At 67.5% G+C, this 57,671-nt stretch carries 48 protein-coding genes and 1 pseudogene (1 of these 49 running past the window's edge); 23 read left to right on the top strand and 26 right to left on the bottom strand.

All coding sequences use genetic code 11. The annotated features are described in order from the left end of the window. On the bottom strand, window positions 1–67 hold the start of the coding sequence (locus AU198_RS07165; RefSeq protein WP_064347034.1) for a DUF3558 domain-containing protein. The gene continues 497 nt to the left of window position 1, outside the view; 67 of the gene's 564 nt are visible here — the first part of the coding sequence; the start codon lies at window positions 65–67; its stop codon lies off the left edge, out of view. A 77-nt stretch (window positions 68–144) separates the two neighbouring features. Here AU198_RS07165 and AU198_RS07160 point away from each other — a divergent pair, with 77 nt between their 5' ends. Genes AU198_RS07160 through AU198_RS07150 form a run of 3 tightly spaced genes read left to right on the top strand, consistent with a single transcriptional unit; the run spans window position 145 to window position 6,018 of the window. Then, a complete protein-coding gene (locus AU198_RS07160; RefSeq protein WP_064347159.1) occupies window positions 145–1,884 on the top strand; it encodes an ABC transporter ATP-binding protein in 1,740 nt (579 codons plus the stop codon). Between the two features lie 8 nt (window positions 1,885–1,892). Beyond that, on the top strand, window positions 1,893–3,797 hold the full coding sequence (locus AU198_RS07155) for an ABC transporter ATP-binding protein (protein ID WP_064347158.1): 1,905 nt from the start codon (window positions 1,893–1,895) through the stop codon (window positions 3,795–3,797). Window positions 3,798–3,816: 19 nt separating this feature from the next. After that, window positions 3,817–6,018 carry a molybdopterin-containing oxidoreductase family protein gene (locus AU198_RS07150; RefSeq protein WP_082690908.1) on the top strand — a complete coding sequence of 734 codons (2,202 nt, stop codon included), beginning with the start codon at window positions 3,817–3,819 and terminating at the stop codon, window positions 6,016–6,018. 79 nt (window positions 6,019–6,097) lie between these two features. Here the strand turns inward: AU198_RS07150 and abmR are convergent, their stop codons facing one another. Together abmR and AU198_RS07140 are read right to left on the bottom strand one after the other, a co-directional pair. Continuing rightward, entirely contained in the window at window positions 6,098–6,664 is a 567-nt protein-coding gene (gene abmR / locus AU198_RS07145) for an ATP-binding transcription factor AbmR (protein ID WP_064347030.1), read from the bottom strand. Between the two features lie 93 nt (window positions 6,665–6,757). Then, window positions 6,758–6,961, bottom strand: a complete 204-nt coding sequence (locus tag AU198_RS07140) for a hypothetical protein (protein WP_064347029.1) — start codon at window positions 6,959–6,961, stop codon at window positions 6,758–6,760. 95 nt (window positions 6,962–7,056) lie between these two features. On the opposite strand from AU198_RS07140, the gene AU198_RS07135 reads away from it, so the two are divergent. Then, entirely contained in the window at window positions 7,057–7,941 is an 885-nt protein-coding gene (locus tag AU198_RS07135) for an AIM24 family protein (protein ID WP_064347026.1), read from the top strand. Here AU198_RS07135 and dtd read toward each other — a convergent pair whose 3' ends face one another. Beyond that, window positions 7,942–8,373: a D-aminoacyl-tRNA deacylase gene (gene dtd, locus AU198_RS07130; RefSeq protein ID WP_064347024.1), complete on the bottom strand. Its 432-nt coding sequence runs from the start codon at window positions 8,371–8,373 to the stop codon at window positions 7,942–7,944. Window positions 8,374–8,460: 87 nt separating this feature from the next. Here dtd and AU198_RS07125 point away from each other — a divergent pair, with 87 nt between their 5' ends. The 3 genes from AU198_RS07125 to AU198_RS07115 are packed head-to-tail and all read left to right on the top strand — an operon-like array spanning window position 8,461 to window position 11,784. Then, window positions 8,461–8,667, top strand: coding sequence for a heavy-metal-associated domain-containing protein (locus AU198_RS07125; RefSeq protein WP_064347023.1), 207 nt, complete (start codon window positions 8,461–8,463; stop codon window positions 8,665–8,667). Continuing rightward, the gene (locus AU198_RS07120; protein WP_064347022.1) at window positions 8,667–9,587 is read left to right on the top strand and encodes a DUF8832 domain-containing protein; all 921 of its coding nucleotides are present in this window, start codon (window positions 8,667–8,669) and stop codon (window positions 9,585–9,587) included. The genes AU198_RS07125 and AU198_RS07120 overlap by 1 nt, the downstream gene beginning before the upstream one ends. Continuing rightward, entirely contained in the window at window positions 9,577–11,784 is a 2,208-nt protein-coding gene (locus tag AU198_RS07115) for a heavy metal translocating P-type ATPase (protein ID WP_064347020.1), read from the top strand. The genes AU198_RS07120 and AU198_RS07115 overlap by 11 nt, the downstream gene beginning before the upstream one ends. Here AU198_RS07115 and AU198_RS07110 read toward each other — a convergent pair. Both AU198_RS07110 and AU198_RS07105 read right to left on the bottom strand, forming a co-directional pair. Further along, a complete protein-coding gene (locus tag AU198_RS07110) occupies window positions 11,774–12,184 on the bottom strand; it encodes a hypothetical protein (protein WP_064347156.1) in 411 nt (136 codons plus the stop codon). The two genes, AU198_RS07115 and AU198_RS07110, sit on opposite strands and share 11 nt — an antisense overlap. A gap of 133 nt (window positions 12,185–12,317) precedes the next feature. Next, window positions 12,318–13,433, bottom strand: a complete 1,116-nt coding sequence (locus tag AU198_RS07105) for an adenylate/guanylate cyclase domain-containing protein (RefSeq protein WP_064347019.1) — start codon at window positions 13,431–13,433, stop codon at window positions 12,318–12,320. A gap of 34 nt (window positions 13,434–13,467) precedes the next feature. Here AU198_RS07105 and AU198_RS07100 point away from each other — a divergent pair, with 34 nt between their 5' ends. From AU198_RS07100 to AU198_RS07090, 3 genes are all read left to right on the top strand, one after another. After that, window positions 13,468–13,971, top strand: coding sequence for a DNA-deoxyinosine glycosylase (locus tag AU198_RS07100; protein WP_064347018.1), 504 nt, complete (start codon window positions 13,468–13,470; stop codon window positions 13,969–13,971). A gap of 62 nt (window positions 13,972–14,033) precedes the next feature. Next, a complete protein-coding gene (locus AU198_RS07095) occupies window positions 14,034–14,471 on the top strand; it encodes an HIT family protein (protein ID WP_064347016.1) in 438 nt (145 codons plus the stop codon). Window positions 14,472–14,482: 11 nt separating this feature from the next. Beyond that, complete coding sequence (locus AU198_RS07090) at window positions 14,483–14,929, top strand: nitroreductase family deazaflavin-dependent oxidoreductase (RefSeq protein ID WP_082690907.1); 447 nt, start codon at window positions 14,483–14,485, stop codon at window positions 14,927–14,929. Here the strand turns inward: AU198_RS07090 and AU198_RS07085 are convergent. Beyond that, a complete protein-coding gene (locus AU198_RS07085; protein WP_064347012.1) occupies window positions 14,926–15,963 on the bottom strand; it encodes an LLM class flavin-dependent oxidoreductase in 1,038 nt (345 codons plus the stop codon). The two genes, AU198_RS07090 and AU198_RS07085, sit on opposite strands and share 4 nt — an antisense overlap. Before the next feature lie 5 nt (window positions 15,964–15,968). Then, a complete protein-coding gene (locus AU198_RS07080; RefSeq protein ID WP_064347155.1) occupies window positions 15,969–17,219 on the bottom strand; it encodes an FAD-dependent oxidoreductase in 1,251 nt (416 codons plus the stop codon). Window positions 17,220–17,298: 79 nt separating this feature from the next. Here AU198_RS07080 and AU198_RS07075 point away from each other — a divergent pair, with 79 nt between their 5' ends. Then, entirely contained in the window at window positions 17,299–17,892 is a 594-nt protein-coding gene (locus AU198_RS07075) for a TetR/AcrR family transcriptional regulator (RefSeq protein ID WP_082690903.1), read from the top strand. Here the strand turns inward: AU198_RS07075 and AU198_RS07070 are convergent. After that, window positions 17,867–18,685, bottom strand: a complete 819-nt coding sequence (locus tag AU198_RS07070; RefSeq protein WP_064347152.1) for a uracil-DNA glycosylase — start codon at window positions 18,683–18,685, stop codon at window positions 17,867–17,869. The two genes, AU198_RS07075 and AU198_RS07070, sit on opposite strands and share 26 nt — an antisense overlap. Before the next feature lie 83 nt (window positions 18,686–18,768). On the opposite strand from AU198_RS07070, the gene tap reads away from it, so the two are divergent. After that, window positions 18,769–19,998 (top strand): multidrug efflux MFS transporter Tap, encoded by a 1,230-nt coding sequence (gene tap, locus AU198_RS07065; protein WP_064347009.1) that lies wholly within the window; start codon window positions 18,769–18,771, stop codon window positions 19,996–19,998. Here tap and AU198_RS07060 read toward each other — a convergent pair. Further along, the gene (locus tag AU198_RS07060) at window positions 19,995–21,545 is read right to left on the bottom strand and encodes an acyl-CoA synthetase (protein ID WP_064347007.1); all 1,551 of its coding nucleotides are present in this window, start codon (window positions 21,543–21,545) and stop codon (window positions 19,995–19,997) included. The two genes, tap and AU198_RS07060, sit on opposite strands and share 4 nt — an antisense overlap. Before the next feature lie 49 nt (window positions 21,546–21,594). Further along, entirely contained in the window at window positions 21,595–24,213 is a 2,619-nt protein-coding gene (locus tag AU198_RS07055; protein ID WP_064347005.1) for a helix-turn-helix transcriptional regulator, read from the bottom strand. Window positions 24,214–24,319: 106 nt separating this feature from the next. Here AU198_RS07055 and AU198_RS07050 point away from each other — a divergent pair, with 106 nt between their 5' ends. The 3 genes from AU198_RS07050 (at window position 24,320) to AU198_RS07040 (ending at window position 27,612) form a co-directional block, all read left to right on the top strand. Next, on the top strand, window positions 24,320–25,684 hold the full coding sequence (locus tag AU198_RS07050; protein ID WP_064347004.1) for an FAD-binding oxidoreductase: 1,365 nt from the start codon (window positions 24,320–24,322) through the stop codon (window positions 25,682–25,684). Between the two features lie 186 nt (window positions 25,685–25,870). Next, window positions 25,871–27,031: a cytochrome P450 gene (locus tag AU198_RS07045; RefSeq protein ID WP_502689272.1), complete on the top strand. Its 1,161-nt coding sequence runs from the start codon at window positions 25,871–25,873 to the stop codon at window positions 27,029–27,031. Beyond that, complete coding sequence (locus AU198_RS07040) at window positions 27,031–27,612, top strand: TetR/AcrR family transcriptional regulator (protein WP_064347000.1); 582 nt, start codon at window positions 27,031–27,033, stop codon at window positions 27,610–27,612. Before AU198_RS07045 ends, AU198_RS07040 begins: the two co-directional genes overlap by 1 nt. Window positions 27,613–27,624: 12 nt before the next feature. Here the strand turns inward: AU198_RS07040 and AU198_RS07035 are convergent, their stop codons facing one another. From AU198_RS07035 to AU198_RS07025, 3 genes are all read right to left on the bottom strand, one after another. Continuing rightward, window positions 27,625–28,341 (bottom strand): siderophore-interacting protein, encoded by a 717-nt coding sequence (locus AU198_RS07035; protein ID WP_064346998.1) that lies wholly within the window; start codon window positions 28,339–28,341, stop codon window positions 27,625–27,627. 120 nt (window positions 28,342–28,461) lie between these two features. Further along, window positions 28,462–29,601: an acyltransferase family protein gene (locus tag AU198_RS07030; protein ID WP_064346995.1), complete on the bottom strand. Its 1,140-nt coding sequence runs from the start codon at window positions 29,599–29,601 to the stop codon at window positions 28,462–28,464. Beyond that, window positions 29,598–31,283: a DEAD/DEAH box helicase gene (locus AU198_RS07025; protein WP_064346993.1), complete on the bottom strand. Its 1,686-nt coding sequence runs from the start codon at window positions 31,281–31,283 to the stop codon at window positions 29,598–29,600. The genes AU198_RS07030 and AU198_RS07025 overlap by 4 nt, the downstream gene beginning before the upstream one ends. Before the next feature lie 93 nt (window positions 31,284–31,376). On the opposite strand from AU198_RS07025, the gene AU198_RS07020 reads away from it, so the two are divergent. Continuing rightward, entirely contained in the window at window positions 31,377–31,949 is a 573-nt protein-coding gene (locus tag AU198_RS07020; RefSeq protein ID WP_064347150.1) for an LppP/LprE family lipoprotein, read from the top strand. Between the two features lie 101 nt (window positions 31,950–32,050). Here the strand turns inward: AU198_RS07020 and AU198_RS07015 are convergent, their stop codons facing one another. Further along, on the bottom strand, window positions 32,051–32,956 hold the full coding sequence (locus AU198_RS07015; RefSeq protein ID WP_064346991.1) for a type IV toxin-antitoxin system AbiEi family antitoxin: 906 nt from the start codon (window positions 32,954–32,956) through the stop codon (window positions 32,051–32,053). A gap of 202 nt (window positions 32,957–33,158) precedes the next feature. On the opposite strand from AU198_RS07015, the gene AU198_RS07010 reads away from it, so the two are divergent. Next, window positions 33,159–36,581: a TM0106 family RecB-like putative nuclease gene (locus AU198_RS07010; protein WP_064346990.1), complete on the top strand. Its 3,423-nt coding sequence runs from the start codon at window positions 33,159–33,161 to the stop codon at window positions 36,579–36,581. 5 nt (window positions 36,582–36,586) lie between these two features. Next, entirely contained in the window at window positions 36,587–37,933 is a 1,347-nt protein-coding gene (locus AU198_RS07005; protein WP_197416046.1) for an FAD-binding oxidoreductase, read from the top strand. Window positions 37,934–37,949: 16 nt separating this feature from the next. Here AU198_RS07005 and AU198_RS07000 read toward each other — a convergent pair whose 3' ends face one another. Beyond that, complete coding sequence (locus AU198_RS07000) at window positions 37,950–39,854, bottom strand: MFS transporter (protein ID WP_064346987.1); 1,905 nt, start codon at window positions 39,852–39,854, stop codon at window positions 37,950–37,952. Between the two features lie 86 nt (window positions 39,855–39,940). Further along, window positions 39,941–41,233 (bottom strand): multidrug effflux MFS transporter, encoded by a 1,293-nt coding sequence (locus AU198_RS06995; protein ID WP_502689271.1) that lies wholly within the window; start codon window positions 41,231–41,233, stop codon window positions 39,941–39,943. Window positions 41,234–41,374: 141 nt separating this feature from the next. Between AU198_RS06995 and AU198_RS06990 the strand changes: the two genes are divergently transcribed. The 3 genes from AU198_RS06990 to AU198_RS06980 all read left to right on the top strand — a co-directional run bounded on the left by AU198_RS06990 (window position 41,375) and on the right by AU198_RS06980 (window position 47,085). Then, window positions 41,375–42,127, top strand: coding sequence for a hypothetical protein (locus AU198_RS06990; RefSeq protein ID WP_064346986.1), 753 nt, complete (start codon window positions 41,375–41,377; stop codon window positions 42,125–42,127). A gap of 195 nt (window positions 42,128–42,322) precedes the next feature. Then, the gene (locus tag AU198_RS06985; RefSeq protein ID WP_231744599.1) at window positions 42,323–46,105 is read left to right on the top strand and encodes a multifunctional oxoglutarate decarboxylase/oxoglutarate dehydrogenase thiamine pyrophosphate-binding subunit/dihydrolipoyllysine-residue succinyltransferase subunit; all 3,783 of its coding nucleotides are present in this window, start codon (window positions 42,323–42,325) and stop codon (window positions 46,103–46,105) included. A 149-nt stretch (window positions 46,106–46,254) separates the two neighbouring features. Then, complete coding sequence (locus AU198_RS06980) at window positions 46,255–47,085, top strand: SDR family NAD(P)-dependent oxidoreductase (protein WP_064346983.1); 831 nt, start codon at window positions 46,255–46,257, stop codon at window positions 47,083–47,085. Between the two features lie 117 nt (window positions 47,086–47,202). On the opposite strand, the gene AU198_RS06975 is transcribed toward AU198_RS06980, so the two are convergent. The 3 genes from AU198_RS06975 to AU198_RS06965 are packed head-to-tail and all read right to left on the bottom strand — an operon-like array spanning window position 47,203 to window position 50,287. Further along, on the bottom strand, window positions 47,203–48,045 hold the full coding sequence (locus tag AU198_RS06975; RefSeq protein ID WP_064346981.1) for a glycine betaine ABC transporter substrate-binding protein: 843 nt from the start codon (window positions 48,043–48,045) through the stop codon (window positions 47,203–47,205). A gap of 6 nt (window positions 48,046–48,051) precedes the next feature. Beyond that, a complete protein-coding gene (locus AU198_RS06970; RefSeq protein ID WP_082690900.1) occupies window positions 48,052–49,248 on the bottom strand; it encodes an NAD(P)-dependent malic enzyme in 1,197 nt (398 codons plus the stop codon). A 49-nt stretch (window positions 49,249–49,297) separates the two neighbouring features. Beyond that, the gene (locus AU198_RS06965; RefSeq protein WP_064346975.1) at window positions 49,298–50,287 is read right to left on the bottom strand and encodes a malate dehydrogenase; all 990 of its coding nucleotides are present in this window, start codon (window positions 50,285–50,287) and stop codon (window positions 49,298–49,300) included. A gap of 188 nt (window positions 50,288–50,475) precedes the next feature. Between AU198_RS06965 and corA the strand changes: the two genes are divergently transcribed. Beyond that, window positions 50,476–51,537, top strand: a complete 1,062-nt coding sequence (gene corA, locus AU198_RS06960; RefSeq protein ID WP_064346973.1) for a magnesium/cobalt transporter CorA — start codon at window positions 50,476–50,478, stop codon at window positions 51,535–51,537. Window positions 51,538–51,607: 70 nt separating this feature from the next. Here the strand turns inward: corA and AU198_RS06955 are convergent, their stop codons facing one another. The 6 genes from AU198_RS06955 to AU198_RS06930 form a co-directional block, all read right to left on the bottom strand. Further along, the gene (locus AU198_RS06955; protein ID WP_064346971.1) at window positions 51,608–52,201 is read right to left on the bottom strand and encodes a suppressor of fused domain protein; all 594 of its coding nucleotides are present in this window, start codon (window positions 52,199–52,201) and stop codon (window positions 51,608–51,610) included. Continuing rightward, window positions 52,198–53,391, bottom strand: a complete 1,194-nt coding sequence (locus tag AU198_RS06950) for an ABC transporter ATP-binding protein (RefSeq protein ID WP_064346969.1) — start codon at window positions 53,389–53,391, stop codon at window positions 52,198–52,200. The genes AU198_RS06955 and AU198_RS06950 overlap by 4 nt, the downstream gene beginning before the upstream one ends. 4 nt (window positions 53,392–53,395) lie before the next feature. Further along, window positions 53,396–54,232 (bottom strand): carbohydrate ABC transporter permease, encoded by an 837-nt coding sequence (locus AU198_RS06945; RefSeq protein WP_064346967.1) that lies wholly within the window; start codon window positions 54,230–54,232, stop codon window positions 53,396–53,398. Further along, a complete protein-coding gene (locus AU198_RS06940; RefSeq protein WP_064346965.1) occupies window positions 54,232–55,155 on the bottom strand; it encodes a carbohydrate ABC transporter permease in 924 nt (307 codons plus the stop codon). Before AU198_RS06940 ends, AU198_RS06945 begins: the two co-directional genes overlap by 1 nt. Continuing rightward, window positions 55,152–56,552 carry an ABC transporter substrate-binding protein gene (locus AU198_RS06935; protein ID WP_064347147.1) on the bottom strand — a complete coding sequence of 467 codons (1,401 nt, stop codon included), beginning with the start codon at window positions 56,550–56,552 and terminating at the stop codon, window positions 55,152–55,154. Before AU198_RS06935 ends, AU198_RS06940 begins: the two co-directional genes overlap by 4 nt. Window positions 56,553–56,757: 205 nt before the next feature. Further along, window positions 56,758–57,282 (bottom strand): general stress protein, encoded by a 525-nt coding sequence (locus AU198_RS06930; RefSeq protein WP_064346963.1) that lies wholly within the window; start codon window positions 57,280–57,282, stop codon window positions 56,758–56,760. Between the two features lie 106 nt (window positions 57,283–57,388). Here AU198_RS06930 and AU198_RS06925 point away from each other — a divergent pair. Continuing rightward, a pseudogene (locus tag AU198_RS06925) lies at window positions 57,389–57,671 on the top strand (DUF4190 domain-containing protein); the annotation flags it as partial.

Raw genomic sequence — 57,671 nt, 5'->3', positions numbered from 1 at the left:
GAATGACCACGGCGGCCGCGAGGGCCAGGCAGCGGGTCACGCGCGTGCTGTGAGTCACGCCATGCACTGTAGCGGCAGCTCGAGAGGTCAACCACCGACATGCCGGTTGACCTGCCCATATATCGGATGTGCGACAGTATCGGGATGTTATGGGCGCTGCTGCGACAGTACGCGCGGCCATATCGGGTGCTGCTCGTCACCGTCGCCACGCTGCAGTTGGTCAGCACGCTCGCCTCGCTGTACCTGCCGACCGTCAACGCGGCGATCATCGACGACGGCGTCGCGGTCGGGAATCTGCGCCGGATCGTCGAACTGGGTGGTGTGATGCTGGCGGTCACCGCGCTGCAGGTGGTGTGCGCGGTGGGGGCGGTGTACTTCGGGTCGCGGGCGGGCATGGGCGTCGGTCGCGATCTGCGCGCGGCGATGTTCGACCACGTGACCGGATTCTCCGCCGAGGACGCCGCACGGTTCGGTGCGCCGTCACTGCTCACCCGCACCACCAACGACGTGCAGCAGATCCAACTGCTGGTCCAACTGAGCTGCACCATGCTGGTCACCGCGCCGATCATGTCGATCGGCGGAATCTTCATGGCGCTGCATCAGGACGCCGGGCTGTCCTGGCTGCTGCTGGTTAGCGTGCCGATCCTGGCCCTGACCAACTACTGGATCGTTCGTCACCTGCTTCCGATCTTCCGCCGCATGCAGCGACTGGTCGACGGCATCAACCGGGTGATGCGCGACCAACTCGCCGGCCTGCGCGTGATCCGCGCCTTTGCACGGGAACCGTTCGAACGCAACCGGTTCGCCGAAGCCAACCACGCCCTGGCCGACACCGCGCTCGAAGCCGGACGCTGGCAGGCGCTGATGCTGCCCACCACGACGCTGGTGATCAACGTCTCGAGCGTCGCACTGATCTGGTTCGGTGGGCTGCGGATCGACGCCGGACAGATGCAGGTGGGCTCGCTGATCGCGTTCCTGGCCTACTTCATGCAGATACTGATGGCCGTCCTGTTGGCCACGTTCATTCTGGTCATCATCCCCCGGGCATCGGTGTGCGCCGAGCGGATCTCGGAGGTGCTGTCCGTCGCACCGCAGATCGTCAGCCCCGAACACCCGGTGCGCCCATCGAGAATCCGGGGTGAGGTCCGGTTGGACGCCGCGACGTTCTGTTATCCCGGCGCTGAACGACCTGTGCTGCAGGATATTTCGCTGACGGCACGACCGGGCACGACGACTGCGGTGGTCGGCTCCACCGGGTCGGGCAAGTCGACGCTGGTGTCGCTGATCTGCCGGATGTACGACGCGACGAGCGGATCGGTGTATCTCGACGGCGTCGACGTGCGCGACTACGACCCCGAACAGCTGTGGTCGGTGCTCGGGCTGGTGCCGCAGCGCGGATACCTGTTCTCGGGCACCGTCGCCGACAATCTGCGGTACGGCAATGCGGATGCCACCGACGACGAGATGTGGGCGGCGCTGCGGGTGGCCGCGGCCGACGACTTCGTGCGCGCGCACCCGGACGGCCTGTCCATGAAGGTCACGCAGGGTGGTGCGAATTTCTCTGGTGGACAACGGCAGCGGTTGGCCATCGCCCGCGCGGTGATCCGCCGGCCCGCCGTGTATCTGTTCGACGACGCGTTCTCCGCACTCGACGTGCACACCGACGCCCGGGTGCGCTCGGCGCTGCGCGAGACGTCGGCAGAAGCGACGGTCATCGTTGTCGCCCAGCGTATCTCCACCGTCACTCAGGCAGATCAGATCGTGGTGATCGACGACGGCCGTATCGCCGGCATCGGCACTCACGAAACCCTGCTGACGGACTGCCCGCAGTACGCCGAGTTCGCCGACTCCCAGTCGCTCGCCGTCGCCGGAGACGCCCAGTGAGCGGCCCGATGGCCCGCCCGATCCGCGGCATGCAGCAGGCGCCCACGCAGCGCTCGCGCGACTTCACCGGGTCCGCGATCCGCTTGGTCAAACGGCTGACACCGCAGCGCGGCCTGACCACCGCGGTGATACTCCTGGGCGTCGCGGGCATCGCGATCAGTGTCATCGGACCGCGAATCCTGGGGCACGCCACCGATCTTCTGTTCAACGGCGTGGTCGGCCGTCAGCTGCCCGCGGGGATCACCAAGGAGCAGGCCATCGACGCCGCCCGCGCCCGCGGCGACGGCACGTTCGCCGATCTGCTCTCGGGGATGAACGTGGTCCCCGGCCGGGGTGTGGACTTCGAGGCCGTCGCGCGCACACTGCTGCTCGCGTTGGGCCTGTATCTCGTCGCTGCGCTGATGGTGTGGCTGCAGGCCCGACTCCTCAACGTCGCGGTGCAGCGGACCATGGCGACACTACGCTCCGACGTCGAAGACAAAGTGCACCGAATGCCGCTGTCCTACTTCGACTCTCGGCAACGCGGCGAGGTGCTCAGCAGGGTCACCAACGACATCGACAACATCCAGGGCTCGTTGTCGATGACGATCAGCCAGCTGTTGACGTCCGTGCTGACCGTGCTGTCGGTGCTGGTGATGATGCTGACCATCTCACCGCTTCTGACGCTGCTGACCGTGGTGACGGTGCCGCTGTCACTGTGGGCGACCCGGGTCATCGCGCGCCGGTCGCAGCGGCTGTTCGTGGCGCAGTGGGCGAACACCGGCAGGCTCAATGCCCATATCGAGGAGACCTACAGCGGCTTCACCATCGTCAAGACCTTCGGTCACCGCGCCGCGGCTCAGCAGCGGTTCCGCGAGTGCAACGAGGACGTCTACGACGCCGCCTTCGGCGCCCAGTTCTTCTCCGGTCTCGTCGGGCCGGCCACCACGTTCATCGGCAACCTGAGCTATGTCGCGGTCGCCGTGGTGGGCGGGTTGCAGGTAGCCACCGGCCAGATCACGCTCGGCAGCATCCAGGCCTTCATCCAGTACGTCCGCCAGTTCAACCAGCCGCTGACGCAGGTCGCGGGCATGTACAACACGCTGCAGTCCGGTGTGGCCAGTGCGGAGCGGGTTTTCGACCTGCTCGACGCGGACGAGGAGGCGCCCGATCCCGCCGACCGGCTGCCGGTCGCAGCGCCGGGAACGGGCGGGTCGGCCGGCCGGGTGGAGTTCGAGGACGTCACGTTCGGCTACCACCCCGACACACCGGTGATCCGGAACCTGTCGCTGGTCGCCGAACCCGGTAGCACTGTGGCGATCGTCGGGCCGACGGGCGCGGGCAAGACGACGCTGGTGAACCTGCTGATGCGGTTCTACGATGTCGACTCCGGGCGGATCCTGGTTGACGGCGTGGACATCTCGACGGTCAGCAGGGACTCGCTGCGGTCCCGCATCGGGATGGTGCTGCAGGACACCTGGCTGTTCGCCGGCACCATCTTCGACAACATCGCCTACGGCAGACCCGACGCCTCCGAGGACGAGGTGATCGCTGCCGCCAAGGCCGCCTACGTCGACCGGTTCGTGCACATGCTCCCCAACGGCTATCGGACCCACGTCACCGACGACGGTGCCTCGATCAGCGCCGGCGAAAAGCAGCTCATCACGATCGCGCGCGCGGTGCTGGCCCGGCCCAGCCTGCTGATCCTCGACGAGGCGACCAGTTCGGTGGACACCCGCACCGAACTGCTGATCCAGCAGGCGATGGCCGAATTACGCCGCGACCGAACGAGTTTCATCATCGCCCACCGGCTGTCGACCGTCCGTGACGCCGACCTCATCGTGGTGATGGACGCGGGTCAGATCGTCGAGCGTGGCACCCACGCCGAGTTGCTCGCTAAGCGTGGCGCTTATTGGTCCATGACGCAGGCCTGAGCGTCGTACGCTCACGATGATGAGCGAAACGGTCTACACGTTCTGCCGGATCTGCCTGGCCTCCTGCGGGCTGGAGGTGACAGTCGAGGACAACCGCGTCAGCAAGATCGCCGTCGACAAGCAGAACCCGCACAGCTGGCGGGACTTCTGCGCCAAGGGCCGCACCGCGCACCGACTCGTCGAGCACCCGCGCCGGATCCTGCAACCGATGCGCCGCGTCGGGGATTCCTATGTCGAAGCCACCTGGGACGAGGCCATCGCCGACATCGCGGCCAGGATGAACGCCGCGATCAAAGCGGGCGGACCCGACGCGGTCGGCGTCTACTACGGCAACCCGGCGGGTTTCTCCTCGTCCAACGTGATCTTCATGAACGGCTGGCTGGACGCGCTCGGCACCCAGAATCGCTACGCCGTGGGCTCGGTGGACCAGAACGCGATGCACGTCGTCGCCGACGCGATGTACGGCTCCATCCTGATGGCGCCGGTGTCCGACGTCGACAACTGCGACTACTTCCTGCTGGTCGGCACCAACCCCGCTGTGAGCGCATGGAATTGGCTCGAGAGCGTGCCCGGCGGGTGGCGACGGGCGATGGCACGTCAACAACAGGGCGCGGCGATCGTGGTGGTCGACCCGCTGCGTACCGAATCCGCGGAGAAGGCCGACCTGCACCTCGCGGTGCGCCCCGGACAGGACTGGGCGCTGCTGCTGGCGATGGTGAAGGTCATCCTCGACGAGCGTCTCGAACATCGCCAGGACTGCGCGGAACTGGCCACCGGCGTCGACGACCTGCGCGCGCTGGTCGCCGACGCCGATCTCGACGATCTCGCCGCCCGCTGCGACATCCCCCGCGACCAGATCGAGCGGGTGGCCCGTGACTTCGCCGCGGCGCGCGGGGCCATGGTGGTGACCCGCACCGGGGTATCGCTGCACATGGCGGGCACCGTCGCCGAATGGCTGGGGCATGTGCTCAACGTGATCACCGGACGCATGGACCGTCCCGGTGGACGCCGCTTCGAACCCGGCTACGTCGACGCCATCCAAATGTCGGCGATGGTCAAGGCCAAGCCGCACTACAGTCGGCTTCTCGGCCGCGAAATGGTCGCCAGCGCACACGCACTCAGCGAGCTGCCCGACGAGATCACTACACCGGGCCACGGTCAGATCCGCGCGCTGCTGATCAACTGCGGCAACCCCGTGGTCTCCGGCCCCGACGGCGACAAGCTGGACCGCGCGCTGGCCGATCTGGACCTGCTCGTCGCGATCGACTTCGTCCAGCGCGAGAGCCACCGCCATGCACACTGGCTGCTGCCCGCCGCCCATTGGCTCGAGCGCAACGACCTGCTCGCGTTCACCAGCAACATGCACGACGAGCCGTATCTGCAGTACGGCGCCAAGGCCGTCGAGCCACCGCCGGGTGTGCGGCAGGAGTGGCGCATCTTCACCGACCTCGCGATCGCGATGCGCAGACCGCTGTTCGGCGCCAAGGGCATCAACGGATTCATCAAGGCGACCCGTGCCGCGGCGCGTGTGACCGGCAAGCCGGCCCTCGAGTTCGGTCCGCACTGGATCGACCGCCTTGTCGTCGCGACGTCACGAAAGATCAACGGGCGCAAGATCAAATGGCGAGACGTCATATCGCACCCACACGGCTGGGTGTTGGGCCCCCGCGAGTTCGGGCATTTCCGGGACGCGTTGAGGACCGACGACAAGAAGGTGCACGCAGCGCCGCCCCAGTTCGTCGCGCGGGCCCGCGAACTGCTCGCCGACCCGCTTCCCGCCGCACCGGTCGGCTATCCGTTCCAGCTGGCCAACCGCAGGCACCGGCACTCGATGAACTCGTGGCTCAACGAGTTACCCGGACTGCATCCCGCCGCTAAGGGCAACGACGTGATCATCCACCCGAAGGACGCGGCCGATCTGGGGGTGAGCGACGGCGACCTCGTCAGGGTCTTCTCCCCTGTCGGCGAGGTCGAGTTGACGGCGGTGGTGAACGACCGCCCGCGTGAAGGGGTGGTCATCATCGACCACGGTTGGGGCTCACGCGTTTTCGACCCACGCGGGGACAGCAATCCGATCTCCTACGGCGTGAACCGCAACCTGCTGGTCGAGGGCGCGCCGGTGGACCCGCTGTCCCAGACCTCGGCGTTGAGTTCGCAATACGTTGGCGTGGAGCTGATTTCGTCGGGCGACGATCAAGCGGCGAGGCACGAGCCGCGTTGAGGAGGCCGACGCGAAATCCACGTCGGGCGACGATCAATCGGCGAGGCACGAGCCGCGTTGAGGAGGCCGACGCGACGAGCTAGAGGTTCGGTCCCTCGGCGCGCAGTTCGTCGACGTTGCGCATCGCCTCGCGCAGCTTGCCCAGCCACTCCTCGGCGTGTTCGCCCACCAGCCGCACCGACCACACCAGTGCATCCGAGCGTGACCGTGCCACACCCGCGTCGACCAACGTGTCGAGCACCTGACGTTCGGGTTGGCGCAGTCGCGTCATCACCGGAACGGCCAAATTGGTGAACATGATGCGCTCGTAGTTGTCGGCGCCCGGGGCCCCGATGTCGATGCCCCAAGCGACCTTGCGGCCGTAGCGTGCCTGCGCCTGGTCGGCGATGCGCATGCGTTCGGCCCGGGTTTCCTCGCGGAACCGCGCGGCCCGTCCCGATGCGCGTGCTTCGCTCTCGCCGCCGTCGGGCTCTGCGAGGCGGCCGATGACGGTGATCTCCTCGCGGTCGACGACCACCGTCGGGTCTCCGGCGAACCAGTCCTCGGGAAGCCGGCCGGCGAACCAGTCGGCGGCGTCGCCCGCATCGGGCTGCTGAGCCTGTTGCCAGCCGCCCTGGCGGCGTCGGCCATGAATATTGTGTCGCATGATTACATACTTACACCGTTACAGATCTAGCAGGCATACGTTCGCCGACAGCGAACGCTCCAGGTCAACCGCCCCGATAAGAGGTCGGAAGGGTCAGCCTCGCTTGCGCAGGAGAACGGCGCCGCCGCCGACGATCGCAGCGATCAACAGCAGCACGGCCAGGGTCGGGCTGACCAACCACCACACCAGGCCGACCGCGATGAGAGCAGGCGAGGCGACGAAGAGCACCATGCCCGGATGCTGCTTGAGGACCGCGAAGGCGCTCTGCGCCCGCACCCGGTCGATTTCCTTTGCCATGGCACAAGAATGCCAGCCGCCGAGCGGTTCCGGGCGGGATGGATCAGTACGAAAGTGCCTCACCGCATCAGGGCCGTCCGATTATTTTGAAGGCCATGACAGCACCGAACAACGGAAGCTGGCGACCCGATCCCGAAGGTCGCTACGAGTACCGCTGGTGGGACGGGCACAACTGGACCGACCAGGTATCGCATCAGGGTCAGGTCGGCAGGGCGCCGCTCGGCGGACCTCCACCGGCGCCCCAACCTCCGCCACAGCAAGCTGCCGGCGGACAGGCGATGGCGGTCGGGCAGCCGGTCGGCGACGGCTTCGGAGGCATCAGCGGCGATCTGGTGGACGGCCGGTTCAGCGAGAAAGAGGCCAAGGCCATCGCCAACCAGAACACCAAGATGTTGCGGGTGCGCCTCGGGGAGCCGTTCATGGCGCGGCAGGGCTCCATGGTGGCCTACCAGGGCAACGTCGACTTCGCGTTCGAGGGCGGCGGCGCCTCGAAGTTCATCAAGAAGGCGCTGACCGGCGAGGGTCTGCCCTTGATGCGCTGTCAGGGTCAGGGCGATGTCTTTCTCGCCGAGCGCGGCTACGACGTGCATCTGCTGCAGCTGACCAACTCCGGGTTGTCGATCAGCGGTAAGAACGTGCTGGCGTTCTCGTCGAACCTGAACTGGAACATCGAGCGCGTGCGGGGCGGCAGCATCGCGACCGGCGGCCTGTTCAACACCACGCTGCGCGGAACCGGTTGGGTGGCGCTGACAACCGACGGGCCGCCGGTCGTGCTCAACGCCGCCGAGGCGCCGACGTTCGCCGACACCAACGCGGTGGTGGCCTGGTCGGCGAATCTGCAGACTCAGCTCAAGACCAGCTTCAAGGCCGGCGCGCTGATCGGCCGCGGCTCCGGCGAGGCGATTCAGGTCGCGTTCCACGGGCAGGGGTTCGTGATCGTGCAGCCCTCGGAGGGCGTACCGCCGGTGGCCACCGCATAGTCACAGCTCGAGCAGCACCGTCACCGGGCCGTCGTTGACCAGCGCAACCTGCATGTGCGCGCCGAAGACGCCGGTCGCCACCGACGCCCCCAGGTCGCTCAGCGCATCGGCGAACGCGGTTACCAGGGGCTCGGCGGTCGCGCGCGGTGCGGCCGCATTCCACGCCGGCCGCCGGCCCTTGGCGGTGTTCGCGTACAGGGTGAACTGGCTGACCACCAGGATCGGGGCGCTGACGTCCGACGCGGACTTCTCGTCGTCGAGAATCCGCAGCTGCCAGAGTTTTTCGGCCATCCGCCGAGCCGTGGCCGCGTCGTCGTCGTGCGTCACGCCGACCAGCGCGAGCAGGCCCTGGCCGTCGGGCCGGATGGCCCCGACGACCTCGCCGTCCACGGTGACGGACGCGGAAGTGACCCGTTGGGCGAGAACGCGCATGTGCGCCGATGCTGCCATGGTCGTCGCGCAGCAGTCGGGCAGCACACCCGGTAGATACCCCTAGGGGGTATCAGGTACGCTGGCGTCATGGCTACCACCACCGTCACAGTCACCGGAATGACCTGCGAACACTGCGCCGCATCGGTACGCGAGGAACTCGGGGAGGTCCCGGGCGTGAAGTCGGTCGACGTGGATGTCGCCAGCGGAGCGGTGACCATCGACAGTGTCTCGCCCGTCGACGCCGGCGCCATCAGGACCGCCGTGGAAGAGGCCGGCTACCAGCTGGCGAGCTGATGAAGACCGCCCCTCGCGCCGCCGCGTTCATCGCCGCACTCGCGGTGGTGTTCGCAGCATCGATGTGGGTCGGCCGCTCGTTCGGTCCCGAGAGTGATGCCGCGTCAGAGCAGCACTCCGCCGCGCACGACGATCGCGCGCAATCCGCCGAGGCCCCCGGTGGCTTACAGGTGACCGCGAGCGGCTACACGCTCGACGTGGCCCAACCGCTCCCCCCGGCGAACCGAACCTCACCACTGGAGTTCAGGATCCTCGACCGACGCGGCGCTCCGGTGAAGCAGTTCGACGAAACTCACGAGAAGCTGTTGCACCTGATCGTAATTCGCAACGACCTGTCCGCCTTTCAGCACCTTCACCCCGTACTCGATGACCGCGGCACGTGGCGCACTCCCGTCGATTTCAGTCGCGCAGGCGACTACCGCGTCTTCGCCGATTTCGTGCCCACCGGCGGTCCCGCGCTCACCCTCGGCGCCAACGTGCACGTCGCAGGCCCGTACTCCCCCGCGCCACTGCCGGCGGTCGACACGTCGTCGACCGTCGGCGAATACACCGTCACGCTCAGCGGAACCCCGAAAGCCGGTGAGGCATCGACACTTGCGCTGACGGTCCACCGCAACGGCGACCCGGTCGACGATCTGCAGCCGTACCTGGGCGCCTACGGTCACCTCGTCGCGCTGCGCGCCGCCGACCTCGCATACCTGCATGTGCACCCGATGGGTGGACCCGGCGACGCAGGTACAGCGCCGGGGCCGGCCGTCGAGTTCCACACCACGTTCCCCAGCGCGGGGCAGTATCGCCTGTTCCTGGATTTCCAGCACCGCGACGTCGTGCACACGGCCGAATTCACCGTGTCGGTCGATCCGTCCGCACAGCCGGACGTCACCGCGGACGGTCACGGGGAGGCCGGCCATGGCCACTGACACGATCGAGCTGTCGATCGACGGTATGACCTGCGCGTCGTGCGCGAACCGAATCGAGCGCAAGCTCAACAAGATCGACGGTGTGACGGCCACCGTCAACTTCGCCACCGAGAAGGCGCGCGTCGAGTACAGCGCAGACGTGACACCGGAGGCGTTGGTGGCCACCGTCGAAGACGCCGGCTATCAAGCGCACCTGCCGACCGATCAGGCGACCGTCGTCGAAGAGGATCCGACCGCCACGCTGCGGCACCGGCTGCTGGTCTCGCTCGGCCTGAGTGTTCCGGTGATCGCGATGGCGATGATCCCGGCTCTGCAGTTCACGAATTGGCAGTGGCTCTCGCTGACCTTGACGGCACCGGTGGTGGTGTGGGGGGCGTGGCCGTTCCACCGTGCGGCGTGGGCGAACCTGCGCCACGGCAACGCCACCATGGACACGCTGATCTCGATGGGCACGCTCGCCGCGCTGGGATGGTCGGTCTACGCGCTGTTCTGGGGCACCGCGGGAACTCCGGGGATGACGCACGGCTTCGAGCTGTCGCTCTCACGCACCGACGGTTCGGGCAGCGTGTACTTCGAGGTCGCTGCGGGGGTCACGACCTTCATCCTGGCCGGGCGGTATTTCGAAGCGCGCTCCAAGCGGCGCGCCGGCGCGGCGTTGCGCACACTGCTGGAGCTGGGCGCCAAGGACGTCGTGGTCCGCAGAAAGACCGGTGAACAACGGATATCGATCGACCAACTCGGTGTCGGTGACGAATTCGTGGTGCGGCCCGGTGAGAAGATCGCCGCCGACGGTGTGGTCATCGAGGGTGCCTCGGCGGTGGATGCGTCGATGCTGACCGGCGAGGCGGTTCCGGTGGACGTCGGGCCCGGTGACGAGGTCGTGGGTGCAACGGTCAACGTCGACGGCCGACTGGTGGTGCGGGCCAAGCGGATCGGGACCGACACGCAGCTCGCCCAAATGGCGAGACTGGTCGAGGACGCCCAGAGCGGGAAGGCGGACGCACAGCGACTGGCCGACAGGATCTCGGGTGTTTTCGTGCCGATCGTGATCGCCTTGTCGGTTGCGACTCTGGGCTTCTGGTTGGGCACCGGCGGATCGGTCGCGACCGCTTTCACCGCAGCGGTGGCCGTGCTGATCATCGCGTGCCCGTGCGCGCTGGGACTGGCGACGCCGACCGCGCTGATGGTCGGCACGGGACGCGGCGCGCAGCTGGGCATCTTGATCAAGGGACCGGAGGTGTTGGAGTCGACCCGCCGCGTCGACACCATCGTGTTGGACAAGACGGGGACCATCACCACCGGCAGGATGACGTTGATCGATGTCGTCGCCGCAGACGGTGAACAGCCAGACGACGTGCTGCGGATGGCGGGCGCGGTCGAGCACGGTTCCGAGCATCCGATCGCCAGGGCGATCGTGACGGGCGCCCGGGACAAGCTCGGTGAGCTGCCGACGGTTCACGACTTCACCAACCTGCGCGGCCTCGGGGTGCGCGGGCGAATCGACGGCCGCGACGTAACCGTCGGACGGCAACGGCTGCTGTCGTCGCAGCAGCTTCCCGAATCCTTGAAAGCCACGGTGCGACAGGAGCAGTCACAAGGGCGCACCGCTGTCGTCGTCGGATGGGACGGCGCGGCCCGCGGGGTGTTGGTGGTGGCGGATGCGATCAAACCGACGTCGCCCGAGGCGATCTCGCGGCTTCGTGCGCTGGGCCTGAAACCGATCATGGTGACCGGCGACAACGAGGCCGCGGCCCGCACCATCGCCGCCGAGGTGGGCATCGACGAGGTCGTCGCCGAAGTACTGCCGCAGGACAAGGTGGACGCGGTCCAGCGCCTGCAGGCCGACGGCAAGGTGGTCGCGATGGTCGGCGACGGCGTCAACGACGCGGCAGCGCTCGCTCAGGCCGACCTCGGCCTCGCGATGGGCAGCGGCACCGACGTCGCGATCGAGGCCAGCGATCTGACGTTGGTGCGCGACGACCTGAATGCGGTCCCCGACGCGATCCGCCTGTCCCGCCGCACGCTGGCGACGATCAAGGGAAACCTGTTCTGGGCGTTCGCCTACAACGTCGCAGCGTTGCCGTTGGCGGCGGCCGGATTGTTGAACCCGATGATCGCCGGTGCGGCAATGGCATTCAGTTCGGTGTTCGTCGTGAGCAACAGCCTTCGGCTGCGCCGGTTCACCGCTACAGCGTGACGTTGATCGGGCCGAGCATGTCGCAGTTCGGTTCGAGCGCGTCCTGAAAGACCTTGCCGCAGCCGCGTCCGCTCGCGATGTACTGGGCGCCCGGCTGGTACGGCTCGAAGAACACCTGCGCGGCGCCCGGCCCTCGCGCCTGCGTGCACTGCCCCTGAGAGTCGTGACCGGCCCGGTGGACACACGCGACGCTGTACGCCGGCTGGAACGGCGCGCCGCACGCGATGAACGAGACCGTCGCGGTCACCTTGCTCACGCCACCGGTGTTGACGACCTGCGGTGGCGACAGCGTGTACCCGCACGCGGGCTGCGGTGGCTCCGCGTTAGCCGCACCCGCGCCCAGCAGACCGGACGATGCGGCGAACAGCGTGACCAGCACGGCTTTTACGACCCGGTTCATGCCTGGATCGTAGATCACCTACACCGGCAGCCGTTCCGAAATGCAGGCGGTCGTCCTACGGTGCTTCGCTGTCTTTGGGGTGAATCTCTGCATCGGCGGGCTGGAGCCGTACAAATGTTCGCCCCGCACGAGGTCAGCCCGCCCGTCGTACCCGAAACAACTTCACGTCGGATTTGATGCCCTTGAGGTGCCGCGCCCCCGCGAACGAGAACGAGAACCGCTCATCGTCACCGATGGCTTCGCGCGTGGACTCCGAGACGAGTACCGTACCTGGCCGCGCGGCCCCGGTGACGCGGCTCGCGAGGTTCACCGCTCCGCCGAACCAGTCACCGGTGCGGCTTACGGCCATTCCCGTCGCCAAGCCGACGCGCAGCCGCGGGAAGTCCTCGTCGTCGGCGGTCTGCTCGACGAGGGTCAGTGCCGCCTCGAGCAGAGGCACCGGTTCCTGGCTGACGAGCATCACCTCGTCCCCGATCGTCTTGACGAACCGCACGGGCGGGACGGACGCCTCGTGTGCGAGATCGAAAAGCCGGTGTGCGAGCCGTTCGAGGTCCTCCGGCGGCACGGCCTCACCGAGCCGGGTGAAACCGACGAGATCGGCGAACAAGATCGTCACCAGTCGGGCGCCCGGCAGCCGTTGGCCCTTCGCGCGTTCAGAGGCGGTGATCGCCTCGGTCTCCATCAGGTGGCGCAACTGCAACCGCAGCATGTCCTGGATCATCGGACCGAGCAGCGGATCGGCGGTGCGCACCAGGGCCTCGGCGTTCTTGGCGATGACGAGTTCCGATGCGCCCGGGTCGAGCACCGAAGCGAGCCCGGCGTACCGCATCACCTCGGCGGCCTTCGACAGCCCCTCGGCGAGCACGCGGGTGATCTGGATGATCTGGTCCGGCAGGATTCCGATCTCGATGAAACGCTGCGCGTACGCCGCGGCTTCGGCGTCGGCACGCAGGTGGACCTTCGCGTCGGGGTCATCGACGGTGGGCAGCCCCATCGCACGCTGAATACGCTGCAGCAGTTGGAGATCGATGCCGGTCTTCTCGCTGGTCTCCCGGGCCGAGACGTAGACGCCATCGTCGCCGAGGGCCTGGCGCGCGCCGAGGAGCATCGGCAGGAAGGCATTTCGGATCACCTCGACGTCGATGCCCTTGCGCACCAGCCAGGCGATCAGATCGGCGCGCTCAGCGCGCTGGTCACCTTCGAGCCCGTCGAGCAGACCGGACCCTTCGACGTCGAACTCATCGGCCACCGGCCCAACGTATACCGCATGCGATAGTCGAAGGATGGGTTCGCCGGTGCTGTACGGATTGCCGCCGATCGTCGGCGACGGAGCGCATACCTTGATCCTGGGCAATATGCCCAGCGTCATGTCGCTCGCCGCCCAGCAGTACTACGGCAACCCACGCAATGCTTTCTGGCACATCATGGCCGAAGTCTTCGGATTTGCGCCCGACGCGCCGTACGAGCAGCGATGCGCCGCGCTGACGGCTCGCGGGTTCGCCGTCTGGGACGTCCTGCGCTCGTGCCGGCGTGAAGGCAGCCTCGACTCTGCTGTACGGCCGGAGAGCATGGTGCCGAACGACTTTCAGGCCTTCTTCGAACGGCACCGCGGCATCGAACTGGTCCTGTTCAACGGCGCGGCAGCGGAGAAGAACTTCACGCGACTCGTCGAAGTCCCGAGCGATCTGCGTTACCGACGACTGCCGTCGACAAGCCCGGCCCAGACGATGCGATTCGCCGACAAGCTCGCAATCTGGCGCGAGGCCCTTTCCGAGGCCGCGGCTTAGCACACGGACGCCGCCTGCCCGCGAAGACAAGCCCGGGTGGGAGAGCCGCTACCGTGGCAAACATGTCCTGTGTGTTCTGCGCCATCGTCGCCGGCGAGGCCCCGGCCATCCGCATCTACGAGGACGACGACGTTCTCGCCATCCTCGACATCCGCCCGTTCAGCCGCGGCCACACCCTGGTGATCCCGAAGCGACACACGGTCGACCTGACCGACACGCCCCCGGAGACGGTCGCCACCCTGGCGCGGGTGGGTCAGCGGATCGCGCGCGCCGCGCGCCGGTCCGGACTTCACGCCGACGGCAACAATGTGGTGATCAACGACGGCAAGGCCGCGTTTCAGACGGTGTTCCACATCCACCTGCACGTGCTGCCGCGACGGGAGGGCGACAAGCTCTCGTTCGCCAAGAACATGCTCCTTCGCCGCGATCCGGACCGGGAGGAGTCGGGGCGGCTGCTGCGCGAAGCCCTGGCGGAACTCGACTCGGCTGCGCAAGACTGAGCCCCATGAGCATGCCCTGGTACGAGAAGTACATCGGTTACCCGATGCTGTTGCTGCACGACAAGCTCTACAAGGGCACCAACGGCCGCATCGGCCACACCATCCCGGGCGCACCGCGGATGTTGATCCTGCACACGGTCGGCGCGAAAACCGGTCTGCAGCGGTCCAATTCGCTCGCCTACGCCCGCGACGGAGACGACTACCTGGTGGTCGCGTCCAAGGGCGGCGAGCCGAAAGCCCCCGGGTGGTATCACAACCTCAAGGCCGACCCGAACGTCGAGATCAACGTCGGGCCCAAACGCGTCAAGGTGACCGCCACGCCTGTCACTCAGGACGATCCGGACTTCCCGCGGCTGTGGAGGATCGTCAACGACATGCCCGGCAACAAGGATCGCTACATCGGCTACCAGAAGCGGACGTCCCGTCCGATCCCGGTGGTCAGGTTGACCCCCGCCTAGAACAACTCCTTGGCCAGCAGTTCCAGTGTCTTGTCGCGGGCCGGCGCGGTCGCCGGATCGGTACCGCGGCGGGCCGAGGCCACCGGGTTGATCATGACCTCGTCGACGCCGAACCGGTCGGCCAGCGCGCGCACCTGCTCGGCCGCCTCGGTCGGATCGCCCACGACGGCTCGTCCGAAGGCGGCTTCGGCGATGCGCTGCGCCTGCGGTGCGAGCTGCTGCTGTTGGGCGTCCTCGACGAGATCCAGCGGGCCCAACGGCTGACCGGTGCGCAGCCGCGCCATCATCTGCAGGTTGGGCAATGCCAAAGCCTCTGCCTCATCGCGTGTTTCGGCCACCACCGCGTTGACGGTGAGGAACGTGACGGGTTCGGGCGCCAGGTCGCTGGGCCGGAACTCCGAGCGGTACACGTCGAGGGCCTCGGCGGTGCCCTGGCCGGAGAAGTGGTGGGCGAACACGTACGGCAGCCCCTTCGCCGCGGCCAGGTGTGCCGAGTACATCGAGGACCCCAGCAGCCACAGCTTCGGTTCGGTCACCGCGGCGGGGGTGGCCTTGAGGACGTAATGCTGGTTCGGGATCGGCACGCGCACCCCGCGCGCGCTCATCAGCGCGACGACGTCGTCGAGATAGTCGGGGAAGGCCTCGATGTCACGATCGTCGCGACCGGCGGCGCCGCGCAGCGCCATCGACGTCACCGGGTCCGAGCCCGGCGCGCGGCCGATGCCGAGGTCGATGCGTCCCGGATGGGCCGCCTCCAGCAGTGCGAACTGCTCGGCGACGGCCAGGGGTGCGTGGTTCGGCAGCATCACACCGCCGGACCCCACCCGCAGGTGTTCGGTGTGTGCGGCCAGGTGCGCGATGAGCACCGGCGGGCTGGTCGCCGCCACCGAGGGCATGTTGTGGTGCTCGGCGACCCAGAAGCGGGTGTAGCCGAGGCGGTCGGCGGTCTGCGCGAGCCGCGTCGACGCTGCCAGCGCGTCGGAGGTCGACTGGTCGGTGCGCACCGGCACGAGATCGAGGACTGAGAGACGCATGGTCCTCACAACGCATTTGAGCGCATAGACGTTCCCCGTACCCCGTCTACCAGCGCTTCCGGGTTGGGTTGTTGTTGCAGGAGGTGCTGGATGGGACGCAGAGCGCGTTCGACGCTCATCACGCGCATCGCGAGCTCGCGGGCGACGGCCAGTGTCCGGCTGCGGCGGAACATCACCTTCGCGAGTTGCCGCGAGTTGTCCTGGGCCGCCTCGACGCGGGGACGCTGTGCGCGTTCGTAGGCGCGCAGCAGCTCAACGAGTGCGATGCGGGGCGCGTGGCGGAGCATGCGGCTGAGCACCCACGCCGACTCCATCGCCATGCCCGCCCCCACTCCCGCGGTCGGCAGGAACCCGGCCGCCGCATCACCGAGCAGGACGGTGTGCCCGGTGGTCCAGCGCGGCGCGCGGCAGTCGGTCAGCGACCAGTAGTACGGATCCGGGTCGGTCGCCACGGCGGCCATCGCGCGGTCCAGGCGGGGGTCGACGGTCTTCAGGTCACGGCGCATCGATGTGACGAAGGGCGCGGGACCCGCCGCGGTGTCCTCTCGCGGCCCGCCGAGAAACACGCCGAGCGCATCGGCCACCGGATACATCGCGACCATGCCGCGGGCTCCCCACAGCTCCTCACCGAGGTCTGGGTCGCCTTCGTCGGGCGCCCACACCACCCAGCCGCCCCAGCCGGTGTCCACCCATTCCACAGGTTGCCCGTCGAGCACGAGATCGCGTGTCTTCGAATGCATTCCGTCGGCGATCACGACGAGATCGAAGTGCATGCGGTGATCGCCGCCGTGGCTCCGCACGCGGACGTCGACGCCGGCCGACGTCTCGGCCAGGTCCGTGACCACCGCGTCGTACGTCACCGGGCAACCCGCACCGGCGAGCACGTCGATCAGCGGCCCGCGGGCAATGCCGCGGTAGTCGCCGTAGCGCGACATCAGGTCGACGGTCGAGTCCGTCCGCAACAAGCGACCGTTGTGGCCGCGCACAGCGTACCGCTTGAGCGGCACGCTCGCCGCGCGGTACGCGTCACGCACTGCGAGGTCGTCGAGTGCCGCGTCGACCATGGGCATCAACGCGAGCATGTAGCCCTGCGCGGGTGCACTTTCGGCGCGCTCGATCAGGACAGGATGCCGACCGTCGCCGCGCAGTAGCTGCGCAGCCGTGACCCCGGCGATTCCGGCGCCGACAACCAGAATTCGCAAATCATCTGCGGTCGCCCGTTCGTATTGCTTTTCAAGGCTCGTCGGACTCAACATGTTCTCGACGTTACCATTGTGTGGACCGGGTGGTCCACACTTGCTATCGTGAGGTGTGACCTCGGCAAGGATCGCGCGCATGCCTGCGGAGAGACGTCGTCGGCTGGTGGAGACGGCTGCCCTCGAATTCGGTTCTGCCGGTTATGAACGCGCCTCGCTCAACCGGATCATCGAGCAGTGTGCGATGAGCAAGAGCTCGTTCTATTACATTTTGTCGTCGAAGGCGGAACTCTACGAATTCGTCCTGCAGGAATTGATCGCCGAGGTCGCGGCCGAGGTTGACGTCGTCGAGCCCGAACAATTCGCGGGAACCGAATTCTGGTCGAAAGTGGAGCGATATTTCGCGAACCTCATAGCGGTTTCGCAGCGCGAACACAGTTTCCTGCTGCTGGGACGGATGTTCTACCTGCAGGTCCCCGATCCGGCGAGAACCGCCGTCGACAGGACGCTCGGCGCCGTCCGGGAGTGGGTGCACGAGGTGCTGCGCGTCGGTCGCCGATGCGGGGCCGTGCGCACCGACCTGCCGGAGCCGTTGCAGGCCGAGCTGGTCTTCGCCATCCTGCAGGTGTTCGACGAGTGGACCATCGCGCACTATGCCGACTTCTCGGCGTCGGCCCTGCAGGACCTGGCCGTAGCGCAGTTCGCGACTATCCGCCGGACGCTAGCGCCTTAGCGGTGCGGAAAACGTCATCGAACATCTGCGGGGTCAGCTTGCCGGTGAACGTGTTCTGCTGGCTGGGGTGATAGCAGCCCACCAGGGTGACGCCGCCCATCTCGGCGGTGGCACCGTGGCCGAACTTCGGCGCGGGCACCGGCACCGGTACGCCGCCCGTGCGCAGCATCTGCAGCGCCGCCCGCCAGGCGAACCCGCCGAGCGCGACCACCACGCGCACGTGCGCCGCCGTCAACCGCCATTCGGCGTCCAGCCACGGAGCGCAGGTGGCCCGTTCGGCGGGTGTCGGCGCATTGGCCGGCGGTGCGCAGCGCACGGCGGCGGCCACGCGGGTTCCGTTGAGCGCCAACCCGTCTGCCGCGTCCACGCACAGCGCCTGGTTCGCCAGGCCCACACGGTGCAGCGCCGCGAACAGGAAATCGCCCGACCGGTCGCCGGTGAAGATCCTGCCGGTGCGATTGGCCCCGTGGGCCGCGGGTGCAAGGCCGACGACGAACACCTTCGGCCGCGATGATCCCCAGCCGGGAGCCGGACGGCCCCAGTACGGCTCGTCGGCGAACGACCTGCGCTTGACGACGGCGGCCTCCTCCCGCCACTCGACCAGACGGGGACAGGCCCGGCACACCGACACCTCGGCGTCGAGCTCGGTGAGCGACTGCGTCGCCGCCGCCATCGAGACGACGTGCGCGGCAGTCGTCGCGACGGCGGTCTGTGGTGTGGCGGGGTCACCCGGCCAGCCGGAGCCGGGAGGAACCGGCGACTCGAACCGCACACCGGTCCGCGGGTGAGGCAGGAGTTGCACAGCTCCACTGTGCCCGGTGAGAAATTCCGATGCCGAGCGGGCCTGCACGCTGTTAGATTCTGCCGCGATAACTCATGATGAATAGCCGGCGCGGTCCCCTGCTGCTGATTTTCTTCGCCGCGCTCACGGCCGGTGCCGGCAACGGAATCTCGCTCGTCGCGTTCCCATGGCTGGTGTTGCAGCGCAACGGTTCTGCGCTCGACGCCTCGATCGTGGCAATGGCGGGTTCACTGCCGCTGCTGGTGGCGACGCTGATCGCGGGGGCCGCGGTGGACTATCTGGGCCGGCGGCTGGTCTCTATGGTCTCCGACGCGCTGTCCGCGCTGTCGGTGGCCGCCGTGCCCGTGCTGGCCCTGACGTTCGGAGTGGAGGCCGTCAACGTCGCGGTGCTCGCCACGTTGGCCGCGCTGGGCGCCTTCTTCGACCCGGCGGGAATGACCGCTCGCGAGACGATGCTGCCCGAAGCGGCAGCGCGCGCCGGGTGGACGCTGGACCGCGCCAACAGCGTCTACGAGGCGGTGTTCAACCTCGCCTACATCGTCGGACCGGGCATCGGCGGCCTGCTGATCGCCACGCTGGGCGGCATCAACACGATGTGGGTCACCGCGTCGGCGTTCGTGGTATCGATAGTCGCGATCGCGCTGCTGCGGCTGGAAGGAGCCGGAACGCCGGACCGCACGTCATTGCCCGAGGGGGTGTGGGCGGGCGTCGTGGAGGGGCTGAGGTTCGTCTGGCGCAACAGGGTCCTGCGCACGCTGGCGGTCGTCGACCTCGTGGTGACCGGGCTCTACATGCCGATGGAGTCGGTCCTGTTCCCCAAGTACTTCACCGACCGCGACGAACCCGTGCAACTCGGTTGGGTGCTGATGGCGTTGAGCATCGGCGGCCTGGTGGGAGCGCTCGGTTATGCGGTGTCGTCGAAGTACATCAACCGGAGGGTGACGATGTTGACCGCGGTGCTGACGCTCGGCGTCGCAATGACGGTCATCGCGTTCCTGCCACCGCTACCGCTGATCCTGGTCCTCTCGGCGATCGTCGGCCTGTTCTACGGGCCGATCCAACCGATCTACAACTACGTCATGCAGACGAGGGCGCCGCAGCACCTGCGGGGCCGGGTGGTGGGCGTGATGGGATCGCTGGCCTACGCGGCGGGCCCGCTCGGACTGATCATCGCCGGGCCGCTGGCCGACTCGGCAGGTTTGCATGTGACGTTCCTGGCGCTCGCGCTGCCGATGCTGCTGCTGGGCATCATCGCCGTGTTCCTGCCCGCACTCCGCGAACTCGACCGCCCGCCAACGGTTTAGCGGGCCGGGGTATCGAATTGCCTACGCAAGGCGGTCTTGAGCACTTTCCCTGACGCGTTGCGTGGTAGCTCGGGCATGCACTCCACCCGGGTGGGGCATTTGAAGTGGGCCAGGCGCGCACGCGCGTAATCGATCAGCTCGTCGCCGGTGATCTGGGCACCGTCTTTGAAAACGACCACCGCGATCGGCGTTTCTCCCCATTTGGGGTCCGGGACGCCCACCACCGCCACCTCGTTGACCGCGGGATGGCGATAGAGGACCTGCTCGACCTCGACCGGGTAGACGTTCTCACCCCCGCTGATGATCATGTCGTTCTTGCGGTCGACGAGGGTGATGAAGCCGTCCGCGTCCATGCGGCCCAGATCGCCGGTGTGAAACCAGCCGCCACGGACCGCTTCGGCGGTCACATCCGGCTTCAACCAGTAACCCGTGAAAACTGCCGGACCGCGGACGACGACTTCGCCGACGGTGTCAGTGGGCACGTCGCGGTCCTGCTCATCGACGACGCGGGCTTGCACGTGGAACAGCGCCCGGCCGACCGAGCCGGATTTCTCCCTGACGTGATCGGCGTCGAGCAGTGTGACGCCGCCTGTTTCGGTCAGACCGAAGCTCTCCTGGAACGGCACGCCGCGGCCCTGGAAGTACTCGATCACCGGCAGCGGACACGGAGCCCCGGCGCTGACGGCCAATTCGAGCGCCGACAGGTCATAGGATTCGAAATCCGGTACGGCCATCAGTGCCGCCCACATCGCCGGGACGAAAAACTGGACGGTGACGCGCTCGCGCGCCATCGCGGCTAGCGTCCGCACCGGATCGAAGCCAGGAAGTAGTACGTTCGTGCCGCCGACGTAAATCAGCGGCAGCGTGTGCACGCTGAGCCCACCGATGTGAAACAACGGCGCCGCGGTGACGGTTCGGTCTCCTTCGTGTAGCCCGCGCCCGGCGGTCACACCGTTGAGCGTGTTCCAGAACACGTTGTCATGGGTCAGCATCGCACCCTTGGGGCGGCCTGTAGTCCCGGAGGTGTAGGGGAGACAACACAAGTCGGTGCCGGCTATCGAGACGTCCACGGGACGGTCCTGGCCGCTGGCTAGAAACAGCTCGAACTCCGTTTCCCCGTCCTCGGCGTCACCACCGACCACCACTCGGGTACTGACATGCACACCTTCGCCGGCGCACGCCGCGCGTGCGACTGCCGCGAACATCCCTGACCACACGAAGGAAACTGCACCGGAATCACATAACAGGTAAGCGACTTCCGGAGCGGTGAGCCGAAAATTGATGGGCACGAATACGGCGCCGAGTTTTGCGGTGGCGAACAGCGTCTCCAGAAAGGCGCAGCTGTTTATCATGAGCCCCGCCACGCGGTCGCCCTTGCGCACGCCCGACGCGCGCAAAGCCTGCGCCAGCCGATCGGTCCGACAGTCGAATTCGCTGAAGGTGAGCCGTCGGTCCCCGTCGATCAAAGCCACCCGATCGCCGCACAGCGACGCACGGCGAGTCGCCCAGTGGCCGAATCCCGCCTCACGGTCGTGGACCGTATCCATGGGCGGGCTCTTTCCAGAAGCGCCTTCCATCGGTGGGCGATCGCTGTTTTCAGCCACCGGGAACCGGTCCTCGTCTGCAGATCGCCGCGAGTTCGTCTCGGGAACTCGCCCCCACCCGTTGGCATGCGCGATAGATGTGGCCCTCGACGCTGCGCACCGACATCACCAGCCGGTCGGCGATCTCGCGGTTGGACAATCCGGCCACCACGAACTCGACGATCTCGCGTTGACGGCCGGTCAACGGTTGACCGGCCGGAACCCTCAGGGCCGGTGTGCACAGTCCCCCGCACGCATCGCTGAGTTCCTTGGCCACGGCGGCTGCATACAGGCCCCGCTTGCGGTGCTGGCCGCGGGTGAATGCGACCGCCGCCTGTGCGGCGGCGTCGGCGGCGGCGGCGCGGTCGCCGATGGACCGGTAGGCGTCGGCGGCCGCGAGCAACCCTTCTCCGTCGTCGGCGGCAAGCGCTTCCGCATGGCGCGCAACGGCATCGGCCAACGGCAGCCGGAGTTCGCCGGCAAGCTCACGTGCGAGCGTGGCACACGATGTGTCGCCCCACTGCGCCGCCGCCTGATGGCACGCCAGCTCGTGGGTGGGCTGGCGGCGCGTGCGGGCTTGTGACGCCGCCGATCGCACGGTGGCGATGGCGTCGGCGACGCATCCGTTGGCCACCAACGACCATCCGGTGGCGATGCTCAACGCCGTCTGCATGAACACGTAGTCGGACGGCACACTCTCCCGCGCGTCGGCGATCACGTCCTCGGCCGCCTGCCCTTCACCGAGTTTCGCGTAGGCCTCCGCCAGGCCGAAACAGGTCGCCGGCCGCAAACCGCTTGTCACACCGTGCCTTTGCACACCGGCCAAAGCCTCGCGCAACAAAGTCACCGCAGCGCGGGCGTTGCCCCGCATGAGTTCGGCGTTTCCCAGCAGCGACGCCAGATTGGCGTAGGCCAGGCTCGGCATCTCTTTGGCCGAGTCGGCCACTCGCCGCGCCATTGCCTCACATTCGCCGATGTGCCCGGTCAGCCGGCAGGCGCGGGCGTACACGCTGGCGAACCAGAACCGCATGTGTGACGCCTGAAATGACGTCATCGCCCGATTCATCGCCGACTCCGCGACGGCGGTCAGTTCGTCGGCCAGGCCGAGCGCCCCCAGCGCCATCGTCAGCGCCACCGAGGCCAACATCGCGTCGAAGTCGGTCAGCAGCCCCGACTCCAGTGCCGCCGTGGCCTTTTGGACTGCGGCGTCACATCGCGCCGATGCGGCATCGACGCACGCTTCGGCGGCCATGCGCGCGAACTGCTCGGCCGTCGACTCGGGTCCCGAAGCCAGCCCGGCCAGCACCGCGGACGCTTCTTCGATACGGCCCAGCATCCAGATCAGGTTGGCCGCCCTCAGAACCGACCATCGGTGTGCGCTTGCCGCGCTTTGGCCGGCCATCCGACTCAGCACGTCCTCGGCCTGGTCGCCCCGACCGAGCAGGAACAGGTTCAACGCGCGCAACCCGGGTGCCTCGGCGGCACCGGCGTCGGCCGCCGCGGTTGCGAACCGGTCGGCGAGTTCGAGGTCGAGCAGTGTCATCGCGCCACGCGCCGCCGTCAGGAAGACGTCGGGATCCGGTGCCAGGTCTGATTCGAGCGCGAGCAGGGCCCGCCGCACGGTCGCCTGAACGTCGAGCTCGCGGTCTTGGGCGAGCCGGGTGGCCAACCTGCCGCGAATCCTCGACAGGTGCATCTCGCCCGCTGTCGCGCGCCGCAATTCGCCGAACAGCGGATGGGCCAGGCGGGCCACCAGATCTGCTCCGCTTCGCTCGACGGTCACCAGCCGCATCCGTTCGGCCGCCTCCAGCGCGTCCCGGTCCACGACGTCGCACAGGGTGGCGACCGGCAGTGGTTCGCATTGCGACAGTGTGTCGACGACGAGGGCGACATCGGGGGTGAGTTCGCGCAGTTGGCGCCCGACCATGTCGCTGATGCTCTGCGACACCGCGAGATCGCCGTCCCACATCCATACCCCCGCCGTCTGCCGCATCCGGCCGGCGTCGATCTGGTCTTTGACCAACTGGTTCAGGAAGAGGGCGTTGCCACCGGTCAGCTTCCAGAACCGCTGAGCGCTACGGGCGTCGACGAACCCGCCCAGGCTCTGCTCGATCATGCCGCGGGCCGCGTCGACGGACAGCGGCGCAAGGTCGAGGCGGACGAGAAGTCCGTCCTTCCACAGCGCGGTGATCGCATCGGGTTCGTCGGCGCCCGAACGGACGGTGACGACCAGGCGGGCCGCCCGGGTCTGCGCGAGCTGGTGCACCACGTGCGCCGACAGCCCGTCGAGCAGATGCGCGTCGTCGACACCGATCAGGGTGCGGCCGCGACGTTGTTGGGCCACAAGGGAATTGACCAGCTGACGCACGTTGGGCAGCGGATCGGCGACGGCGTCGTCGATTACCGCGGTGAACGCACCCAGCGGCAGCGCCTTCGCGGATTCGGTGCCGACGATCCAGTTCGTTCGCTCCCCGCCGCGTTCAGCGAGCCGAAGCACCTCACGTGCGAGCCGGGTCTTGCCCACCCCGGCGGCTCCGACGATCACCACGCCGGATGTGTCGCTGCCCCCGAGTGCGCGGCGAATGATCGCCAGTTCGCCGTCACGTCCCGCCAGCGGCTCCCCGCTGATCACGGCGGAACTATATCCCGCAGTTCCGCTACCTGCGCGTGTTTTCGAGCCACCGTGGACCTGCTCACGGCGCGGGCCTGTCCACGGCGCGGGCTCGTACCATGGCGCTGTGAAGTCACCCCTGGTTGACCTGGTCGACGCGCTGCCCGAGGGAGCCCTCGTCACCGATCCGGACATCCTGGGCTCCTACCGGCAGGACCGGGCGTTCGACCCGAACGCGGGAACACCGCTTGCGGTGGTACGGCCGCGCAGCACCGAAGACGTGCAGGCGGTCCTGCGCTGGGCGACCGTCAACAAGATCGCGGTGGTGCCCCGCGGCATGGGCACCGGCCTGTCGGGCGGCGCATCGGCCCTCGACGGCGCCATCGTGCTGACGACCGAGAAGATGCGTGACATCACCGTCGACCCGTTGACCCGCACCGCCGTCGTCCAGCCCGGTCTGCTCAACGCCGAGGTCAAGAAGGCCGTCGCCGAGTTCGGGTTGTGGTACCCCCCGGACCCCTCGTCGTTCGAGATCTGCAGTATCGGCGGCAATGTCGCCACCAACGCCGGTGGTCTGTGCTGCGTGAAGTACGGCGTCACAACGGATTACGTGCTCGGACTGCAGGTGGTGCTCGCCGACGGCACGGCGGTGCGGCTCGGCGGTCCACGGCTCAAGGACGTCGCCGGGCTCCCGCTGACCAAGTTGTTCGTCGGCAGCGAGGGCACGCTCGGCGTGGTGACCGAGGTGACGCTGAAATTGCTACCGGCACAGTCGGCGGCGTGCACGGTGGTCGCGGCATTCGGCTCCGTGGAAGCAGCGGCCGCGGCCGTCGTCGCGATCACGGCCAAGATCCGGCCCTCGATGCTGGAGTTCATGGACTCGGCCGCCATCAACGCCGTCGAGGACAAACTGAAGATGGGCCTCGACCGCAACGCCGCCGCGATGCTGGTGGCCGCCTCCGACGACCGCGGCCCATCGGGCGCCGAGGACGCCCGCTTCATGGCCGACGTCTTCACCGAACACGGTGCGAAGGAAGTCTTTTCGACATCGGACCCCGAGGAGGGCGAGGCCTTCGTCGCCGCCCGGCGGTTCTGCATTCCGGCCGTCGAATTGAAGGGCTCGCTGCTACTCGAGGACGTCGGAGTTCCGTTGCCCGCGTTGGCCGATCTGGTCGGCGGCGTGGCCAAGATCGCGAACAACCACGATTTGCTGATCTCGGTGATCGCGCACGCGGGCGATGGCAACACGCACCCGCTGATCGTCTACGACCCCACCGATCCCGCGATGACCGAACGCGCGCACCAAGCGTTCGGCGAGATCATGGACCTTGCCGTGAGCCTGGGCGGCACGATCACCGGCGAACACGGGGTCGGCAGGCTCAAGCGGCCGTGGCTGGCCGGTCAGATCGGCCCGGAGGCGATGGAACTCAACCGGCGGATCAAGCAGGCGCTCGATCCGGACAACATCCTCAATCCGGGCGCGGGAATCTGACGTCGGGACCGACGTAATGGCTGCTGATCAGCTCGATCCGCGACCAATCCGTCGGTTTCGCGGTCGATACTATTGACAGGTTCGCGCATAGTGTCGTACGAATGAGACGTGACGGCTACCCTGTCTCATGACACGCCGGTTCGATTCCAGCTCGCCGACGCAGACACATGGGCCGATCCGTGGCCGATGTACCGAGCGCTGCGTGACCGTGATCCCGTGCACCACGTGGTGCCGCGCGACCGGCCCGACCACGACTACTACGTCATGTCGAGACATGCCGACATCTGGGCCGCCGCGCGTGATCACGAGACGTTCTCCTCGGCTCAGGGGCTCACCGTCAACTACGGCGAGCTCGAACTGATCGGCCTGGCCGACAATCCGCCGATGGTGATGCAGGACCCGCCCGTACACACCGAGTTCCGCAAGCTGGTGGCGCGGGGCTTCACGCCGCGGCAGGTCGAGGCGGTCGAGCCCAAAGTCCGCGAATTCGTCGTCGAGCGGATCGAGCGGTTACGGGCCAACGGTGGCGGGGACATCGTCGCCGAACTGTTCAAGCCCCTGCCGTCCATGGTGGTCGCGCACTATCTCGGCGTACCTGAGGCCGACCGCGGCAAGTTCGACTGCTGGACCGACGCGATCGTGGCCGCCAACACCGCCGACGGTGGGCTCGGCGGTGCGCTGGAGACGCTCGGCGACAACCTCGGCGAGATGATGGCCTACTTCACCGATCTCATCGAACGCCGGCGAGTTGAACCAGAGGACGACACCGTGTCACATCTGGTGGCCGCGGGTGTGGGGGCCGCCGGCGACATCGCCGGTGTGCTCTCGATCCTCGCCTTCACCTTCACGATGGTCACCGGCGGCAACGACACCACCACCGGCATGCTGGGCGGCTCGGTGCAGCTGCTTCACCAGCGACCCGACCAACGCCGCCTGCTAGTCGAAAACCCGGATCTCATACCGGATTCCGTCGACGAGTTCCTACGCATGACCTCACCGGTGCAGGGGCTGGCCCGCACCGTCACCCGCGACGTGACGGTGGCCGACACCACGATCCCGGAGGGCAGGCGGGTGTTGTTGCTGTACGCATCGGCCAACCGCGACGAACGCCAATTCGGCGACGGCGCATCCGAACTCGACGTGACACGCAGACCGCGCAACATCCTGACCTTCAGCCACGGCGCGCACCACTGCCTGGGCGCGGCGGCCGCGCGTATGCAGTCCCGCGTCGCGCTGACCGAACTGCTGACGCGCATACCCGACTTCGCGGTCGACGAGAGCGGAATCGTCTGGGCCGGCGGCAGTTATGTGCGACGGCCGCTGTCCGTCCCGTTCGAGGTCGCCTGATGGCCGGCGACTGGTTGGCCGCGCGGCGCACCGAGGTGGCCGCGGACCGCATCCTCGACGCCGCGGGCGAGCTGTTCACCCAGAAAGAGGCCGCCACCGTCGGCATGAACGAGATCGCCTCTGCGGCAGGGTGTTCTCGGGCCACGCTGTACCGCTACTTCGAGAACCGAGAGGCGCTCTACACCGCGTATGTCCACCGGGAGAGCTACCGGCTGTACCGCGAGATGACCGAACAGATCAACGCGCTGACCGATCCGCGTGAGAGGTTGATCGAGGGCATGCTGGCCTCACTGCGCAACGTGCGCGAAAGCCCCGCCCTGTCATCGTGGTTCGCCACGACCCAGCGACCCATCGGCGCGGAGATGGCCGAGGAGTCCGAGGTGATCAAGGCACTGACCGAGGCGTTCGTCATCTCGCTCGGTCCCGACGACCCAGAACTGGTCGCGCACCGCTCGCGCTGGCTGGTGCGGGTGATGACCTCGCTGATGCTGTTCCCCGGTCACGATGAGGACGACGAACGGTCGATGCTCGAGGAGTTCGTCGTACCGATCGTGCTGCCCAGTCGTCAGGCCACCCAGTAGCGCCCGGAGCCGTCAGGCCACCCAGTAAGCCTGGGCCTTGATCGACTTCTTCGAGATCTTGTACTCCTCGCGGAAGACCTTGACCACCGCGCGGGTGGTGCGGTTGTCGCAGGCGACCCATCCGAAGTGGTCGGGGGCCTCGAACGCCGCCGCGGCCACCGCTTCCACCAGTGCTTCGCCGGCGTTCTTGCGGTCCACCCACATCACGTCGGTGCTGCGGGCGACGGGTAGCTGACGGTCGTCGTCGTGCGCCGCCTCCAAGAACACCCGCGCCGGGGCGTCGCCGATCGCGGTCAGCAACGAGTTGATGGCGGGCAGCGAGGCGGTGTCGCCGACGATCACGTAGCCGGCAGGCGGTGGTTCGGGCAGCGTGAAGTTGCTGCCGAGCACCGTGACCTCGATCGTGTCGCCAGGTTGGGCGTTCTCCGCCCAATGCGAGGCGATGCCGTCGTGCAGGGCGAACTCGATGTCGACCGTGTCGGCCGCGGGGTTCGGGTCGACCAGGGTGTAGCCGCGCTGGTGCAGCTTCTCACCATCGGCGAACCACATGCGGATCCACATCGTCGGGTGCAGCGGCGAGCCTTCGAGCATGCCGCCGGCGTCGAAGCTCAGCCGCAGGTAGTGCGGGCTGATCTCCCGCTTACCCGTCACGGTCAGCCGATAGTCGCCGGCGCGCAGCAGCTTGAGCACCGCGCCTTGAAAACCGCGCGTTGGCTTCTTGTCCGACATAACGAGCCCTCCGTGTCGCTGTTGCGGTTAGGCTACCCTAAGCCGTGAGGCGCGCTTAAGGGGTTCTTCTCACGCACCGGGCGCGTGCGATCTACCGGCTAGTGCGTGTGCGCGATCGCGTCATGATCGCACCCGGGTGAACCGGTGCAGCAGCCACGCCAGCGGGACCGTCATCACGAACGTGACGAGGAACAGCATGGCGATCGATCCGGTGTAGATCGGATAGCGCAGCACCTCGACCATCGCCAGTTCCATCGTGATCAGGTGGATCAGGAAGATCTCGTAGGAGATCTCGCCGAGGAACACCATCGGCCGGCTCGACAGCACCCGGGCGTAGATGCCGCGATCCCCCAGCGCCAGCGGCGCCACCGCCAGCGTCGCGATCACCGCGTAGAAGAACGCCTTCACCAATGCCTCGCGCAACTCGGCGGGCGAGGTGGTCGGCTCCCCGGCGATGGGTGTGGACGCGATGAAATAGCACACCACCGCCAGCGGTATGCACGCCAGGCCGTAGGCACGAACCCCCAGCGGTTGCAGCGCCGCCAGCAGCATCCCGCCGATGAACCAGGCGAGATACGACGGCAACCACAGCCGCGAGCCGTCGGGCAGGAAATCGGTGGTGTGCACGAGAACCAACCATGCGGGTGTGATCAGCGCCAGGACGGACAGTCCGCCGATCAGCAGGCCCGGACGCCACCGTCGTCGACACAACACCACCAGCAGCAACCACGCGAGCAGCGGCAGCACGGCGTAGAACGCAACTTCCACCGCCAGGCTCCACATCTGCGTGAGGCCTTGATGCAGATACGAGTACAGATAGTTGTCGGTGTAGATCTGGGTGTGAGTCAGGTTGCGCAGCAACCCCTCCCAGCTATGCCCGGGGTTCGGGCCCGCGGTGCGGAAGTGGTAAACGAGGTAGGCCGCCAGCACGGTGACCACGTAAGCCGGCATGATCCGTCGCACCCGGCGCCAGGCGTAACGGCGCGTCGACGGCGGGGAGGCCCCCGCGTGCGCGGCCTTCACCCACGGCGAGAACAACAGAAACCCGCTGAGCACGAAGAAGATCGGCACGCCGATCTCGGCGCGGGAGTACACCAGACCGACATAGCCCTGCGGGTACTTGCCCGTCGTGTACGCGGCGTGGGTCAACATCACCAACAGGGCGGCCACGGCGCGGATACCGGTGAGCGAGGAGACTCGTTCGGCCCTGCTGACGGATTCCAATCCGCCCTGCGCGTCCAAGCCGCGCGACAGCGTCATCTCTGCTTGTGCCGGCCCTTGTCCGGCCGTCGGTCGGGCTGCAGGTTGATCTTCACCCCCGAGATACGGGTGTTCTCAAGGGCTTTGAGTGTCTTCCTGGGCAGATCGGCGGGCAGCTCCACCAACGAGAAATCCGGACGGATGGTGATGTGGCCGAAGTCGCTGCGGTGCAGACCACCTTCGTTGGCGATGGCGCCGACGATGTGACCGGGTCCGACCTTGTGCCGCTTGCCCACCGAGATGCGGTACGTGGCCAGGCCTTCGCGCGGTTTGCGGTCGGGCTTGTCGCGGCGGGGACGCTCGTCACGTTCGCGGCGTTTCTCCGGCGGCGGTTCGACCATGAAGAACTCGTCACCACCGTGCGCCTGGGCGGCCAGCGCCGCCGCGATGTCGGCGATCGGCACGTCGTGCTCGCGTTCGTAGTCCTCGATGATGTTGCGAAAGACGTCGACGCCCGGTGCGCTGAGCGCTTCGGTGATCGAGTCGCGGAACTTCGCCACCCGCTGGGCGTTGACGTCCTCGACCGTGGGCAGTTCCGCCTCGACCAGCTTGGACCGGGTGGCCTTCTCTATGGCCTTGAGCAGGTGGCGCTCGCGCGGTGTGACGAACAGCAACGCCGACCCCGACCGGCCCGCCCGACCCGTGCGACCGATGCGGTGCACATAGGACTCGGTGTCGTTGGGGATGTCGTAGTTCAGAACGTGGGAGATGCGTTCGACGTCCAGTCCCCGTGCGGCGACATCCGTCGCGATCAAGATGTCGATTCTGCCGTCCTTCAATGCGGCGATGGTGCGCTCGCGCTGCGCCTGCGGGATGTCTCCGTTGATCGCCGCCGCGGCGAAGCCTCTGGCCTTGAGCCGCTCGGCGACCTCTTCGGTGGCTTGTTTGGTGCGGACGAACACGATCATCGCGTCGCCCTCCTCCACCTCGAGCACCCGCGTCAGCGCATCCATCTTGCGGTGGCCCGACACCTGGATGTAGCGCTGCGAAATGTTCTCGGCGGTGGCGGTTTTCGCCTTGACCGTGACCTCGACCGGATCGTGCAGGTATTTCTTGGTGATCTTGCGGATCGCCGGCGGCATGGTCGCCGAGAACAACGCGACCTGCTTGAACTCGGGGGTGTCGGCCAGGATGCGCTCGACGTCCTCGGCGAAGCCCATCTGCAACATCTCGTCGGCCTCGTCGAGTACGAGGTAGTCGAGCCGCGACAGGTCCAGGCGGCCCTTCTCGAGGTGGTCGATCACCCGACCCGGTGTGCCGACGACGACCTGGGCCCCGCGTTTGAGTCCGGCCAGCTGCGGACCGTAGGACGAGCCGCCGTAGATCGGCAGCACGTTGACCTCCGGCAAGTGGGCGCCGTAGCGGCCGAACGCCTCGGCCACCTGCAGCGCCAACTCGCGCGTCGGCGCTAGGACCAGCGCCTGGGTCACCCGGCTCGCGGTGTCGATCTTCGACAGGATCGGGATCGCGAACGCGGCGGTCTTGCCGGTGCCGGTCTGGGCCAGACCCACCACGTCGGAACCCGCCATCATGGCCGGGATGGTGGCGGCCTGGATCGCGGACGGAGTCTCGTAGCCGACGTCGACGACGGCCCGCAGCACCGAAGGGTGAATCTGCAGGTCGTCGAAGGTCAGGTCGCCGGTCGAGCCGTCGGGGCTCGCATCCGACTCGGCGGAGGTCATCGGCGTCGAGTCTAGTGCCAGCGAGCAGCCCGATTCGCCATGCGGTGTGTCGGCGCGACCTGGTCGACGCGATTTGCAAGGGTGGCTCAGGTGATGTGCACGGTTCGGCTCAACGGCCTCCTCGGCTCGGCGGCGGCGCTCTCGGCGGTGCTGGTGATCGCCGTCGGGTGCGGAGCCAGCGACTCCACCGTCTCCAAGACGCCCGACGCCATGCCCGCTTCGGCACCCGCGCCGGCCGCGCCGCCGCCCTCGGCCGCTCCCCCCGCCGCGTCCGGCGCACCGGCGGCCGACCCCTGCGCGGTTAATCTCGCCGCCCCGGAGATCACCAGGGCGGTCGCCGAGCTGCCGCGCGACCCCCGCAGCAACCAGGGCTGGAATCCGGAGCCGATCGCAGGCAACTACAACGAGTGCGCGCAGCTGTCGGTCGTCATCGTCAAGGCCAACACCAACGCCACCAACCCCAACACGCGGGCGGTGATGTTCCACCTCGGCAAGTTCATTCCGAGCGGGGCGCCCGACACGTACGGGTTCAACGGCGTGGACACCGCCGAGAGCACCGGCGACACGGTCGCGCTGCGTTACTCGAACGGCGTCCCCGGCCTCGACAGTGTGGTGAGGTTCCGCTGGAACGGAAACGGCGTCGAACTGATCGGCAACACCGGCTGACGGGTGGCGGCTGACGGGTCGCGCCTGACGGGTGGCGCCGAACGTGGGTTACCCGCACACCTTTCGCGGCGCCGACGTGTATCGAGACCACACTCGGCGGGCTATAGGCGAGCTATTTGAGCGTTGAGCCGAACCGTGTCCGAATGCGGCCAGCCTCTCGCCCGCATCGCGTCCCGTACGCGACCGAGAAAGACATGCGGACGATTGCGCAAGAGATCTCGACTCACCCGGACAATCAGCCAGCCTTGACCCGCCAGCTCGGCCAGCCGGTCGATGTCGCGTGCATGCTGTATCGGATCGTCCCAGTGTTGCGGACCGTCGTATTCGACGCCGACCTTGAACTCCTCCCAGCCCATGTCGACGCGGGCGACGAACGAGCCGTAGTCGTCGACAACGAGAATCTGCGTTTGCGACCTTGGAAACCCGGCCGCGATCAGCTGTAGGCGCGTGCGGGTTTCCTGCGGTGATTCGGCGCCTCCGTCCATCAGCTCCAGCACCCGCCGCAGCTGCACAGTGCCGCGAGCGCCGCGACGGGTTTCGGCGACACGCGCGACGTCGACCGGCTTGAGGCCAGTAACGTTCGCCAACGCATCGACCGCGATGATCGCCCTCTCGAGCCCTTTCCTCCGCCCGAGGTCGAATGCTGTCCGCGCCGGAGTGGTGACCGGCATTCCGCGCACAATGCCGACTTCGTCATCACGCAGCTTCGCCCGATGGATGACGATTCCGTCGACATCACATGCCTCGACGCGAATCAGTTCAGCGGGCAGGTCCTCGTCGATCCATCGAGACCCATGTAAGGCCGCGGCGGATGGCCCGGCGAGGGTGGCGTTTCGCCCGGACCACAACCACGCGGCCGCCGCTCGTCTGTCAGGTGTCAACGTCGCACCCTTCGGCAGGTAGACATTCCGATAGATCATGTTGTGGCGGCTGACCAACGTTCGCCTTGTCACCACTCCAGCCGCCAGCGCTTCAGTGCCGATGAACGGCGATGCATTCGTATCCATGCGGTCACTGTCGGTACGCCGTCTCTCCTAAACGGTCGATGCGGGCCGACGAACGGCGGTCCTGTGGATAAGCGCGGCCTTGGGGACGAATGAGTGCCCCGTCGAGTGTGGGCTCGTGTCACGCGCGGGCCGCGTCGGGTGTGCGGGTAACCCACGTTCGGCGAAGCGGTGAGGTGTCGCCCGGGTCACATACAGTGGCAGCGTGTTCGTGGCCTCCGACGGCGCCGAAACCCGCGTCGTATACAGCGCATCCGATCTTGCAGCGGCCGCCCGCTGCGAGTACGCGTTGCTGCGCGCCTTCGACGCCAAGCTCGGGCGGGGCCCCGCGGTCACGAACGAAGACGAGTTGTTGGCCAGGACGGCCCAGCTCGGCGACGAGCATGAGAAGCGACACCTCGATCTGCTGCGCGACCGCACCGACGTCGCGATCATCGGCAGGCCCCCGTACACGATCGACGGGTTGACCGCCGCCGCCGAGCAGACGCGTCGCGCTGTCGAGCGTCGCGCGGAGGTGATCTACCAGGCCGCGATGTTCGACGGCCGGTTCGTCGGCTTCGCCGACTTCCTGATCTTGGAGCGCGACGCCGAAGGTGAGCGGTATCGATTGCGCGACACCAAGCTCGCGCGCTCGGTGAAAGTCGAGGCGCTGCTGCAGTTGGCGGCCTACGCCGAAACGCTCACCGCCGCGGGCGTTCCGGTTGCCGACGAAGTCGAGCTCGTCCTCGGCGACGGCGCCACCGCGAGCTACCGCATCGACGAGCTGCTTCCGGTCTATCGGCCCCGGCGCGACGCCCTGCAGCGGTTGCTCGACGACCACTTCGCCTCGGGCGCACCGGTCAACTGGGCCGACGAGAGCGTGCGGGCCTGTTTCCGCTGTCCCGAATGCGAGGCCCAGGTTCGGGCCGGCGACGACCTGCTGCTGGTCGCGAACATGCGGGTGAGCCAGCGGGCACGTCTGCTCGACGCGGGTATCACCACGGTCGCCGATCTCGCGCGACATGAAGGTCCGGTGGCCGAGCTTTCGACGCGGACGTTCAGCGCGCTGCGGGACCAGGCCCGGTTGCAGCTGGCCCCGCGGGTCGATGGCAAGCCGCCGTACCAGATCGTCGACCCCCAGCCGTTCACGCTGCTACCCGATCCCGACAAGGGTGACCTGTTCTTCGACTTCGAAGGCGACCCCCTGTGGACGGCCGACGGGCACGAGTGGGGCCTGGAGTACATGTGGGGCGTGCTCGAAGTCGGCGGCGGTTTCCGCCCGCTGTGGGCGCACGACCGCGCGAGCGAGCGCAGGGCCCTCGTCGACTTCCTCAAGCTGGTGCGGCAGCGCCGCAAAAAGTATCCGAAGATGCACATCTACCATTACGCGGCGTACGAGAAGTCCGCGCTTCTCCGGCTGGCCGGCCGCTACGGTGTCGGCGAGGACGAGGTCGACGATCTGCTGCGCAGAGGCGTTCTGGTCGACCTATATCCATTGGTGCGCAAGAGCATTCGGGTGGGCACGGAGAACTACAGCCTGAAGTCCCTCGAGCCGCTGTACATGGGCTCCGAGCTGCGTACCGGCGACGTCACCACCGCCACGGAGTCGATCACGATGTACGCGCGGTTCTGTGAACTGCGGGCCGAAGGTCGCCACGACGAAGCCGACAACATGCTCAAGAAGATCGAGGACTACAACCGCTACGACTGCCGATCGACACACCGGCTGCGCGACTGGCTGATCAAGATCGCGATCGAGTCCAGCGTGCCGCCGCTCGGACCGCAGCCCGTCACCCAGAGCATCGCGGTCGAGGACACCGACCACCTGGCACGCACGCTGATGGACTTCGCCGGAGACGGTGTGGCGCAACGCAGTCCGGAACAGACGGCCATGGCGTTGATGGCCGCCGCGCGCGGATATCACCGCCGCGAGGACAAACCGTTCTGGTGGGCGCACTTCGACCGACTCAACAGCCCCGTCGACGAGTGGGCCGACACCAGCGACGTGTTCCTGGTCGACACCGACGGCGTGGTGGTCGTCAAGGACTGGCATCTACCGTCGACGCGCGCCCGCAAACAGCAGCGCTGGCTGGAACTGACCGGGGCGCTGGAGGGCGGCGGAATCAGCAAAGAGGTTTTCGCACTGTATGAACCGCCCTCACCCGCGGGTATGGCCGACAATGCGGACCGGCGCGCCGCCGGTAATGCCGACGTCATCGAGGTCGACGACGCGAATGTCCCGAGCCGGGTGGTGATTTGCGAACGCGAGACCCCTGCGGGCACGTTCACGCAGATACCGTTCGCGCTCACGCCGCGAAACATCGTGCCGACCAATAAGTTACGCGAAGCCATCGACACCGCGGCCGCCGACGTCGCCGCTGCGCTACCGGATCTGCCGCGCACCGCGGTGGTCGATATCCTGCTGCGCCGGCCGCCGCGCACGCGCAGCGGTGCGCCCCTGCCCCACACCGGCGATGTCACCGCCGACATCACCGCCGCAGTGCTCGACCTGGAATCGTCGTATCTCGCGGTGCACGGCCCGCCCGGGACCGGCAAGACGTTCACGGCCGCCCGGATCATCGCAGCTCTGGTGAACGACCGTCAGTGGCGCGTGGGTGTCGTAGCGCAGTCACATGCGGTGGTGGAGAACCTCTTTCGTGAGCTGGTCAAGGCGGGGGTGGACGCAGAGCGCATCGCCAAGAAGGACTGCCCCGACGACGTCGGCTGTCAGGCGATCGACAAGGACGAGTACGCGGCGTTCATCGCCAACCACGACGGGTGCGTCATCGGCGGCACCGCATGGGATTTCGCCAACGACACGCGCGTTGAGGCCCGCAGCCTGAACCTGCTGGTGATCGAGGAGGCGGGCCAGTACTGCCTGGCCAACACCATCGCCGTGGCCAGGGCCGCCGACAACCTGATGCTGCTCGGCGACCCGCAGCAGCTGCCGCAGGTCAATCAGGGCCACCATCCCGAGCCGGTCGATGCATCGGCGCTGGGCTGGCTGGTGCAGGAGAACCGCACGCTGCCCGAGGAATTCGGCTACTTTCTCGACCGCTCCCATCGGATGCATCCCGCGGTGTGCGCCCCGGTGTCCCGGCTGTCCTACGAGGGCAAGCTGAAGTCCGCGGAGGGCCCACCCGCCGCGCGGCGCCTCGTCGGCCAGGATCCCGGTGTGCGCGTGGTGTCCATCCCCCATGACGGCAACTCCACGAGCAGCCCCGAGGAGGCCGAAGCCATCGTGGCGGCGACACTGACGCTGCTCGGCAGCGACTGGACCGACGAGCACGGCACACGCGCATTGACCCAGAATGACGTCCTGGTCGTCGCCCCCTACAACGCGCAGGTTCTGCTGTTGCGCGACTACTTCGAGGCGGCCGGGCTGTCCGACGTCGCGGTCGGCACCGTGGACAAGTTCCAGGGCAGGCAGGCGCCGGTGGTGTTCATATCGATGACGGCGTCCTCCATCGACGATGTGCCGCGGGGAATATCGTTTCTGCTCAACAGGAATCGACTCAACGTCGCGGTCAGCCGCGCGAAATACCTCAGCGTGATCGTCCGTTCGGAGGCACTGACCGAGTATCTGCCGAGCACACCGGACCGCTTGATCGAGTTGGGCGCGTTCCTGTCGCTGGGCGCACCCGCGTGACGAGCTTGACCGACCGGCTGGCCGAGATCGTCGGAAACGCCTACGTCAGCACCGATCCCGACGTGCTCGCCGCCCGGGCCGTCGACCACACCGGGCGGTACCGGGGCCGGGCCAGCACCCTGGTGCGACCGGGGTCGGCCGATGAGGTCGCTTCGGTGCTGCGGGCATGCCGCGACGCCGGCGCGTACGTCACCGTGCAGGGTGGACGGACATCGCTGGTGGCTGGCACCGTTCCCGAACACGACGACGTGCTGCTGTCCACCGAGCGGCTGCGCGACATCGGCGACGTCGACGTCACCGAACGCCGAATCTCGGTGGGCGCCGGGGTCACTCTGGCCGAAGTGCAGCGGGCGGCCGGCGAGGCGGGGCTGGTATTCGGCGTCGACCTCGCCGCGCGTGACACCGCGACCGTCGGGGGCATGGCATCGACAAACGCCGGCGGACTGCGCACCGTTCGCTACGGCAACATGGGCGAGCAGGTGATCGGCTTGAACGTCGCGCTGCCCGACGGTTCGGTAGTGCACCGGCACAGCCGGGTGCGGATGGACAACACCGGCTACGACCTGACGTCGCTGTTCGTCGGCGCGGAAGGCACTCTGGGCGTCATCACCGCGCTCGATCTCAGGCTGCACCCCACGCCGCCTCACCGGGTGACGGCGATCTGCGGGTTCGCCGACCTCGATGCGCTCGTGACCGCCGGGCGGACCTTCCGCGACCTGGATGGTATCGCTGCGCTGGAGTTGATCGACGCGCGTGCCAGCGCGTTGACCGCCGCGCACGCCGGGGTGCCCGCGCCCGTCGATGGCACCTGGCAGCTGCTGATCGAACTGGCGGGCGACACCGACCAGACCGACCGGCTGGCCGAGGCAATCGAGGGCGCGGACCTGTGCGGTGAACCCGCCGTCGGCGTCGACACCGCCGCACAGCAGCGACTCTGGCAGGTGCGCGAGGCCGTCGCCGAAGTGCTCGGCGTGTACGGCCCGCCGCTGAAATTCGATGTCTCGCTTCCGCTTTCGGCTGTCGCACAGTTCGCCGCAGATGCGGCCCAACTCGTCGCCGACCATGCGCCCGAAGCGATCCCGGTGCTGTTCGGCCATGTCGGCGAGGGCAACCTGCACCTGAACCTCGTGCGGTGCACGCTCGACAGCGAAGTCGAACACGCCCTGTACGAAGCGATGATGGACCTCATCGCCCGCCTGGGCGGCAACGTCAGCAGCGAGCACGGCGTCGGCACCCGCAAGCGCCCGTATCTGGGAATGTCGCGCACCGACGCCGATATCGCGGCCATGCGAACAGTGAAGGCGGCCTTCGACCCGACCGGCTACCTCAATCCCGCGGTCCTGTTCGACTAGCTTCCGTCGTCAGTCGTCAGTCGTCGTCGTCGCGCGCATGCCTGCGGCTGGAACCAAACCGCCCCGGGTTCGACCGCTCGTGGCGATCGGGGCGATCGCGGCCCCCGTTGTGGGGATAGACACCGTCATCCGACCGCGGTGGGTCCAGCCATGTGGGCCGCCGCTCGTCATCGGCACGTAATCCGTTGTGCGACAACCCGATCGGGTCGTCCCGGGGTTCGGCGGGCGGTACGGGCGGAACGTCGGCGAGCAGTTGGTCGAGAATCGCGCGCCATGAGTCGTCGGAATGCTGGGTCGGGCGCTCCTCACGCGCGGGCAGCGGCTCGGTCGCCGGCTCCCGCTCGGCGCGCACCCACGACGCGGCGCCGTCGTTCCAGTCGATGGTGTACTCGACGTAGTCGTCATCGTCGTCGACGAACGGCTCGTCGTCGTCGGGTGCGACGGTGGCGGCGGGCTCGAGCGGACGGCGTGCGTAGCCGAGCAGAAAAACCGCGGCCAGCACACCGAACAGTGCGACGAATGCGGGCAACAGCAATGCTTGTGACATGGCAGCCGAGAACGGCGTGTGCAGAAAGGACGGCAACTGCGTCGCACCCCCATCACCGCCCTGGGCCGGATCGGACGCCCACGACGGCATCTCGGAGTTGACCTGCCACGTCATGAACGCCGCCATGCTGGCGCTGCCCAGCACCGCCCCGACCTGGCGGGTGGTGTTGTAGACACCCGAACCCGCACCCGCCAACCGCGGCGGCAGGTTGCGGGTCGCGGTAGCGGCCAGCGGTGACCAGATGAACGCCATGCCGATCCCCGTGGCGGTCAGCGGCAACACCAGCCGCCAGATCGGAGTGGTGGGTGCCATCTCCAGTGACAGCCAGGTCAACGCGACCGCCAGGACGGAGAACCCGAACCCGACCACCGGGCGTGGGTGCCACCGGTCGACGATCCGTCCGACGACGGGCGCGAGCACACCGGTGGCGATCGCCATCGGCGCAGTGAGCAGTGCCGACTGCGTCGGCGACAACCCGCCCACCGCCTGTGCGTAGAACATGACCGGCACGATCATTCCGGTCACGACGAAACCGATCGTCGCGACACCGAACGTCGACAGCGAGAAGTCGCGGTCGCGGAAGATCTCCAGCGGCAGCAGCGGGTCGTTGCGGTTGGCCGCCTGCCAGAACAGGAACGCGGCCACCACCCCCGTGCCCAGCGCCATCAGACCCCAGACCCAGTGGGTCCACCTGTTGGCCTGTCCCTCCTGCAGGGCGAACACGATGAGGAACAGCCCGACCGCCGACAGGATCACCCCCGCCACGTCGAACCGCTGCCGCTGCCTCGGCAGTTCGGGTACCAGCCGCAGCGCCAACGCCACGCCCACCACGCCGATCGGCACGTTGACGAAGAAGATCCACTGCCACCCGAGGGCGTCGACCAGAATCCCGCCGGCCAACGGACCGACCAGCGTCGCGACGCCGGCCGTCGCGCCCCAGACGCTCATCGCCATGCCGCGCCGCTCGGCGGGGAAGATGCGGGTGACCGTCGACAGCGTCTGCGGCGTCAGCAGCGCCGCACCCACGCCCTGCACGACTCGCGCCGCGATCAGCATCCCGATCGTGTCGGACAGCCCGCACCACAGCGAGGCGACGGTGAACACCGTCAGGCCCAGAAGGTAGAGGTTCTTCGGGCCGAACCGGTCGCCGAGGCGGCCCGCGACCAGCAACGGCACCGCGTATGCGAGCAGGTAGGCGCTGGTGACCCACAGGACGGCGTCGTAGCTGGCGCCGAACCTGGCCATGATCGACGGGTTGGCGACGGCGACGATCGTCGCGTCCACCAGGATCATGAAGAAGCCGACCATCATCGCCCACAGCGCATGCCACGGGTTCGTTGAGGCGTTCTGCCTGGTGAAGAGGGTTGACAACATTCTGGGTCGACTTGTACTCGGCGATCCCGCCGACGCTACGGAGCGTGGTCGATCCCCGACAAGGCGGGACCACGTGCCGCGAAGCGTCAGGCCGGCTCGGGCACGACGTCGGCGGTGACATCGCGTTCGGAGTCGTCCGCGCGTTCGGCCGCCGACACACCGACGGCCATGAGCGCGAGCAACGCGATCACCATACCCACCGTCATCACCGCGGCCAGAGCGAACTCGTCGTTGCCGAGCGCACCGACCAGCGGGGCGATCGCGGCACCCAGACCGAACTGCGCCGCACCGAGCAGAGCCGCCGCGGTACCCGCGGCGTCGGGGTGCCGGGTCAGCGCCAGCGCCGGCGCGTTCGGTATGACGAAGCCGACGGCCGCCAGGACGACCCATACCGGGACGACGAATCCGGCCACCCCGCCGACGGCGGCGACCGTGATCCCGACGAAGACCGCACCGCCGAGCGAGGCCACGGTCAGGGCCCACAACACGATGGTCTGCGGCCGGAATCGGCGCAGTAGGACGACGTTGAACTGCGTGGCCCCGATCAGTGCGATCGCACCGGCGGCGAAGACCAGCGCGAAGGCCTGCTGATCCAGACCGTAACGACCCTGCAGGACGAACGGCGCGGCCGAGATGTAGGCGAACAGCCCCGACATGCCCAGCGCCGCGACGAGGACCAACACCACGAACCGGGTATCGCGCAGCAACTCCAGGTACGTCGCGGCGATGCCGCGCACCTTCAGCGGGCGACGATGTGCGACGGGCAGCGTCTCCGGCAGGGCCGTCGCCGCAACCACCAGCAAGACCCCCGCCATCAGCACCAGCGCGGCGAACACCCAGTGCCAGGAGGCCTTCAGCAGAACCGCGGCGCCCAGCGAGGGAGCCAGCACGGGCGCGACGCCGAGCACCAGCATCAGCCGTGACATCACCGTGGCGGCCAGGGACCCGGTGAACAGATCGCCGACGACGGCGACCGCCACCACGGAGGCCGCTGCGGCACCCATCCCCTGCAGCGCCCGGGCCAGCCCGAGCACCTCGATGTTGGAGGCGAACATGCACATCAGCGAGGCGGCCATGTGCAGCACGATTCCGGCGATCAGCGGCCGGCGGCGGCCCAGCGAATCGGAGAGCGGCCCGACCACCAGCTGACCGAGCGCCAGCCCGGCGAGGGTTCCGGTCAACGTCAGCTGGGCGATCGACGAGGACACCCCGAGCTCCTCGGCGATTCTCGGCAACGCGGGCAGGTACATGTCGATGGTCAGCGGGCCCAACGCCACCATCACGCCCAGTACGACGATCATCCGGACGCGGCTCGGAGTCGTGCCCTCCTGGAACGGAGTCGGGGCAGTCGTCAGATCCACAGCGGTTGATGGTGCCACGGGAATGGTCAGCGTCGCTTCTCATTATTTTCTTCCCGGTCCGGCCGAGGGTGAGCGCGATCACGGCCGGGGCACTCACCGCCGCCGTCGTTCGTTGGGCCAAGCGATAGCCTGAGACGAGTCGTTCGGACAGGAGGCCCCATGAGTGCCCGGTCGAAGGCCAAGAGCCAGTCACCGGCGGTCAGCGATGGCTCCGCCGAGGATCCGAGCGTCGCCGCCAAGGCGCTCTCCCGCATCATCGAGCGCGGGTCGCGCGTGCAGGCTCCCGCGGTCAAGGCGTACGTCGACCGGCTGCGCGAACAGGACCCGCACGCGACGCCTGCCGATGTGATCACCAAGCTCGAGAAGCGCTACCTGAGCGCGGTGATGGCCAGCGGCGCCGCTGTCGGATCGGCCGCGGCGTTTCCCGGTATCGGGACGCTGACCGCGATGGCGTCGGTGGCCGGCGAGACGGTCGTCTTCCTGGAGGCGACGGCACTGTACGTGTTGGCCGTGGCCGAGGTGCACGGAATTCCGGCCGAGCATCAGGAGCGGCGCCGCGCGCTGGTGCTGGCCGTATTGGTCGGCGAGGACAGTAAACGTGCGATCGCCGACCTGGTCGGCGGCGGCCGCACTCGGGGCGCCTGGGTCGCGGACGGGGCGGCCACCCTGCCGCTGCCCGCGCTGTCGCAACTGAATTCGCGGCTGCTGAGGTATTTCGTGAAGCGCTACACGCTCAAGCGGGGCGCGCTCGCGTTCGGCAAGACGCTGCCGGTCGGCGTCGGCGCGATCGTCGGCGGTGTCGGGAACCGCCTGATGGGCAAGCGAATCATCAGCAACGCGCGCAGCGCGTTCGGCACCCCGCCACCAGGGTGGCCGACGGTGCTGCACGTGCTGCCCGCGCCCAAGGACTGACGGCGCGTGCCCGGGAAGGTCGTTGTCGTGGTCTGGCCGATGCTTCGGCGCTAGCCTTTAGACGGCGGAATGCGGGTAATCCGTACAGAACCTGGCGAGCGTTCAGATGCGCTCGCGTGAAGCGAAGAATCGAGGCGAGTAGCTACCGTGAGCTCACCTTCACCATTCGGACAGAACGAGTGGTTGGTCGAGGAGATGTATCGCAAATTCCGCGAGGATCCCTCGTCGGTAGATTCCAGTTGGCATGAATTTCTTGTCGACTACTCCCCGGAGCCGACCTCAGAGAGTCAGGGCCGCAGCGGGAACGGTCAGCGCACCGCGGGGCCGGTGAGCCCGCCGGAGCCGGCCCCCGCGCCCGCGCCCGAGCGGTCCGACAGCAACGGTGCCGCCCGGCCCGCGAAGGAGACCAAGGCCTCCGAGAGCAAGGCGTCGAAGTCGTCGGCACCGGCCAAGGCTCCCGCCAAGCCCAAGGAGCCCGCGAAGGAGTCGGCACCCAAGGAGTCGTCCAAGAAATCGGAGACCAAGGAGTCCGCCAAAGCCAAGACCAAGGACAAGGACGCCGAGGACAAGGATTCTGGCGGCGACGACGAGACCCAGGTGCTGCGCGGCGCGGCCGCGGCCGTCGTCAAGAACATGGCGGCGTCTCTGGAGGTGCCGACCGCGACCAGTGTTCGCGCGGTCCCGGCCAAGTTGATGATCGACAACCGGATCGTCATCAACAACCACCTCAAACGGACCCGTGGCGGGAAGATCTCGTTCACCCACCTCATCGGGTATGCGCTCGTGCAGGCGGTCAAGAAGTTCCCGGGTATGAACCGGTACTTCGATGAGATCGACGGCAAACCCAACGTGGTCACCCCGCCGCATACCAACCTGGGCCTGGCCATCGACCTGCAACGCAAGGACGGCGACCGGCAACTGGTGGTGGCCGCGATCAAGAAGGCCGACACGATGGGCTTCGGCCAGTTCGTGGCCGCCTACGAGGACATCGTGCGGCGGGCCCGCGACGGCAAGCTGACCATGGACGACTTCTCCGGCGTGACGATCTCGCTGACCAATCCGGGCACCATCGGCACCGTGCACTCGGTGCCGCGGTTGATGCGCGGCCAGGGCACCATCCTCGGCGTCGGCGCGATGGAGTACCCCGCCGAGTTCCAGGGCGCCAGCGAGGAACGCATCGCCCAACTGGGCATCGGGAAGCTGGTCACGCTGACGTCGACCTACGACCACCGCATCATCCAGGGCGCCGAATCCGGCGACTTCCTGCGGACCATTCACGAACTGCTGCTCGACGACGACTTCTTCGACGAGATCTTCCGCGAGCTGCACATCCCGTACGAGCCGGTGCGCTGGCGAACCGACAACCCGGACTCGGTCGAGGACAAGAACGCCCGCGTCATCGAGCTGATCTCGGACTACCGCAACCGCGGCCACCTGATGGCCGACATCGACCCGCTGCGGCTGGACAAGAACCGTTTCCGCAGCCACCCCGACCTGGACATCCTCACCCACGGGCTGACGCTGTGGGACCTCGACCGCGAGTTCAAGATCAACGGGTTCGCCGGCGCCGACGAGAAGAAGCTGCGCGACGTGCTCGGGCTGCTGCGTGACTCGTACTGCCGCCACATCGGCGTCGAGTACACCCACATCCTCGAACCCGAGCAGCAGCAGTGGTTGCAGGAGCGCATCGAGAAGAAGCACGAGAAGCCGACGGTCGCCGAACAGAAGTACATCCTGAGCAAGCTCAACGCGGCCGAGGCGTTCGAGACGTTCCTGCAGACGAAATACGTTGGCCAGAAACGTTTCTCGCTGGAGGGCGCGGAGACCGTCATCCCGACCATGGATGCGGTGATTGACCAGTGCGCCGAGTACGCCCTCGACGAGGTCGTCATCGCCATGCCGCACCGCGGCAGGCTCAACGTGCTGGCCAACATCGTCGGCAAGCCCTACTCGCAGATCTTCTCCGAGTTCGAGGGGAATCTGAATCCGTCACAGGCGCACGGCTCCGGCGATGTGAAGTATCACCTGGGCGCGTCGGGCAAGTTCATCCAGATGTTCGGCGACAACGACATCGACGTCTCACTGGTGGCCAACCCGTCGCACCTCGAGGCCGTCGACCCGGTCCTGGAGGGCCTGGTGCGCGCCAAGCAGGACATGATCGACAAGGGTGACGGCGACGGTGAGGGCGCCGGGGCGTTCAGCGTCGTGCCGCTGATGCTGCACGGTGACGCGGCGTTCGCCGGCCAGGGTGTGGTCGCCGAGACGCTGAACCTGGCCCTGCTCCGGGGATATCGCGTCGGCGGGACGATCCACATCATCGTCAACAACCAGATCGGTTTCACCACATCGCCGTCGGATGCCAAGTCCTCGGAGTACTGCACCGATGTCGCCAAGATGGTCGGTGCGCCGATCTTCCACGTCAACGGCGACGACCCCGAGGCCGCGGCCTGGGTGGCCCGGCTCGCGGTCGACTTCCGCCAGAAGTTCCACAAGGACGTCGTCATCGACATGCTGTGCTATCGCCGCCGCGGACACAACGAAGGTGACGACCCGTCGATGACGCAGCCGAGCATGTACGACGCGATCGACGTCAAGCGCGGCGTGCGCAAGAGCTACACCGAAGCGCTGATCGGCCGCGGCGACATCTCGATGAAAGAGGCCGAGGACGCGCTGCGTGACTACCAGGGCCAGCTGGAACGGGTCTTCAACGAGGTGCGCGAACTCGAGAAACACGAGATCGAACCGAGCGCCTCGGTGGAAGCCGATCAGATGGTGCCCGCCGGTACGAACACCGCGGTCGACAAGTCGCTGCTGGCGCGGATCGGCGATGCGCATCTGTCGGTGCCCGAGGGCTTCAACGTGCACCCGCGAGTCAAGCCGGTCCTGGAGAAGCGCCGCGAGATGGCCTACGAGGGCAAGGTGGACTGGGCGTTCGCCGAGCTGCTCGCGCTCGGCTCGCTGATCGCCGAGGGCAAGACCGTGCGGCTGTCCGGGCAGGACACCCGCCGCGGCACGTTCACCCAGCGCCATTCGGTGATCATCGACCGCAAGACGGGTCAGGAGTTCACTCCGCTGGATCTGTTGACCGTCGACAAGGACGGCAACCCGACCGGCGGCAGGTTCATGGTCTACGACTCCCCGCTGTCGGAGTTCGCGGCCGTCGGCTTCGAGTACGGCTACTCCGTCGGCAACCCCGATGCGCTGGTGTTGTGGGAGGCGCAGTTCGGCGACTTCATCAACGGTGCGCAGTCGATCATCGACGAGTTCATCAGCTCCGGTGAGGCCAAGTGGGGCCAGCGCTCGGATGTCGTGCTGCTGTTGCCGCACGGGCACGAGGGTCAGGGCCCCGACCACACGTCCGGACGCATCGAGCGGTTCTTGCTGCTGTGGGCCGAGGGGTCGATGACGATCGCGATGCCGTCCACGCCGGCGAACTACTTCCACCTGCTGCGGCGTCACGCCCTGGACGGCATTCACCGGCCGCTCATCGTGTTCACGCCGAAGTCGATGTTGCGGAACAAGGCCGCCGTCAGCGACATTCGCGACTTCACCGAGCAGAAGTTCCGTTCGGTGCTCGAGGAGCCGACCTACACCGACGGCGACGGGGATCGCAGTCAGGCCAAGCGGATGCTGCTGTGCAGCGGCAAGCTCTACTACGAGCTGGCCGCCCGCAAGAACAAGGATCAGCGCGACGACGTGGCGATCGTGCGCGTCGAGCAGCTCGCTCCGCTGCCGCGGCGCCGGCTGGCCGAGACGCTGGACCGCTATCCCAACGTCGAGCAGTACTTCTGGGTGCAGGAGGAACCGGCGAACCAGGGTCCGTGGCCGACGTTCGGACTGACGTTGCCGGAGGTCCTGCCGGAGAAGCTGACCGGGATCACGCGGGTCTCGCGGCGGGCCATGTCGGCGCCGTCGTCGGGCTCGTCGAAGGTGCATGCCGTCGAGCAGCAGGAGATCATCGACGAGGCGTTCGCCTGAGCGTTCGGTCCAGGGCGTTCGCCTGAGTATTCCGCCGGGCGGGCTCTAAGCGGTTGATTCCCCGCACCGGGTAAGTGAGATCAACCCGTTAGTGGGCGGACCGGCGGTTCCGGCTAACCTCTTGACGGCTACAACACGAGGGAGTGGTTATGCAGGGCTTCGCCGGGAAGGTCGCCGTGGTGACCGGTGCCGGGTCGGGTATCGGACAGGCACTGGCGATCGAGCTGGCCAAGTCGGGTGCGAGTGTGGCGATCAGCGACGTCGACGCCGAGGGCCTGGCGGCCACCGAGGAGCGGCTCAAGGCGATCGGCGCGCCGGTGAAGACCGACCGCCTCGACGTCACCGAGCGTGAGGCCTTCGAGCAGTACGCCGACGCGGTGGTCGAGCACTTCGGCAAGGTCAATCAGATCTACAACAACGCCGGCATCGCGTATGTCGGCGATGTCGAGGTGACCCCGTACAAGGACATCGAGCGGGTGATGGACGTCGACTTCTGGGGCGTCGTCAACGGCACGAAAGCGTTCCTGCCGCACCTGATCGCCTCGGGCGACGGGCACGTCGTCAACGTGTCGAGCCTGTTCGGCATCTTCTCGGTTCCCGGCCAGGCGGCATACAACTCGGCCAAATTCGCGGTCCGCGGGTTCACCGAGGCGCTGCGCCAGGAGATGCAGGCCGCCGGCCATCCGGTCAAGGTCACCACCATCCACCCCGGCGGGATCAAGACGGCGATCATGCGTAATTCGACGGCCGCTGAGGGCGTCGACCGCGAAGGCCTGACCAAGACCTTCGACACATGGCTCACGCGAACCACTTCTGAGCGCGCCGCAAAGATCATCCTCGATGGCGTCCGTAGGAATCGGGCGCGGGTGCTCGTCGGACCTGACGCCAAAATCCTCGACGTGATCGTGCGGCTCACCGGGTCGGGCTATCAGCGACTGTTCCTGACGGTGATGAAGCGCCTGGTGTCCAACAGCCACTGACTTGCACAAGCGCGCACGTGGGGAGCCGCGTGAGCGTGCGCGCAATGCCGAGAAATGGCGGTGTGTCGTGAGCAGACGCGCACGCTGGCGGCACGGGAGAGCCCGCGGGACGGAAGGTCAGGAGTCGCCGAGGGGGTGTTCGGCGAGGAACGCGTCGGCCACGTGACCTGGATCAGCGCCGTCGGCGACCTCCGCGCGCATCTCGGCCAGCGCCGCGGTGTCCAGCACACCGGCGACCTCGTTGAGCGCAAGCACCTGTGACTCGTTGAGCTCGTTGCGGCGAGACAGCGGCACCACGTTCTCGGCGCGGATCAGCGAGGTTCGGTCCGACAACATCAGCAGTTCGGGCGGGACGCCCGGGGCTGCGGTCGTCGTCCATGCGGCGGGAAACCGGCCGGCGCGAACGGCGTCGAAAGCCGCTTGGCTGTCCGGGAATTCGGTCACCTTGGGTTCGCACGTGCCGATCGTCGCCGGATGCGGTGCATCCGTGACCGCCGCGATGGTCAGCCGGTCGCAGTTGCGCACCGCGGCGGTGACGTCGCGCCCGTCCCACTTCTCGGCGGTCGCCTCGGTCACCGCGAGCGCCGGCTTGTCCTCCGCCGACGTGGTGTAGTCCCCCGCGGCGACGCCCTCCGGGAGTGCGGAGACCATCTCCCGATACACCTGCGCCGGCGCGCGTGCCGCCGACTCGGGATTGAACCTGTGCAGCAACCGCCCGGTGAAGCCTGGGACAACGCGGACGACGCCGGAGTCCAGCCCAGTCAGCGGGTCGTCCTCGATCTTGACGTGGGCGGGGCTGCCGTACGAGCGCAGAGCGGCGGCGTAGAGGTGGGCGATCAACGTCGACTCGGGATCGGCTGTGGCGCCGACGGCTATCGACGGCCGTTCGATGTCCCCGCCGCACGCCGCGGTGCCCGCCACGATCACCGCGACGAGCGCCAGCGCCAGCCGCCGGCTCACTGGTGACTAGCCGCCCGACGTGTCGCGGGAGGCACTGGCGACCGCTTCCGCGACGGCGGGTGCGACGCGGGGGTCCAGCACGCTGGGCACGATGCGATCAGCTGCCAGGTCGTCCCCGACCACCGAGAAGATCGCCTCGGCGGCCGCCACCTTCATCCGCTCGGTGATGCGGCGCGCGCCCGCGTCGAGCGCGCCGCGGAACACACCCGGGAAGGCGAGCACGTTGTTGATCTGGTTCGGGAAGTCGCTGCGCCCGGTGGCGACGACGGCCGCGTATCTGCTCGCGTCGTCGGGATGGATCTCCGGATCCGGGTTCGACAGCGCGAACACGATAGAGTCGGGCGCCATCGATGGGATCAGGTCGGCGGGCACGACACCCGCGGACAGCCCGAGGAACACGTCGGCACCGTCGAGCGCCTCGGCGATGCCGCCGGTCAGCCCACGCGGATTGGTCGACTCGGCCATGTCGGCCTTGTAGGAGTTGAGGTTCTCCCGGCCCTTGTGCACGATGCCCCGCGAGTCGAGCAGCGTGATGTCGCTGACACCCGCTGCCATCAGGATCTTCGCGCACGCGATGCCGGCCGCACCGCAGCCGGAGACGACGACGCGCAGCGATCCGATCTCGCGGTCGACGACCTTGGCCGCGCCCAGCAGCGCGGCCAGCACGACGATCGCGGTGCCGTGCTGATCGTCGTGCATGACCGGGCAGTCCAGCGCCTCGACCAGGCGCCGCTCGATCTCGAAGCACCGCGGTGCCGAGATGTCCTCGAGATTGACGGCCCCGAATGTCGGGCGCAGCCGCACCAGGGTCTCGACGATCTCGTCGGTGTCCTTGGTGTCGAGCACGATCGGGATCGAGTCCAGGTCGGCGAACGCCTTGAACAGCGCGCTCTTGCCCTCCATCACCGGCAGCGACGCCGCCGGCCCGATGTCTCCCAGCCCCAGCACCGCGCTGCCGTCGCTGACCACCGCGACCATGCGGCTCGCCCACGTGTAGCGGGCGGCCAGCGTGTGGTCGGCGGCGATGGCACGGCTGACTTGGGCCACTCCCGGGGTGTACGCCACGGACAACGCCCGCTCGGTGTCGAGGGCCGCGTTCAGCGCTACCGAGAGCTTGCCGCCCACGTGGGCCGCGAAGATCTCCTCATCGCTGAGGACGATATTGGATCCGATCAATGGAAGGTCTCTAACCGCTTGCGACACGGCGCCCAGGTTAACGACGAACCGGTAGGTAACCTAATCGCCCGCCGGCTCAAATCAGGCCGAGGTCCGTGACCGCTTTGCGCTCGTCGGCGAGCTCGGCCGTCGTCTTGTCGATGCGGCTGCGGGAGAAATCGTCGATGTCCAGCCCCTGCACGATCGACCAGTTGCCGTCCTTCGTCGTCACCGGGAACGACGAGATCAGACCCTCCGGCACACCGTAGGAACCGTCGGAGTACACCGCCATCGACACCCAGTCGTTCGCCGGGGTGCCCAGCAGCCAGTCCCGGGCCGCGTCGACGGTCGCCGAGGCGGCCGACGCCGCCGAGGAGGCACCGCGGGCGTCGATGATGGCCGCGCCCCGCTTGGCGACGGTCGGGATGAAGTCGTTCTCGATCCAGTTCTGGTCGTTGACCACCTCGGCGGCGTTCTTGCCGCCGACCTCGGCGTGGAAGATGTCCGGGTACTGGGTGGCCGAGTGGTTGCCCCAGATCGTCATCTTCTTGATGTCGGTGACCTTGGCGCCGGTCTTGCGGGCCAGCTGGCTGATCGCCCGGTTGTGGTCGAGGCGGGTCAGCGCCGAGAACCGTTCGCGCGGGATGTCGGGGGCGTTGGACATCGCGATCAGCGCGTTGGTGTTGGCCGGATTGCCGGTCACCCCGATGCGCACGTCGTCGGCGGCCACCTCGTTGAGCGCCTTGCCCTGGGCGGTGAAGATCGCGCCGTTGGCCTCGAGCAGGTCGCTGCGCTCCATGCCCGGGCCGCGGGGGCGGGCGCCGACCAGCAGCGCCAGGTTGGCGCCGTCGAAGATCTTGTTCGCGTCGGCGCCGATCTCCACGCCGGAAAGAAGCGGAAACGCGCAGTCGTCGAGCTCCATCACCACACCCTCGAGCGCCTTGAGCGCCGGCTCGATCTCGAGGAGCCGCAGCTCGACCGGCCGGTCGGGGCCGAGCAGTGATCCGCTCGCGAGGCGGAACAGCAAGCTGTAGCCGATCTGGCCGGCGGCACCGGTGACTGCGACCTTGAGGGGAGTTGTGCTCACGTCAGATGCTCCTTGGACAGATGTACGTTGCCCGCACCGCGGGCGGATTGCGTCGGGAACGAAACTAGCAGGCAGCCGACGCGCCCAGCCGCGTAGCATCGACCACGGCCCGAAACCGGGCGTGCGTCGTTCAGGAAGGCTGCGCCGATGCCGTCGTTCAGTCCGGGCCTACGACCCGACGTGCGGCCGTGAAGAACAGCCGCGACGGTCTGGCCGCCGACCCGGTCCGCGTGCCCGTGGCACGCGCGACGGTGGACTGCGGCATCTATTGCGACGGCGCTCGACTGCCAGGAAGCTTCACCCACGACGCCGCCCAGAACCAGGTCGAAGAGCTGCGCCGCGAAGGCAGGAACGCCTTCGTCTGGATCGGCTTCCATGGACCCGACGAACGCCAGATGCAGACGGTCGCGGATGTTTTCGGTCTGCACGCGCTCGCCGTCGAGGACGCCGTGCACGCACACCAGCGGCCGAAGCTGGAACGCTACGACAACACCTTGTTCCTCGTCCTCAAGACCGTCACCTACGTCGAACACGAGTCGATCGCGAAGGCGCGCGAGATCGTCGAGACCGGCGAGATCATGATCTTCGTCGGACCCGACTTCGTGGTGACCGTGCGGCACGGCGAACACGGCGGGCTGGCCGGGGTCCGCAAACGCCTCGAGGCCTCGCCGCACCTGTTGGAGCTTGGACCCTATGCGGTGATGCACGCGATCGCCGATCACGTCGTCGACGGCTACCTCGAGGTCACCGAGTCGATCGAAACCGACATCGACGCGATGGAAGAGGACGTCTTCTCCCCGACCAACCGGACCGACATCGAGTGCATCTATCTGCTCAAGCGCGAGATCGTCGAACTCCGACGTGCGGTGGGCCCGTTGGCCACCGACTTTCGAAGTCTTGGTTCCGAGCACGACGACCTGATCTCCGTCGAGATCCTGCGGTACATGGGCGACGTGCTCGACCACGCGATCAAGGCGTCCGATCGCATCGCCGGCTTCGACGAGGTGCTCAGCTCGCTCGTGCAGGCGGCCGTCGGCAAGGTGGCCATGCAGCAGAACACCGACATGCGCAAGATCTCGGCGTATGTGGCGATCGCCGCGGTGCCCACGGCGATCGCCGGCATCTACGGTATGAACTTCGAGCACATGCCCGAACTGTCGGTGACATGGGGCTATCCCGCGGTGCTGCTGTTCATGGTGGTCGTCTGCGGTCTGCTGTTTCGCGCCTTCCGGCGCAACCACTGGCTCTGAACTCGCGAAATTGCATTCCCGCAGGCGCCTTCTCGACATTTCGCTGCCGGAACGCAATTTCGCGCGGAGCTCAGCTCGGTTTGGCCGCCGGGCGCGCCGGGTCGAGCACGTCGACACCGTCCTGTCGCCACGCCTCGCGCATCGCGTCGGCACCCTTGAGGCGCACCCATGCGGCTTCGGTGGCGGTGATCGGTGTGGCGGCCAACACCTTCACCGGTTCCAACGGGTCGGCCAACGGCACATCGTCGATCACGCTGTCGCTCAACAGGAATGCGGTGAACGGTGTGGACTCCCACAGCGGCGTCTCCAGGTCGATCAACGCATCGGGCGCCAGCACGAGCCCTTCCACCGCCGGCGCGGCGGCCACGATCGCGATCGACCGGTGCAACCCCCGCGGCGATGGCCCACGCAACGCGACGATCACCTCCGCGCGCGGACCGTGCACGACGTCGGTCACCATCTCGGTCGGATCGAACATCGGATGACGCGAACAGCCCAGCGACACATGGTGCATGACCCCGTGGGGGTCAGGTCCGAATCGCAGCACGTCGATGGTCTCGGTGCCCAGGAACGTAACGCTGGCCTCGTCGGGTTCGGAAACGATTCCCTGCGAGGCGAAATACTCGCGCAGGTGGGTGCGGACCTTCGCGGGAACGTCGATCACTCGGCCGGTGGCGCGGGTGAGTCGGCGTCGGGCAGGCTGAGGTTGTTGCCCGTCTCGGGATCGAACACCACCAGCTTCGACGTGTCGAACGCCAACTGAACCGTGTCGCCTTGTTTGACGGTCGAATCGACCGAAACCCGCGCCACGAACTCGTTTTCGCCGACACCCGACTCCGCGGCCAGCTCGGCAAGCTGCGCCGAATGTGCGCCGGCGCCTTCGGTTTTGAAGTGGAGATACTTGTCGGCGCCCAGCGACTCGACCATGTCCGCCTTCACATCGAAGGTCAGAGCGCGAATGCGCGCATACCCGTCGAGCACCGCTGCGTCCTCGAAATGCTCGGGCCGGATTCCGACGATCACGTTCTTCGGGGCGTTGCGCCGGGCCAGCAGGTCGTAATTCTCCTGGGTGAGGGTGACCTCGCCGAACGGCAGGCGCACGCCGACGTCGGTGATGGTCGCGGAGAAGAAATTCATGGCCGGTGAGCCGATGAAGCCGGCGACGAACAGGTTCGCGGGGCGGTTGTAGAGATCCTCGGGAGTTCCGATCTGCTGGGCCACCCCCGCGCGCAGCACCACCACACGATCGCCCAGCGTCATGGCTTCGGTCTGGTCGTGGGTGACGTAGACGGTGGTCGTGCCGAGCCTGTCCTGCAGGCGGGCGATCTCCGCGCGCATCTGCACACGTAGCTTGGCGTCGAGGTTCGACAGCGGCTCATCCATCAGGAAGGCCTTGGGATCACGCACGATCGCGCGGCCCATCGCCACGCGTTGCCGCTGACCGCCCGACAGCTGGCCCGGTTTGCGATCCAGAAGTTCGGTCAGGTCAAGGATTTTCGCGGCTTCGTCGACTTTGCGGGCGATCTCGTCCTTCTTCAGCTTGGCCAGTGTGAGCGGGAAGGCGATGTTCTGCCGGACGCTCATGTGGGGGTAGAGCGCATAAGACTGGAAGACCATCGCGATGTCGCGGTCCTTGGGCGCCTTCTCGTTGACGCGCTCGCCGCCGATGCGCAGTTCACCCGAGGTGATGTCTTCCAGGCCCGCGATCATGTTGAGCGTGGTCGACTTTCCGCATCCCGACGGGCCGACGAGGATGATGAACTCGCCGTCGGCGATCGTCATCGACAACTCGTGGACGGCCGTCGCGCCGTTGGGGTAACTCTTGGTCACCCGGTCCAACACAATCTCGGCCATGGAACTACCCCTTCACCGCACCGGATGTCAGTCCGGCCACGATCCGTCGTTGGAAGATGAGGACAAAGATGATGATCGGGATGGTGATGACCATCGCGCCCGCCGCGATCGATCCGGTGGGTTCCTCGAACTGCGAACTGCCGGTGAAGTTCGCGATCGCCACCGGCGCGGTGATGGCGCGTTCGGTGGCGGTCAGCGACAGCGCGAGAAGCAGGTCGTTCCAGGCGAAGATGAATACCAGGATCGCGGCGGTGACGATGCCCGGCGCGGCGAGCGGGGCGATCACCTTGCGGAACGCCTGCGCAGGCGTCGCACCGTCCATCTTGGCCGCCTTCTCCAGATCCCACGGGATCTCCCGGAAGAACGCCGAGAGCGTGTAGATCGCGAGCGGCAGCGCGAAGGTGATGTACGGGATGATGAGGCCGGGCCAGGTGTCGAACAGCCCGATCGCCCGCTCGATGTTGAAAAGCGGTGTGACGAGCGAGATGTGGGGGAACATCGCGATCAGCAGGGCGACGCCGATCAGCAATCGTTTGCCGGGGAAGTCGAGCCGCGCGACCGCGTAGGCCGCCATCCCACCGATCACCACCGCGATCGCAGTGGTGATCAGGCCGATACCGATCGAGTTGACCAGCGCCGAGGTGAAGATGTTGCCCTGGAATATCGCCTTGTAGTTGTCGAAGGTGATCTCGGCGGGAATCAGCCTGCCGTCCTTGACACTCGACGTCGGTTTGAGCGAGAGGGACAAGATCCACAGCACCGGGAAGAGCGCGTAGACGACCACCAGGACGTTGACGATCGTCCAACCGGTGACCCGTGACGCACCGACCCGCTCAGCCATCAGCGATTCTCCTCGGCGGAACCCGGCGCCGCGGCGCCGAAGATCTTGATGTAGATGAACGCGATGATCGCCACACACAGGAAGATCAGCACGCTGATCGCCGAGCCGAGGCCCACGTTGAACGCCTTGAACAGGTTGTCGTATCCCAGGATCGACACGGAGCCGGTGTTGTTGGCCCCGCCGGTGAGGATGTAGATGTTGTCGAAGATCCGGAACGCGTCGAGGGTGCGGAACAGCAACGCCACCAGGATCGCCGGCTTGATCAGCGGCAGGATCACCCTGGTCAGCCGTTTCCAGGCGCCCGCACCGTCGACCTGGGCCGCGTTGAGCAGATCCTGTGGCACCAGCGCCAATCCGGCCAACAGCAGCAGCGCCATGAACGGCGTCGTCTTCCACACCTCGGCCAGCACCACGATCGCCAGAGAGGGAAGCTGTTCGGTCAGCGGGGCACTGCCCTCGGGCAGCAGGTTCGCCAGATATCCCGTGCCGGGTGTCCACGCGTAGTACCAGCTGTACGACGCGGCGACCGTGACGATTCCGTACGGGATGAGGATGGCCGTTCGTACGACGCCCTTGCCGAAGATCGTTCGGTGCATCACCAGCGCCAGCGCCATGCCGAGGACGAATTCGATGGCCACCGAGACGACGGTGATGCCGAGCGTGACCAAAAAGGCTGTCCACCAGTACTGGTCGGTGAGGATGGTGACGTAGTTCTCGAGCCCGATGAACTCGGTGTCGTCGGGCGCGGCCATGTTGTTGCGCTGCAGGCTCAGCCACACCGCATAGGCGATCGGGTAGCCGGTCACCGCGAGCATCAACACGACCGCGGGCGCGATGAGCAGGAAGGCCAACTTGCGTTCCGAGCGGGTGTCGTCGCTGCCGGTCACCCTCGGTGCGCTCGCGGCCGCCGGTGGCGCCGTCACGGGATCAGCCCCTTGCCGTCGATGGCCTTCTGCACCTGCTCGGTGAGTTCGTCGGCGGTGCGCTCCGGGTCGATGTCGGTGATCGGAGCCAGCGTCGTGGAGATGCGGGTGGAAACCGCTTGGTACTGCGGCGTGGCGGGACGCACCGCGGCGTTGGTGAGTTGTTGGCGGATGAGCTCGTGCTGGGGGTATTTCGCCTGGAATGCTGGATCGCTGTACAGCGAGGTGCGCACCGCGGGCAGTCCGCCTTCGACGGAGGTGTACCGCTGGTTCTCCACGTCGCGCAGGCATCGAATGGCTTCGAACGCCTCGGCCTTGTGTTGCGTCGTCTTCGCCACGGCGAGGTTGAGGCCGCCGATGGTGACTTTCGCCGCCTCACCCGGCCGAACGCCCGGATACGAGGCGAATCCCAGGACCTTCCTGCTCGCCTCGAAGGCGGTCTCGAACTGTTCATCGCTGGGCGAGAACGTTCCGACGTCGCTGATGCTGCCGGCCAGCGACGGGTCTTGGTCCAGCGGCAGGAACGACACCCCACCCTTGATCGCGTTCTCGAGCAGCGACGGCAGCACGTAGGGCCAGTTCACCTCGAGCGCCGCTTTGCCCTGTTCGAGCGCCAGCCGTGCGGTGGTCTCGTCGGTCTGAGTCACCGACGGGTCCGCACCGGGTGCGGTGGCTACGTTCTTGATGATCTGCAGCGCCTTGACGGTGGCGGCGCGGTGTTCGGGTGTGTCGGTCAGCGTGACGGTTTCGCCGTCGTCGGAAAGCACTTGACCGCCCGCACTTTCCAGCAGGGTGTTGAACCAGACGACCAGGCCTTCGTACTGCTTTCCTTGTACCGCAATCCAGCTCGGGCCACCGGCGGCGTGCAGCCGGGTCGCCTCGGACACCATGTCATCCCAAGTCGATGGTGGATCCGGTATCAGATCGGCTCGGTACCAGAGCAATTGGGTGTTGGTGGTGATCGGTGCGGCGTAGAGCTTGTCCTGCCACGTGGCGGTTTCCAGTGGGCCCGGCAGCGTGTTGGCCCTCGCGTCGGCCTCGGCTTGACCCGCCGGATCGTCGGAGAGCGGCAACGCCCAACCGGCTTCGGCGAACTCGGCGGTCCACACCACGTCGAGCGCCATGACGTCGAGGCTTCTGTCGTTTCCGGTCAGCCGCCGCGCCAGCTGGAGCCGTTGGTCGTCAGCGCTCTTGGGCAAGCTGATCTGCTGAATGGTGAAGCGACCGCCGAGTTGTTCGTTACACCGCTGGGCAACGGCCGTGAACGTCTGCGCCTCGTTGGCAGGCGTGTAGTAGTTGATGACGATGCCGCCGCTGTCGGAACCACACGCCGTCAGCGTCGACGCCGCCGTCAGCGCAGCGATCGCCGCGGCGCCCATCCGCCGTGGGCCGCGCATGCTGGCGAAGCGCACCACCCGCCTCCGTCCGCGCCGAATGTCGGGAATCTCCCGCGCGCAAACCGTATTGCCACAAGTGTATGGTTTGCAACACCTCGGCGGCGCGCGGCGCGCACCGTTACGCAATCGCGAGCGTGCGCAACGTCTGCTTTGTGTGCGGTATGTCGTCTGCAGACCCGCACGCTCGCCGGACAAGGGGTGGGCGTCAGATGGTCAAGCGCGCCAGCAGATCCCGTCCCCGTTCGGCGTTCTGAGGATCGCACAGGACGTCGTAGCGGCCCGCCACGAGTTGCAGCGTAGAACTGAAATCTCTTGTGCCGCGCGCCATCGCATACGGGATCGCGGACGTGATGAGGCCGAAGAACACACCGGCGATCAGGCCGGTGGCCAGCGCTGCCCACGGGTTGGGGCTGAAAAAACCCAGAATCAAACCGATGAACAGGCCCAGCCACGCACCCGTCAGGACACCACCGCCGAGCACCTTGGGCCACGACAGCCGGCCGGTGACCCGCTCCACCTGCATCAGGTCGACGCCGACGATCGTCACCTGCTGGACGGGAAATTCTTGGTCCGAGAGGTAGTCCACGGCGCGCTGCGCCTCGGCGTACGTCGGATACGAACCGATGGGCCACCCCTTCGGCGGCGTGGGCAGACCAGCGGGGCCGCGGCCCATACTTGGGCCACCCGGCGTTGCGCCGGGATTTGCTCCAGGCTGAAACGGGCTGGTCATCGGTCCTCTATCTCCTCTTCGCCGCGAATCGTTAAGTTGCTGTCTCGTAAGGGACAACGCCGCGATGGCCGCAATCGTGCCCGAGAATTGCGCTAGGTTGACAAGCATGACAAATCCCGGGGAGGACGCAGCACGAAACGCACCATCCGAATCCGACGGGGGTGCGTCCGAGCCGACGTCCGCCGGTTACGAGGCGCCGTCGATCGAGCGGTCGCAGACCTGGCCGCCCGACCCGTCCACGCCGCCGTCGGGCGACGATTCGGCATCCGAGCGGTCGGCCGACCAGCCGCCCGCGTACGGCTCGCCGTACCAGGCTCCGCCGGCGTACGACCCGTCGTCGGGGTATTCGCCGCCTCCCGCCTACCCCCCGCCACCCCAGGGGGCCTACC

Origin of the sequence: Mycobacterium sp. GA-1199 (assembly GCF_001500045.1) — a bacterium.
In the GTDB taxonomy this organism is placed as follows: domain Bacteria; phylum Actinomycetota; class Actinomycetes; order Mycobacteriales; family Mycobacteriaceae; genus Mycobacterium.
The sequence above is the reverse complement of the archived record's forward strand: the minus strand, read 5'-3'. Positions and strand labels throughout refer to the sequence as shown.

Coding starts and splice junctions, on each gene's coding strand:
- AU198_RS07125 (WP_064347023.1), top strand. CDS start 8,461: ATGGCTACCACCACCGTCACAGTCACCGGAATGACCTGCGAACACTGC.
- AU198_RS07045 (WP_502689272.1), top strand. CDS start 25,871: ATGTACCGAGCGCTGCGTGACCGTGATCCCGTGCACCACGTGGTGCCG.
- AU198_RS07160 (WP_064347159.1), top strand. CDS start 145: ATGTTATGGGCGCTGCTGCGACAGTACGCGCGGCCATATCGGGTGCTG.
- AU198_RS06950 (WP_064346969.1), bottom strand. CDS start 53,391: ATGGCCGAGATTGTGTTGGACCGGGTGACCAAGAGTTACCCCAACGGC.
- AU198_RS07025 (WP_064346993.1), bottom strand. CDS start 31,283: ATGACCTCCGCCGAGTCGGATGCGAGCCCCGACGGCTCGACCGGCGAC.
- AU198_RS07090 (WP_082690907.1), top strand. CDS start 14,483: ATGCCCTGGTACGAGAAGTACATCGGTTACCCGATGCTGTTGCTGCAC.
- AU198_RS07095 (WP_064347016.1), top strand. CDS start 14,034: ATGTCCTGTGTGTTCTGCGCCATCGTCGCCGGCGAGGCCCCGGCCATC.
- AU198_RS07075 (WP_082690903.1), top strand. CDS start 17,299: ATGCCTGCGGAGAGACGTCGTCGGCTGGTGGAGACGGCTGCCCTCGAA.
- AU198_RS07140 (WP_064347029.1), bottom strand. CDS start 6,961: ATGGCAAAGGAAATCGACCGGGTGCGGGCGCAGAGCGCCTTCGCGGTC.
- AU198_RS07150 (WP_082690908.1), top strand. CDS start 3,817: ATGAGCGAAACGGTCTACACGTTCTGCCGGATCTGCCTGGCCTCCTGC.
- tap (WP_064347009.1), top strand. CDS start 18,769: ATGATGAATAGCCGGCGCGGTCCCCTGCTGCTGATTTTCTTCGCCGCG.
- AU198_RS07135 (WP_064347026.1), top strand. CDS start 7,057: ATGACAGCACCGAACAACGGAAGCTGGCGACCCGATCCCGAAGGTCGC.
- AU198_RS07100 (WP_064347018.1), top strand. CDS start 13,468: ATGGGTTCGCCGGTGCTGTACGGATTGCCGCCGATCGTCGGCGACGGA.
- AU198_RS06990 (WP_064346986.1), top strand. CDS start 41,375: ATGAGTGCCCGGTCGAAGGCCAAGAGCCAGTCACCGGCGGTCAGCGAT.
- AU198_RS07035 (WP_064346998.1), bottom strand. CDS start 28,341: ATGTCGGACAAGAAGCCAACGCGCGGTTTTCAAGGCGCGGTGCTCAAG.
- AU198_RS07085 (WP_064347012.1), bottom strand. CDS start 15,963: ATGCGTCTCTCAGTCCTCGATCTCGTGCCGGTGCGCACCGACCAGTCG.
- AU198_RS07020 (WP_064347150.1), top strand. CDS start 31,377: ATGTGCACGGTTCGGCTCAACGGCCTCCTCGGCTCGGCGGCGGCGCTC.
- AU198_RS07080 (WP_064347155.1), bottom strand. CDS start 17,219: ATGTTGAGTCCGACGAGCCTTGAAAAGCAATACGAACGGGCGACCGCA.
- AU198_RS07030 (WP_064346995.1), bottom strand. CDS start 29,601: ATGACGCTGTCGCGCGGCTTGGACGCGCAGGGCGGATTGGAATCCGTC.
- AU198_RS06985 (WP_231744599.1), top strand. CDS start 42,323: ATGTATCGCAAATTCCGCGAGGATCCCTCGTCGGTAGATTCCAGTTGG.
- AU198_RS07015 (WP_064346991.1), bottom strand. CDS start 32,956: ATGGATACGAATGCATCGCCGTTCATCGGCACTGAAGCGCTGGCGGCT.
- dtd (WP_064347024.1), bottom strand. CDS start 8,373: ATGCGCGTTCTCGCCCAACGGGTCACTTCCGCGTCCGTCACCGTGGAC.
- AU198_RS06945 (WP_064346967.1), bottom strand. CDS start 54,232: ATGGCTGAGCGGGTCGGTGCGTCACGGGTCACCGGTTGGACGATCGTC.
- AU198_RS07110 (WP_064347156.1), bottom strand. CDS start 12,184: ATGAACCGGGTCGTAAAAGCCGTGCTGGTCACGCTGTTCGCCGCATCG.
- AU198_RS07115 (WP_064347020.1), top strand. CDS start 9,577: ATGGCCACTGACACGATCGAGCTGTCGATCGACGGTATGACCTGCGCG.
- AU198_RS06980 (WP_064346983.1), top strand. CDS start 46,255: ATGCAGGGCTTCGCCGGGAAGGTCGCCGTGGTGACCGGTGCCGGGTCG.
- AU198_RS07155 (WP_064347158.1), top strand. CDS start 1,893: ATGGCCCGCCCGATCCGCGGCATGCAGCAGGCGCCCACGCAGCGCTCG.
- AU198_RS06935 (WP_064347147.1), bottom strand. CDS start 56,552: ATGCGCGGCCCACGGCGGATGGGCGCCGCGGCGATCGCTGCGCTGACG.
- AU198_RS07000 (WP_064346987.1), bottom strand. CDS start 39,854: ATGTTGTCAACCCTCTTCACCAGGCAGAACGCCTCAACGAACCCGTGG.
- AU198_RS06930 (WP_064346963.1), bottom strand. CDS start 57,282: ATGACCAGCCCGTTTCAGCCTGGAGCAAATCCCGGCGCAACGCCGGGT.
- AU198_RS07120 (WP_064347022.1), top strand. CDS start 8,667: ATGAAGACCGCCCCTCGCGCCGCCGCGTTCATCGCCGCACTCGCGGTG.
- abmR (WP_064347030.1), bottom strand. CDS start 6,664: ATGCGACACAATATTCATGGCCGACGCCGCCAGGGCGGCTGGCAACAG.
- AU198_RS07040 (WP_064347000.1), top strand. CDS start 27,031: ATGGCCGGCGACTGGTTGGCCGCGCGGCGCACCGAGGTGGCCGCGGAC.
- AU198_RS07060 (WP_064347007.1), bottom strand. CDS start 21,545: ATGGATACGGTCCACGACCGTGAGGCGGGATTCGGCCACTGGGCGACT.